This window comes from Shewanella sp. NKUCC01_JLK (genome assembly GCF_019345615.1).
GTDB classification, from domain to species: Bacteria; Pseudomonadota; Gammaproteobacteria; order Enterobacterales; family Shewanellaceae; genus Shewanella; species Shewanella oncorhynchi.
This window is the reverse complement of the sequence record NZ_JAHKRD010000010.1, coordinates 114,054-171,724: the sequence shown is the minus strand read 5'-3', so window position 1 is coordinate 171,724 and position 57,671 is coordinate 114,054. Positions and strand designations below refer to the sequence as shown.

Genomic DNA, 57,671 nt, shown 5'->3' with positions numbered 1-57,671 from the left:
GTGTGATTTTGATCACACTTGCTTCGGGTGGGATTTGTTTACAGCGTTTTGACTTCTGTGCATCGCTTGATAGTCACTAATGCTAAGGTGCGGATTTTTATTTTCGGTTGGTCGTTTATTCATTGGAATTTTTATCACATAATACCCAACACAATTGAAAACTATTATCGTTACCAATCAAAAATCTTGATCTAGGTAAAGTTATTAGTGTCATCGCTCGGTTACAATGGGCGCAGTTTTTCGAGCTGAACCTGTTGCAAGGTGGAATACGTAATGAAGTTAAGCGAACTCAGTCCCGGCGATCGCGGTCTTATTTCTGAAGTGGGGCGTTTGGCGCTGCCACAAACCGTGAAGCGCAAGTTGTTGTCCATGGGGATCACGCCAAATACGCGTTTTTTATTGATCCGATACGCACCTATGGGCTCTGGTCTCGAACTGGATATTCGTGGTAGTAAACTTTGTATGCGCAGAGATTTGGCAGACATCATTGAGGTGGAAAAGACGAATGGCTAAGCAGTTTCATTGCGTCACAGTAGGGAACCCTAACGCGGGTAAATCTACACTCTTTAACGCGCTAACAGGCGCAAATCAGCAAGTGGGTAACTGGTCTGGTGTTACGGTCGAAAAAAAGACTGGTCATTTCACCTTAAACGGTGCTGACGTCTATCTGACAGACTTACCGGGTATTTACGATCTTCTTCCTGCGGGTAATAGTTGCGATTGTTCACTTGATGAGCAAATTGCGCAGCAATATCTTGCCGAGCAACGTGTCGATGGCATTATCAATTTAGTCGATGCCACTAATATCGAACGTCACTTATATCTCACGGCCCAATTGCGTGAACTCGCTATCCCTATGGTAGTGGTGCTGAATAAAATTGATTCGGCTGTCAAACGTGGGATTAAAGTCGATTTAAAGAAAATGAGCCAAGAGCTGGGTTGCCCTGTGATTGGCGTGTGTTCGCGAGATCCTGCCGATGTCGCTAAAGTTCAGGCACAGGTACTCGATTTACTTCAAGGCCGAGTCTCAGAAGCCCCATTAGTGCTTCACTATGATGAACAAATTGAAGCGGGCGTGCAGTTACTCTGCAGCAAAGATGCCCAATTAAGTCGCGGCCGCGCTTTGGCTATGCTAGGTAATGGTTCGGGTTGTGGTAGCTGTAAAAATGCTGAACTGCAGGATGAAGTGAATTCCTGTACTCAGATTATCGCTCAGCAAGGCCATGATATTGAAGTGATGGTGGCGACCACGCGCTTTAATTTCGTTGAACAAGTTTTTCAAGGTTCAGTGAAAGAGTCAGGGTTCCTCACCCTCAGTGACAAATTAGATAAACTCGTTTTACATCCTGTGCTTGGCATTCCTGTGTTCTTGTTTGTGATGTATTTGATGTTTATGTTCAGCATTAATATTGGCAGTGCTTTTATTGATTTCTTTGATGTTTTTGCTGGCGCATTGTTTGTCGATCACTTCGGTTCATTCTTGACGAGCATGGGCTCTCCAGCTTGGTTAGTCACTATCTTAGCGGGCGGTGTCGGCCAAGGCATTCAAACCGTATCAACCTTTATTCCTGTTATTGCGGCGCTTTTCCTCGGTTTGTCGATCCTCGAAAGTTCTGGCTACATGGCGCGCGCTGCATTTGTGGTTGACGGTTTAATGCGTCGTATTGGCCTGCCTGGTAAAGCATTCGTTCCTATGATTGTCGGTTTTGGTTGTTCTGTGCCTGCAATTATGGCGACGCGAACCTTAGGCAGTGAGCGTGAGCGTATTGTGACAGGGATGATGGCACCATTTATGTCCTGTGGTGCACGTCTTCCGGTTTATGCACTATTTGCGGCTGCTTTCTTCCCCGATTCAGGTCAGAATTTAGTCTTCTTGCTGTATATTATTGGTATCTTTGCCGCTATCGGTACGGGTTTATTACTCAGAAGCACTTTATTACCCGGCAGCAGTAGTGCTGTGGTGATGGAGCTGCCAAGTTATGAACTACCTAAGCTGAAAGCTGTTATGGTTCGTACAGGTAAACGCACTAAGAGTTTTATTTTAGGCGCAGGTAAAACGATTGTTCTAGTCGTGACCTTATTGAACTTCATCAATGCTATTGGTGTTGATGGCACATTTGGCCATGAAGATAGCCAAGCATCTTTGCTGAGTGTCGCGAGTCAAAAAATCACACCTATCTTCTCGCCTATGGGCATAGAGCAGGATAACTGGCCTGCAACCGTCGGTATTATCACGGGTATTTTCGCTAAAGAAGCGGTTGTTGGTACTTTAAACAGTCTATATAGCAGCGCGGCGCCGACAGATGAAGAACTTGCACCATTGAGCGAAAGCTTTAATGCGGCTCTGGCAACGATTCCAGCTAACTTGTTTGGTTTAGATCTTGAAGATCCGCTTAAACTGTCGGTCGGTGATTTAACCAATAAAGAAACCGTTGCTGAAGAACAAGGTGTTGCGACATCGACTTTCGGTGCTTTACAAGCAGGTTTTAGTGGTAAAGTTGCGGCTTTCTCCTATTTGCTGTTTATCTTACTTTATACTCCTTGTGTTGCGGCAATGGGCGCCTTAGTGCATGAGTTTGGTTCTCGGTGGGCGACGTTCGCGGCAACGTGGACTTTCTCACTGGCTTATGGTTCTGCAACGGTAGTTTATCAAGCCGCTACCTTTACGCAGCACCCAGTTCAATCAAGTCTGTGGATTGGTTTCTTCTTGTTTGCATTAGCCGCTTTTTATCTGTGGTTGAAACGTAAGGGTAAAAGAAGTCAGCAGATTATTCCTGGGATCCGCATTATCACCGAGTAAGATTTACTGAGTCGGCGTCACTGAATAATAAATGTCAGCTTAGTTAGGTCAAAGATAAAAGCAGCTTTCATGGCTGCTTTTATTGTTTTACTATCGCGGTTATAACCCCAAACAGTCAAAAACCAGAGTTTTTAACCCTAGGCATTGTAACTAGTGGTGATCTGTAGGATCATGCTGGTTTTCTTAAAATTGCCATTGTTCGCAAAGAGGAATTCCATGAGTCATGTGGACACTGAAGTACGTCCGAGTAACTTTATTCGTAATATCATAGATGAAGATTTACAAAGCGGTAAGCACACGAGTGTACAGACTCGTTTCCCGCCGGAACCGAATGGCTATCTTCATATTGGTCATGCTAAATCTATCTGCTTAAATTTTGGGATAGCGCGAGACTATAACGGTCTGTGTAATTTACGTTTTGACGATACTAATCCTGAAAAAGAAGACATTGATTATGTGAATTCTATTCAGGCGGATGTGCGTTGGCTTGGATTCCAGTGGGATGGTGACGTTCGCTATTCATCAAACTATTTTGATCAGTTACATCAATATGCGGTTGAACTGATTAATAAAGGTTTGGCTTATGTGTGTTTTTTGAATGCAGATGAAACCCGTGAATACCGTGGTACGTTAAAAGAGCCTGGTAAAAACAGTCCTTTCCGCGACACATCTGTCGAAGAAAACCTCGCCTTATTCGCTAAGATGCGCGACGGTGGTTTTAAAGAAGGCGAGTGCGCATTGCGTGCCAAAATTGATATGGCATCGCCATTCATGTGTATGCGCGATCCTATCATCTACCGTATTCGTTTTGCCCATCATCATCAAACAGGTGACAAGTGGTGCATTTACCCAATGTACGACTTCACGCACTGTATTTCTGATGCGTTAGAACATATTACCCACTCTTTATGTACATTAGAGTTCCAAGACAACCGTCGTTTATATGATTGGGTGTTGGATAATTTGAACGATTTTCAAGCGCCGAATCGTACTCGTCAATACGAGTTTTCCCGCTTAAATCTCGAATATACCTTGATGTCTAAACGTAAGCTGAACGACCTTGTGACCCGTAAACTCGTGTCAGGTTGGGATGACCCACGTATGCCAACGATTGCAGGCTTACGTCGCCGTGGTTACACACCGGCTTCAATTCGTGAGTTCTGCCAACGTATCGGCGTGACTAAGCAAGAGAATATGATTGAAGTCGGCATGTTAGATGCGTGTATTCGTGAAGAATTGAACGAACATGCACCGCGTGCGATGGCCGTATTACGTCCATTGAAAGTCATCATTGAAAACTATGCTGAAGGTGAACTTGAGTACATTCAAGCGGCCGCTCATCCAAATGATGAGAGCATGGGGACGCGTGAATTAGCCTTTGGCCGAGAAATATTGATCGATGTGGCTGACTTTAAAGAAGAAGCCAACAAACAATACAAACGCTTAGTTACAGGCAAAGAAGTGCGTTTACGTAATGCCTATGTGATTAAAGCTGAACGTTGTGACAAAGACAGCGAAGGCAATATCACGACGGTTTACTGTACTTATGATCCTGAAACTTTAGGTAAAAACCCTGCTGATGGCCGTAAAGTTAAAGGCGTGATCCATTGGGTTGAGGCATCTACAGCTAAGCCTGCTGAATTCCGTCTCTATCAGCGTTTATTTACCGATCCTAATCCTGCTGCGGCAGAGACTGTGGATGAAGTGTTAAACCCTGAATCATTGATCGTTGTACAAGGTTTTGCAGAAGCAAGCCTAGTGAATGCACCTGCGGAACAAGCCTATCAGTTTGAGCGTGAAGGCTATTTCTGCGCTGACAGCAAAGATTCATCGCCGGATAATTTAGTGTTTAACTTAACCGTAGCGCTGCGTGATTCTTTCGAGTGATTTTGCTTAAGTGGAGCTGTTTGACTGAATGAGTCAAACTGATCTGCTAACTCGCTCAAAGCGTTAATTCAACTCAAAAAAGAAGGCCTTTGCGGCCTTCTTTTTTATTTTCTGCTACAAATCAATTGCGACGTAGAGCTTGAGTTGCTGTTGATTAAATTTGTGATGAATTAAAATGGTTATTGGTACATAGGACCAAAGCCTAAGCTCCATAAAATGACACTAGTTGCCATTAGCCCCACCAAGAGTACTAAGCCTGCTGTCACCATAGAGCTAGCGTAGATAAAACCTTTCTCTTCAGGGATATTCATAATGATAGGCACCCCCGCGTACAGTAAATAGACTGAGTAGGCTAAACCAATCAACCCCACTATCATGATAAACCATAGCACTGGATATAATGCGGCTAAACCGACCATAAACAACGGGGTTGCAGTGTAGGACGCGAGCTCTAATGCTTGGGTGTAAGTTGGGTTAGCATCGAAGGTTTTTGCCATCCAATAGGCTAAATAGGCAAGGGCGAATACACCTGCAATCAGGCCTAAATACATGCCTGCAGACATAAACAGGGCGCTTTGTGGTGTAAGGTAAATAGGATCGCCTGCGCCAGGATTCCAGCCAATGTAAGCCGTAGCAATGTAGCTGCACACCGCCGGAATTAAGGCGATAAGAACTACATGACTTAAGCTACTTTTCAGTGCCTCATGGTTTTTTTCAATTGTTTGCCACTCTTGTTTTGGATGAGTGTATAGCCCCATTAAGTGATTCAGTATCATTATAATTATCCTTGTTCAGCATTGATGAATGGCTCGCCAAACGTCAGACGAGCTGATAACAGCTCTACAATCGAGGTTAAAATGGTGTCCTGTCTCTTTATCCATCGATTGGTTACACATAGAGAAGTGAGAGGCTGTGTGATCAGGATCTCAGTTCTTTAGAGTGTAGATTATTTATTGAACAAAAAGTTCAGCGCGTCAAGTTTACTTAAGCCTAATGCTATAGCTTATGAGTAAATATGCGTAAAATAGCGCGATATTCAGAATGATATTGAGTGAGTCCATGCTGCAACTTCTTGCCCCCATCCACGCATTTCTTCACTGTGAAACACCGCAAACTTGGATTGATGTCGCGATAAAATCAGATTCCTTGGATGAGTTGCTGATCGACCATTGTAACTGTGAGTTAAAAGCCGCTCAGACAGCGATTTTTTTGCTAAGAAAATATGCGTTAGATAAAGACAGTGGTCGAGCTCTGTTGGCGTGGGCTAAACCCTATGAAGAGTTTATTTATTCGCAAGAACATGATGTGGAAAGTTTTTTAGCCCGTGATGTGAAAAAGAATGAGTTGGTAACTGACCTTATACCTAAGCCCAACTTTAAGTTTGCTGCGAATTTAGTTTCACCTTTAATCCGCTTGATTAAAGAAGAGTTTCATCATTTTGAACAAGTATTGGATTTAATGCACAAGCGCAGTATTGATTACCGCAATATTCGCGCGGGGCGTTATGCCAAGGGCATGATGAGTCATGTGACAACCCATGAGAAAGATATTTTGCGGGATAAGTTGATTGTAGGGGCATATATTGAGGCTCGCTCGTGCGAGCGCTTCGCTAAACTCGCGCCTTATTTAGACGGTGAGCTGAGTAAGTTTTATGTGTCACTGCTGCGCTCTGAAGCTCGACATTATCAAGATTATCTTGCGTTAGCTCAGTTGGTTTCACCTGAGGATATTAGCGAGCGAGTGAAGTACTTTGGCGAGTTAGAAGCTGAGTTGATTTTGGCGCAGGATGATGAGTTTCGTTTCCACAGTGGGTCGCCTCTATTAAATTAATTTGAACGGCTTTGCTTCCCCAAACGAGTAGAGTTAAGTCCATATAGCTGAAACGATTAACGGTTCGAAAAACCGTTAATCACAGTATTTTCAAGCTATTAAAGCTAAAAATTTAAGCCATTTAAGCTTAAGTAACGCTAAATGAGGCCTACTTAAGCCAATGCCTTTAGGTCATCATCTGGTCAAAGGGTAAGGACTGTAAATAAATCCCTTCAGCGCTCACACTGAGCACACTGCCTTGTTCATACCAATCGCCAACCACTATACGCTTACAGCCATTAGCAAGTTGATGAATGGCTGGTCTGTGGGTATGTCCGTGGATCATATGCTTAGTGTGTGTCTTGGCAAATAACACATCGACCGCATTGGGCTCTACATCCATGATGGTGTAGCTTTTTTGTTGATTGCTGCTTTTGCTCTTGCTGCGAATTTTATCAGCAATGCCCTGACGGGTTTTCTTGGATAAATAACCGTACAGCCAACGAGACAGCGATAAACTGCGCAGTTTTCGAAAGCGTTGGTAGGCCTTATCTAAAGTACATAAGCTGTCGCCGTGCAAAATTACAGTGTCGACACCGTATAAATTGAGGCGAGTGACTTCGGGTAAAATTTGCATGCCTGCGGCGCGCGCAAATTGTTTGCCTAGCATGAAGTCACGGTTGCCATGGATAAAATACACGGGCAACTTTTGTGATACTTGCTTGAGTTTTTCGGCGATGTCGAGGGCAAAAGGCAAGGCAATATCATCACCAACCCAGACTTCAAACAAATCGCCTAGGATATAAAGGGCGTCGGCATCATCGAGTTCAGTGTCGAGAAAGCGAGTGAACGCTTGGGTGATATCAAGGCGATCTGCACTCAGGTGTAGATCACCTATAAATAGAGTTCGCATTCGCCGTATTATGCCGCGACGCTGACTTTTTCAATCACAATGGCTTCTAATGGCACATCTTGATGCATACCACGGTTACCAGTGCTAACGGCTTTGATTTTTTCGATAACATCCATGCCTTCAACGATTTCGCCGAATACGCAGTAGCCCCAGCCCTGTGAGGTTTCTGATTTAAAATCGAGGAAAGTGTTATCGTTCACGTTAATGAAGAACTGTGCAGTGGCTGAATGTGGATCAGAAGTACGGGCCATAGCAACAGTACCAGTGCGGTTTGATAAACCGTTATTGGCTTCATTTTTCACGGGCTCGTTACAACGCTTTTGGCTCATGTCTTCGTTGAAGCCACCACCTTGGATCATAAAACCGTCAATCACACGGTGGAAGATAGTGCCGTCGAAGAAACCTTCGTCAACATATTTCATGAAGTTTGCTACTGTTAACGGTGCTTTTTCAGCGTTCAGTTGCAGTTTAATGTCGCCAAAATTAGTGTGTAATGTGATCATGTTTTCATACTCTGTGTAAATAGTGGCGCGATTCTAACTTATCTCGGATTGCGCGCAAAGTGCAGTATTCAAAACCTGTCAGGCCGTGATAGACTGACTCCTTGATTTTACACCTGAATGTATCATTGAAGAGAATATCGATGTTGAAGATTTACAACAGTATTACCCGCCAAAAACAGGAATTTAAGCCAATTAATCCCGGGAAAATTGGGATGTACGTGTGTGGTGTGACCATATACGATCTCTGTCATATTGGTCATGGCCGTACTTTTGTTTCTTTCGACATGATAGTGCGCTACCTGCGTTACGCGGGTTATGAAGTGAATTTTCAGCGCAATATTACTGATGTTGATGACAAAATCATCAAGCGCGCTAACGAGAATAACGAAAGCTGTGAAGCCTTAACCGAGCGTCTTATTGGTGAAATGCACCAAGACTTCGATGCCCTAAATATGTTGCGCCCCGATTTTGAACCGCGCGCGACCCTTCATATTGCCGAAATCATCGACATGGTTGAGTTATTACTCGCCCGTGGCCATGCCTATGTGGCGAGCGATGGTGATGTGCTTTTCAGCGTGGCCTCATATCCTTATTATGGCCGTTTATCGGGCCAGAATTTAGATCAACTGCAAGCCGGTGCTCGGGTTGAAGTGGACGAAACCAAGCAAAATCCAATGGATTTTGTGTTGTGGAAAATGTCGAAACCTGGCGAACCAACGTGGGAATCCCCATGGGGACCGGGTCGTCCTGGCTGGCATATCGAATGTTCGGCCATGAACAGCAAACATTTAGGTCTGCATTTTGATATTCATGGCGGCGGCTCTGACTTACAGTTCCCACATCATGAGAATGAAATCGCCCAGTCTTGCTGTGCCCATGACACGCCATACGTCAACTATTGGATGCACACTGGCATGGTGATGGTTGACCGTGAAAAGATGTCTAAGTCCTTAGGCAACTTCTTCACCATTCGCGATGTACTTGGTCACTATGATGCTGAAACTGTGCGTTATTTCTTATTATCTGGCCATTATCGTAGCCAACTGAACTATTCAGAAGATAACTTGAAACAAGCGCGTTCAGCCTTAGAGCGTTTGTATACGGCGATTAAAGATGTCGACTTAACTGTCGTTGCGGCGCCTGCAGAAGAGTTTATTGCTAAGTTTAAAGCGGCGATGGATGATGACTTTAATACACCTGAAGCCTATTCAGTCCTTTTTGACATGGTGCGTGAGATCAATCGTTTAAAACTGACCGATATGGCACAGGCATCTGCGTTAGCGGTCACCTTGAAGCAATTAGCGGATGTGTTAGGTCTATTAAGCCAAGAGCCAGAGGCCTTCTTTCAAGGCGGCGGTAGTGACGATGAAGTGGCCGAAATCGAAGCCTTAATCGTTGAGCGTAACCGTGCTCGTACCGAAAAGGATTGGGCTGCTGCGGATGTGGCGCGTAATCGTTTAGATATTTTGGGCGTTGTGCTTGAAGATGGTCCAAGTGGCACCACTTGGCGTAAGAAATAAGCTTATTCGCTATATTTTTAATTCAAGAAAATCTTCAGTAAATAAAAAACCTGCATCATGCAGGTTTTTTTATGCTTGCTAGAACCTAGAACCTAGAACCTAGAACCTAGAACCTAGAACCTAGAACCTAGAACCTAGAACCTAGAACCTAGAACCTAGAACCTAGAACCTAGAACTTAGAACCTAGTCATGATACTGCTCGGCGGCATATAAGGTGTTTTCTAATAGGCTTGCAATCGTCATCGGGCCAACACCGCCGGGGACTGGAGTGATAAAGCTGGCATTTTGCGCAGCAATGTCATATTGCACATCGCCGACTAAGGTGCCGTTATCTAAACGGTTAATACCCACATCTATTACAATCGCGCCAGACTTGATCCACTCGCCAGGAATAAAGCCGGGTTTACCCACTGCAACGACCACGAGATCTGCCTGACGGATTTTTTGTTCGAGATTCTTAGTGAAGCGGTGGCAAGTAGTGGTGGTGCAGCCAGCGAGCAGCAACTCTAAGGTCATTGGGCGGCCGACAATATTGGATGCGCCAACCACAACAGCATCTAAACCATAGGTATCAACGCCGGTGGATTTGATGAGTGTCATTATGCCCATTGGGGTGCAAGAGCGCAGCACCGGAATACGCTGGGCTAAACGGCCGACGTTGTACGGGTGAAATCCATCGACGTCTTTATCTGGGCGGATACGCTCGATGACTTTTGAGTCTTCGATATGTGCGGGTAATGGCAGTTGCACTAAGATGCCATCAATTGTCGGATCATCATTAAGACTATCAATCAGGTTGAGTAATTCATCTTCAGTGCAGTTTGTTTCTAAATCGTATGAACGAGAAATAAATCCAACTTCTTCACAAGCCTTACGTTTACTGCCAACATAAACTTGTGATGCCGGATCGGCTCCCACTAATATTACGGCTAAACCCGGTACGCGTTGTCCAGCCCCTTTGCGGGCGGTGACTTTTTCGCTGAGCTTAGTGCGGATGGATTGAGCAATCGCCTTGCCGTCGATTATTTGGGCTGTCATGGGTGTAGGATATCCTTTATATGGGCGATGGTGAAAACAGTAGTTAACACAGAGATTGGCAATCGTGGCTATTTTAACAGGGCACAGCTACTGTGTCATGGTTAAAGCCGTTGCCAAGTGGATAAAAAAAAACAGATTAGCCTGATAATTCAGCACCTAGAGTCGAACGATAAAAAAATCGTTGACGGGTGTAAAGTGAGGGGATAAGATGCGCTCCGTTCTCAGGCAGATGTGTTAATCTTGCGCTGGGAATGTAATGTAAGACCTTCGGTGATTAGCGCAGTCCGGTAGCGCATCTGGTTTGGGACCAGAGGGTCAGAGGTTCGAATCCTCTATCACCGACCAGTTTATTGTCGTTTGCTTCGATGAATTCAAAAATAATTTGAACTCAAATAGGCGAATGATAGGCTTAGCATAAATGCTTTCCAAATCGGTTAGGATACAGATGATTCTGTAAACCATGCGCCCGTAGCTCAGTTGGATAGAGCACCCGCCTTCTAAGCGGGTGGTCGCAGGTTCGAATCCTGCCGGGCGTACCAGTTTCAGTGGTGATTGTAGCTCAGTTGGTAGAGTCCCGGATTGTGATTCCGGTTGTCGTGGGTTCGAGCCCCATCAGTCACCCCATTTTTAGTACTTTGAGTACAAATTAAAAAAAGCGACCTTGTGTCGCTTTTTTTATACCCCAGATTCGGCTGTTGAGGCTCGACTCTGCAGAAAACGGTGGCTATAATGTCGCGTCTTGATAGATATCAACTATGAGCGACCTGTGCCTAAAGCCAGTTGTGGTGGGCATTGTAGTCAAATTTAATGATCAAGAAACGAATACCTGAATAGTTGATGAATCGGCTATTACAAAGGACGTTAGACAAATTTCGAGGTAAAACAATGCAAGTTTCTGTTGAAGCAACCCAAGGCCTAGAGCGTCGCCTGACCATTTCTGTTCCTGCTGAACAAATTGAAAAGCTGGTTAAAGACAGTTTACAACGTGAAGCTAAGCGTGCTCGTATCCCAGGTTTCCGTCCTGGTAAAGTGCCTGTTACTGTGATTAACAAACGTTACGGCGCCGCGATTCGTCAAGACATCATGGGTGAAGTGATGCAACGTAACTTCATCGAAGCAATTATTGCTGAGAAGTTAAACCCAGCCGGTGCACCGACTTTTGTTCCTGGTTCAACTGATGGCGAAAAGTTCGAATTTATCGCTACCTTTGAAATCTATCCAGAAGTTGAGCTGAAAGGCTTAGATGCAATCGAAGTAGAACAACCAAAAGCGGAAGTGACTGACGCTGACGTTGACACTATGATTGAAACCCTACGTAAACAACACGCAACTTTCGCTGCTGTTGAACGTGAAGCTGCCGATGGCGACAAAGTGAAAATGAACTTTGTTGGCTCAGTTGACGGTGAAGAATTTGAAGGCGGCAAAGCTGACGATTTCGAACTGCAATTAGGTAGCGGCCGTATGATCCCTGGTTTTGAAACGGGTATTTTAGGTCACAAAGCGGGTGAAGAATTTGTTATCGACGTGAACTTCCCAGAAGAATATCACGCTGAAAACCTGAAAGGTAAAGCCGCTAAGTTCGCGATTACGCTGACTGAAGTGCAAGCGGCTAACCTGCCAGAAGTAAACGATGAGTTTGCTGCTCTGTTCGGTATCAGCGAAGGTGGCTTAGAAGCCCTTAAAGCTGAAATCCGTAAAAACATGAACCGTGAACTTGAGCAAGCGTTAAAAGCTAACGTGAAAGAGCAAGTGATCAATGGTCTGTTAGCTAACAACGATATCACTTTGCCAAAAGCATTGATCGATGGCGAAGTTAACGTTCTGCGTCAACAAGCCATGCAACGTTTTGGCGGCCAATCGGCTAACATGCCAGAACTGCCAGCTGAATTGTTCACTGAACAAGCTGTACGTCGTGTTAAAATCGGTCTGCTATTAGGCGAAGTCATCAAGACTAACGAACTGAAAGCGGAAGATGAACGCGTACAAGGCTTGATCGCTTCTATGGCTTCTGCCTACGAAGATCCAAGTGAAGTTGTTGCTTATTACAACAGCAACAAAGAGCTGATGCAAAACATGCGCAACGTTGCTTTAGAAGAGCAAGCGGTTGAAGCACTGTTGAAATCTGCCAAAGTGACCGAAAAACAAGTCGCTTTTGAAGAATTTATGAACAAGGCTACCGGTCGCGCATAAGCTAAGCTTGACTTGATTAGCTGTTCGCCATTTATAATGGCTCGTATGAGGCTCCTCATGCGAGCCATTTTTATTTAGGGAAGTGAATAATGCATAATGCGTCAGACATACAAAGTGCTTTAGTGCCTATGGTGATCGAACAGACTGCTAAGGGTGAACGCTCATACGATATTTATTCTCGTTTGTTGAAAGAGCGGATTATCTTTTTGGTAGGTCAAGTTGAAGAACACATGGCAAACCTTATCGTGGCGCAACTATTATTCTTAGAATCAGAAAGCCCAGATAAAGATATCTTTTTATACATTAACTCTCCTGGTGGCTCTGTCACCGCAGGCATGGCGATTTATGATACCATGCAGTTTATCAAACCGAATGTTAGCACTGTCTGTATCGGCCAAGCCGCTAGTATGGGCGCTTTCTTGTTAGCTGGTGGTGAGAAGGGTAAGCGTCACTGTTTACCAAACTCTCGCGTGATGATCCATCAACCGCTGGGTGGTTTTCAAGGTCAAGCATCAGATATTGCTATTCATGCCAAAGAAATCTTAGGCATTAAAAATAAGCTTAACCTAATGCTCGCTGAACACACAGGTCAACCGCTCGAAGTGATTGAACGCGATACCGATCGTGACAATTTCATGAGTGCAACTCAAGCCGTCGAATATGGCTTAGTTGACTCTGTGATGACGAAACGCGGCTGATTTTTGCTTTTGACTGAGCTATGCTTTGTAAAAGTTAAGCAAATTTAAGACAGGCAGTAGAGCAGACTGCAAATGAGGTAATTAATGGGCGACAACAAAAATAATGGTGACAGCGGTAAATTGCTGTACTGCTCTTTTTGCGGAAAGAGCCAGCATGAAGTCAGAAAACTCATTGCTGGCCCATCAGTGTATGTATGCGACGAATGTGTTGAGTTATGTAACGACATCATTCGTGAAGAGATTAAAGAAATCTCTCCAAAGCGTGATAGCGATAAATTACCGACACCACATGAGTTGCGTGCACATTTAGACGATTATGTTATTGGCCAAGACAGAGCGAAAAAAGTGCTTTCTGTGGCAGTGTATAACCACTATAAGCGTTTAAAAAATGCATCGCCTAAAGATGGTATCGAGCTGGGCAAGAGTAATATTTTGCTTATCGGTCCAACGGGTAGCGGTAAAACCCTACTGGCTGAAACCCTTGCGCGCTCACTCAATGTGCCTTTCACTATGGCAGATGCTACTACGCTGACTGAAGCGGGTTATGTGGGTGAAGACGTTGAAAACATCATTCAAAAGTTGCTGCAAAAGTGCGACTACGATGTTGAGAAAGCGCAGCGTGGTATCGTTTATATCGATGAAATCGATAAAATTAGTCGTAAGTCAGACAATCCATCAATCACCCGTGACGTATCGGGTGAGGGTGTACAGCAAGCACTGCTTAAGCTGATTGAAGGTACTGTTGCCGCGGTTCCACCACAAGGTGGCCGTAAGCATCCACAGCAAGAATTCTTACAAGTCGATACTTCTAAGATCCTGTTTATCTGTGGTGGTGCGTTTGCAGGGCTTGAGAAAGTGATTGAGCAACGTGCGCACGTTGGCTCGGGTATCGGTTTTGGTGCACAGGTGAAAGGCGAGAAAGAGAAGGCGACGATCTCTGAAACGTTATCGCAAGTAGAACCTGGCGATTTAGTCAAATACGGTTTAATCCCTGAGTTTATCGGTCGTCTACCAGTGGTTGCGACTCTGACTGAGCTGGATGAAGAAGCTTTAGTACAAATTCTATCTCAACCTAAAAATGCCCTAACTAAGCAATACAGTGCGTTATTTGAGATGGAAGGGGTTGAGCTTGAGTTCCGCGAAGATGCGCTTAAAGCGATTGCTCACAAAGCCATGTCTCGCAAGACTGGTGCCCGTGGCCTACGCTCCATCGTTGAAAGTATTCTGCTGGATACCATGTACGATATTCCATCCGTTGACGGTGTGGTGAAGGCCGTTGTGGATGAATCAGTAGTGAAAGGGGAATCTGCCCCAATCTTGATTTACGAGCACAATGAGGCCCAAGTGGCATCAGGCGAACAATAATTGTACTGATCGCTAATAAACTGAAAAACAAGGAGTCCAATGGACTCCTTTTTTCGTATTAGCCATTGAAACTCCATAAAGCGTCCCAATATACTCCAGTATTAATCCATTTCACCAAAACGGAATCGAACTATGACCCAAGAGCGTGAAGCGCATATCGAACTCCCCGTGCTGCCACTGCGAGATGTGGTGGTCTATCCCCATATGGTAATTCCGTTATTTGTCGGACGAGAAAAATCTATTCGATGTCTCGAAACGGCAATGGCGCAGGATAAGCAAATTATTTTAGTGGCGCAGCGTGATGCCGAGCTCGATGAACCATCAAAAGATGACATCTTCGAAGTGGGTACGGTTGCCTCTATTTTACAGTTACTTAAGCTGCCAGACGGTACAGTCAAAGTGCTGGTTGAAGGCGGTCGTCGCGCCCGTATTACCCGTTATACCCAAGAAACAGAATTTTTTGTGGCTAAGGCTGAGTATCTGGAATCAGAACCGCTGGAAGACAAAGAAGAAGAAGTGTTAGTGCGCAGTGCTATTGGTCAGTTTGAAGGTTATATCAAGCTGAACAAAAAGATCCCGCCAGAAGTCTTGACCTCTTTATCGGGTATCGATGAAGCGGCGCGTCTGGCCGATACTATGGCCGCACACATGCCACTTAAGCTTGAAGATAAGCAATCTGTGCTTGAGATGGTCAACGTCGGCGAACGTCTGGAATATCTAATGGCGATGATGGAATCGGAGATCGACCTATTACAGGTTGAGAAACGTATCCGGACTCGCGTTAAAAAACAGATGGAAAAGAGTCAGCGTGAGTACTATCTGAACGAACAGATGAAAGCCATCCAGAAAGAACTGGGTGACCTAGATGAAGGCCATGACGAATTTGAAGCCTTAAATCGTAAGATTGAAGAGGTTAACATGCCCGCTGAGGCGAAAGAGAAAGCTCTCGCCGAGCTTAACAAGTTACGCATGATGTCACCAATGTCGGCTGAAGCGACGGTGGTTCGCAGTTATGTCGATTGGATGACAGCGGTGCCTTGGAGCCAACGCTCTAAAATCAAACGTGATTTAGCCAAAGCCCAAGAAGTACTCGACACCGATCATTTTGGTCTTGAAAAAGTCAAAGAACGTATCTTGGAATATTTGGCAGTCCAAAGCCGAGTGCGTCAACTTAAAGGGCCAATCCTGTGTTTAGTGGGGCCACCAGGTGTGGGTAAAACCTCGTTAGGTCAATCGATCGCTAAGGCGACTGGTCGTAAGTATGTGCGTGTTGCCCTCGGTGGCGTGCGTGATGAAGCGGAAATCCGTGGTCATCGCCGTACTTACATTGGGTCTATGCCGGGTAAAGTCATTCAAAAGATGGCTAAAGTCGGCGTGAAAAACCCGTTATTCTTGCTCGATGAAATCGACAAGATGAGTTCAGATATGCGCGGCGATCCGGCTTCTGCTTTATTGGAAGTGTTAGATCCTGAGCAAAATGCGACCTTTAACGATCATTACCTCGAAGTCGATTACGACTTATCCGATGTGATGTTTGTTGCAACGTCAAACTCCATGGATATTCCTGGGCCACTACTTGACCGTATGGAAGTCATTCGTTTATCGGGTTACACCGAAGACGAGAAGCTGAATATTGCTAAGCAACATTTGCTGAATAAGCAAATTGAGCGCAATGGTTTAAAAGCCACTGAAATTAAAGTAGATGATAGTGCTATCGTTGGCATTATCCGTTATTACACCCGTGAAGCGGGTGTGCGTTCACTCGAGCGTGAATTGTCTAAGATTTGCCGTAAAGTCGTGAAAATGATTTTGCTCGATAAGTCGGTCAAGTCTGTGACTGTCAACCAAGAGAATCTTAAGTCTTTCCTTGGTGTGCAGCGCTTTGATTACGGCAAAGCCGAGTCTAAGAACCAAATCGGTCAAGTGACTGGCTTAGCTTGGACTCAAGTGGGCGGTGACTTACTGACGATTGAAGCAACCTCAGTGCCAGGTAAAGGGAAGTTAACCTATACCGGTTCTCTTGGTGACGTGATGCAAGAGTCGATTCAAGCAGCGATGACAGTTGTTCGCGCCCGTGCGGAACAATTAGGTATCAATGCGGATTTCTACGAGAAGCGTGATATCCACGTGCATGTGCCAGAAGGTGCGACACCCAAAGATGGTCCATCTGCAGGTGCGGCAATGTGTACCGCGTTAGTATCAAGCTTAACGGGTAACCCCGTGCGTGCCGATGTGGCCATGACAGGTGAAATAACCTTACGTGGTGAAGTGTTACCTATCGGTGGTTTGAAAGAAAAACTGCTAGCAGCACACCGCGGCGGCATAAAATTGGTGCTTATTCCAAAAGAAAATGAGCGTGATTTGGAAGAAATCCCTGCCAATGTGATTGCCGATTTAGAAATTCGTCCCGTGCGTTGGGTCGATGAAGTGTTAAAACTGGCCCTAGAAAGACCAGTGGAAGGCTTCGAAGTGGTTAAAAACTTGGCATAACGCAAGAAATTGCGCTATCACGTTAAAAAAAATGAAAAAAGGGGCTTAACAAAGCGCAGACCTGTGGTAGCCTAGGTCTGTGGAGAGCCAGCTGCTCCAAGCCCTTGGCGCAACTGGCTTTGAGCTGTATCCAGTTTTAATTCTTTGGTTTTCGAACTCAGCTTGAACTTTGAATTCAAGCTTGTTATAAAAGCCTCCGCAGACCGCTCTAGAGACGGATTTGGTTGCGGCGCAAAAAAATTACATTCAAGGGGATGACATGAACAAATCTGAACTAATCGAGAAAATCGCATCTGGTGCTGACATTTCTAAAGCCGCTGCTGGCCGAGCACTGGATTCTTTTATCGCTGCTGTGACCGAAGGTCTGAAAGAAGGTGATAAAATTTCTCTTGTTGGTTTTGGTACTTTTGAAGTGCGTGAACGCGCTGAGCGTACTGGTCGCAACCCACAAACGGGTGAAGAAATCAAAATCGCAGCAGCTAAAATTCCTGCATTCAAAGCTGGTAAAGCACTGAAAGACGCTGTTAATTAATCATTAATATCGTAGCCTTTGTAAGGCGTTCGTAATGACAAGCACTGTTTATCAGTGCTTTTTACGAATTGAAAGTAATGGAATATGAAGCTTAATTTCTACCATTACTCGGGGTTTTAGAATTTACCAGTGGTAGCGTCTGAATATTCCCCATAAATTACAGAAAGGCGCATCTCAACCTGATGCGCCTTTTTATTTTGTTAATCGCAACAAGCGAGAAATCTGATGTTAGAAAAGATCCGCGATGGTTCGCAAGGCGTGATTGCTAAAGGCATTCTCGTACTTGTGATTTTATCTTTTGCATTTGCAGGAGTCAGTAGTTACTTAGGTTCAACAACTGATGTGCCTGCGGCAGAAGTGAACGGTGACAAGATCACTAAAGCCGAGCTAGAGCAGGCGTACCAGAGCGAGCGCTCTCGCATGGAGCAACAGCTAGGTGAAATGTTTGCTGCGTTATCTGCTGACGAAAAATACTTACAAAGCATTAAGCAGAGCGTATTAGAACGCTTAGTGGCTGACAAGTTGATAGATCAAGCTGCTAAGGCTATGGGTCTACGTGTATCTGACGAGCAAATTGTTGCTGCAATGAGAGCTGAACCGGCATTTCAAACTGATGGCAAATTTGATAACGATCGTTATCAGGCGATTCTGCGTCAGTTAGGTTATCAGCCACAGACTTTCAGAGACATGATGCGTGTCGATATGACCCGTCGTCAGTTAACTGCAGCCCTTGTGGGTACTGAATTCGTGTTACCTGGCGAAGCTAAGCAATTGGCTGAGTTACAAGGCCAAACCCGTGATGTGCGCTATGTTATCGTCGATTCTGCGCCGTTCTTAGCGACAGCGGTTGTGACTGACGAGCAAGTGAAAAACTATTACGACGCAAACCAAGGGCAGTTTATGAGCCCTGAGATGGTGAGCCTAGAATATGTTGAACTGAATGCTGCTGATTTTGCTAAAAATAATCCAGTTTCTGATGAAGAAGCACAAACGTATTACGAAGAACATAAAGCACAATATGTTTCTAACGAGAAGCGTCTTGCCGCGCATATTTTGGTTATGCCAGGTAACGATGAAGCGGCAGCAAAAGCCAAGGCTGAAGATCTCGCTAAGCAATTAGATAGCGGTGCCGATTTTGCTGATCTGGCTAAAGCTAACTCTGATGATACTTTGAGTGCAGAGAAGGGCGGTAAACTGGATTGGTTTGAACCTGGTGTAATGGACCCTGCATTTGATGCCGCTTTATTTGCATTAAATAAAGGCCAACATTCTGCGGTGGTTAAAACAGACTTTGGTTTCCACATTATCAAGCTATTAGATGTGCAATCTGGCGCGACTGTACCGTTTGCTGATGTGAAAGCTAAGATAGTGGCTCAATTGCAAGATAAGAAAGCGGTTGACCAGTTCTATAGCTTACAAAGTAAATTAGCGGATACCAGCTATGAAGTGCCAGATACACTATCTGAAACCGCAAAAGCTGTTGGCGTTGATGTTAAGACTACAGCACTGTTTTCTCGCGATAACGCACCTGCTGAGCTAAACAAGCCTGACTTAGTTAAAGCAGCCTTCTCTGAAACTGTGATGCTGAAAGGTTTAAACAGTGAAGTGATTGAGCTTGAACCTAACCATGTGGTTGTTATCCGAGTGAAAGAACATCACGATGCGGGTACTTTGGCCTTAGCTGAAGTGAAAGCCAACATCACTGAGCGCTTGAAGCAAGATCAAGCAAACGAAGCCGCCCGTGCAAAAGCACAGGAACTGATGGCACAAGTTAAAGCGGGTGCAACTGATCTTGGTTTAGTGTCTAAAGCGAAACTAGGCCGTGGCGCGCAAGATGTTGATGCTGCGATTGTAGGCAAAGCGTTCCAAATGCCAACACCAAGTACAACTCCTGTTGTCGATACCGTTGGTTTAGCAAACGGTTATGCTGTGGTTGCACTGGATAAAGTCAACGCTGCAGAAGGTGTGAGTGATGAGCTAGTTAATGCACTTAAACAACGTCTGAACGCACAATACAGTGAAGCAGACTACCGTGGCTTGATCGATTCGCTTAAAGCCAATGCCAAGGTGCTTTACCCTGTAGAAGAATAATTTCAGTGATGATAGCGAGTTATTAAATTTACTATCCGACTGATTAAATAGAAAAGGCCAAGTGAGTTCACTTGGCCTTTTTGTTTTTTTAATTCGATAAAGTTTACCTATGAAGTTCGAAGGATATCTGCTATAGCAACACTGTCAGACTCCATATTCCATTACTTCAATCGCCACGTTACTGAATTGAATGGTTAATCATCAACGCCAATCATTACGCTGCTGGCTTTGATGAGGGCATAAGCCGAATCACCCACTTTGAGCCCTAGGCGCTCACAGGAAGCTTTAGTCACCACAGAGGTCAGTACGACACCGGGTGCAAGTTCGATTGTCACTTCATTGTTTACAGCGCCCATTTCTATGGATTTGATTGTACCGCTGAGGGTGTTTCTTGCGCTAATTTTCATTGATTTTCCTTATTGAGGGATTATTAGGGGTCAACTGCAGCTAGTGTAGCGCATCTTAATTTGGGAGTTATAAATAAAAACGCCACTAAAAAGTGGCGTTTAACGTTTGTGATAAGCAGTGATTCGCTATCGAGTTGATTAGAGTTCGATAACGTCAAATTCAACGTATGGGTTAACGTCGGCATCGTAATCAATGCCTTCGATACCAAAACCAAATAACTTAATAAATTCAGCTTTGTATTCACGGTAATCAGTCAATTCTGATAAGTTTTCTGTGGTCACTTGTGGCCACAAATTACGACAGTGTTGCTGAATATCTTCACGCAGTTCCCAGTCATCTAAACGTAAGCGATTATCACTGTCGGTCTCAGGTTTTGCACCATCGGCACGGAATAGGCGCTCACTGAATAAGCGATAGATTTGCTCCATACAACCTTCATGGAGACCTTCCTGACGCATTTTCTTGAATACCATAGCGATATATAAAGGCATGACAGGAATGGCTGAACTCGCTTGAGTCACAACGCTCTTTAGCACTGCAACATTTGCGCTGCCGCCAGTGGCTGACAGTTGTTCATTTAACGCTTTTGCTGCGCGGTCCAGATCCATCTTGGCCTTGCCAAGGGCGCCGTGCCAGTAAATTGGCCACGTCAATTCAGTACCGATATAGCTATAGGCTACGGTTTTGCAGTTATCGGCTAATACACCGGCTTCAGATAAGGCTTTGATCCACAGTTCCCAATCTTCGCCGCCCATAACGGTGACAGTATCGGCAATTTCTTGCTTAGTTGCTGGCTCAACGGTGGCTTCAATGATGCAGTCTTTATTGGTATCAACGGCAGTCGCTGTGTAAGTTTCGCCAATGGGTTTTAAAGCTGATCGGATAAGCTCACCTGAATCAGGGAGTTTGCGCACTGGTGATGCCAGTGAGTAAACAACCATGTCAATTTCACCAAGATCTTGCTTGATAAGCTCGATGACTTTTTGTTTAGCTTCATGGCTAAAGGCATCGCCGTTAATGCTTTTAGAATATAAACCTTCCGCTTTAGCAAATTTGTCGAAAGCGGCAGAGTTGTACCAACCTGCAGTACCTGGTTTCGCTTCAGTACCTGGCTTTTCGAAGAACACGCCAATCGTTGCGGCATCGCTACCAAAAGCGGCTGCGATACGTGAAGACAGACCATAACCACTTGATGAACCGACTACTAATACCTTTTTCGGGCCGTTAGCGATCTTGCCTTTTGCTTTAGTTAAGGTGATTTGTTCTTGAACGTTTACTTCACAACCGACAGGGTGTGTAGTGGTACAAATGAATCCACGAATTTTTGGTTTGATAATCATGTTTAAGCTTCTTCTATCAAAATGACCAATAGGATAAATATTTCGGCGGGTAAATGGCACCTATTTTTAGCCAATTCACCTGATTATTTAAGTGGTTGGAGCAGTTTAGCGTTTGTGAACAAACAGACTCTGCTCTTGGACCAACCTCTGGGTGTATTCATGTTTTGGTGAGTTAAATATTTGTTCTGTATCAGCTTTTTCAACCATTACACCTTTGTGCAATACCATAATTTTATCGCTGACATGGCGAATAATATTGAGATTATGGGACACGAAGATATAAGACAAGCCGAGATCTTTTTGCAGTTTTAACAGCAAATTAAGAATTTGCGAACGCACCGAAAGGTCCAGAGCGGTTAAGGCTTCATCGGCAATGATAATTTTAGGATTGAGCATTAAGGCTCGTGCTACTGCGACTCGTTGTTTTTGCCCTTCGGAAATCATGTGCGGATAAAACTCCGCATGCTCGGGTAATAAACCTACTTTTCGTAAGGTATCGACCACTTGGGTGTGCCGCGATTGCGCTGACATTTGGGTGTTGAAACGCAGCGGCTCATCGAGTAATTGACCAATCGTTAGGCGCGGGTTCAGTGAAGTATTCGGATCTTGGAAAATCATCCGAATTAAGCGGCATCTTTGCTTCACATTGCGGCTATCTAAGGCTTCACCTTCGAAAAAAATCTCGCCGCCGCTGCGGGGCTCTGCACCGACTAAAATGCGGGCGAGGGTACTTTTACCTGAACCCGCCTCACCCACTATCGCTAAGGTTTCACCGCGTTCGAGTTCAAAGGATACGGGCGCTAATGCATCGTTATATTGGCGGGAAAAGCCCTTATAACCAGTATCATATCTTTTATAAAGGTCATTAACTTTAAGCAGTGGGGTCGTCATTATGGGTTTCGCCGTGATAAGGGAAATGACAGGCAAAATAGCGGTCTTTGATATGACTCAAATTTGGCTGATTAACGCATTTTTTTTGTGCTTCAGGGCAGCGTGGCCCTAAACGACAACCAATTGGCAAATGCTGTAAGGCGGGCGCAGAACCCGGTAGGGTAGGCATAATCGCCTTGTGACCACCTGAGCCTGAATAGTCGGGCATATTTTCGAGTAACGCCTTAGTGTAAGGATGATAAGGCTGCTTAATCACTTCGTCCGTCGGCCCAGATTCCATGACTTGACCGCAATAGAGTACGGATAAGTGATCGCACCATTGGGCTAAGGTTTCCAGCTCGTGGCTGATCAATAGAATCGATACGTTTTGTAATTGATTTAATTGGGATAATAATCTGAAAATTTGCGCCTGAGTGCTGAGCTCCATCGAGCTTGTGGGTTCGTCTGCAATCAAGAGGCGAGGCTGGTTAGCAACCGCCATCGCAATCATCACCTTTTGGCATTCGCCTTCGGATAATTCCCATGCGTAGCTAGACATCACCTGCCGCGGATTCTTGATCCCGACTTTATGCAGCCATTTCTGTGCTGTAAGTCGTGCATGCCTGCGCCGTTGCCAAAAATAGGCGTTGGGATTTTTAGGCATAGCTTGCATTAACTGACTGCCAACGGTTTGTGCTGGATCTAAGCTGCCAGACGGATCTTGGAAGATCATTGCCATGTCTGAACCCATCAGGTTACGGCGCTCTTTTGAGCTCATGGCCATCAAGTTATTGCCATCCCACATCATGCGGTCTGCAGTAATAGTCCAGTTGGGGCCGGGGATGCCTAAAATCGCTCTGGCTAACAAACTTCGTCCTGAGCCAGATTCACCAACTAGCCCATGAATTTCGCCCGCATTGAGTGTTAAGCTGACTTTTTCTAGCGCCCGCACTCTACCGTGGGGCGTATCGAGTTCAATCGTTAGATTTCGTACGTCGAGTAAGGGCATAAGTTAGTTTCTGATGGGCGCAAGCGCCGACCGTAGGCCATCGCCAACCAAGTTAATGGAAAGCACACTGAAAAGAATCGCTAAGCCTGGGATAGTTACGGCCCAAGGTGCAGTTAGTAAATTATCCATCCCTTGGGCAACCATAGCGCCCCATTCTGGACTCGGCGCCTGTGCACCCAAGCTTAAAAAACCGAGGGCAGCGATGTCTAAAATAGCAGCTGAAATGGCAAGTGTGGTTTGAATTATCACCACTTCCCAGACGTTTGGCATAATGACGTACCAAAAAATTTGCATCGAGTTCGCACCGTCTAAACGTGCGGCTGTGACATATTCTTTTTGTAATTCTTCATGCACTGACTGGTGTATGGAGCGCACAAATTGTGGGGTTAAGGCAATCCCGACGGCCCAGAACACGTTTTCAAGCCCTGGTCCCATTACAGCGACCACTAAAATGGCCATTAATAATGAAGGAATCGATAACAGCGCATCGAGCAAATGACCGAGAATACTGGATTTTAAGCCCCGCATCATGCCCGACAACGACCCTATGATAAAGCCTGTGAATAAAGCGGTAACGACGATCAGCAGCGCCATGCCAAAGGTCAAGTGCGCGCCGTGTAATAATCGGCTAAAAATATCGCGGCCGAGATCGTCAGTCCCTAAAAAGTGCGCCACTGTCCCTGAAGGGTCCCAAGAGGGTGGCAACAGCAAGGCTCTTGGATCTTGTGCTTCTGGCGGAAAGGGCGCAATCATAGGGCCAAACAGGGTTAGCAAGAGCAGAAATGCAATCGTCCACAGACCCGCTAAGGCGAAAGGATTAGCCGAAAAGTTAAGCCAAACCCGCATAGTCGGGGAGGCAATTTGATCTTCTTGATAAATTTTAACTGGTGGCATAAAGGTCTTTTCTGCTCAGTGGATTAAAGGCTGTGTGCAGCACTTCAATCAAGATACTTAGGAAGATAATCAATAGGGCCACGGCCAAAATCCCACCTTGGATAACAGTATAGTCCCGTTGGTAAATCCCTGAAACTAGCCAAGATCCTACACCAGGCCAAGAGAAAATCATTTCAACCACTATGGCATAACTGGCAAATGAGCCAAGCATTAGCCCTAAATGTTTAAGTACGGGGATTAACGCATTGGGCAGGGCGTGGCGCAGTATAATCGTGCCAGTATGCATGCCTCTGGCTTCGGCGGCGCGGATAAAGGTTTGATTCATCACATTCACCATTGCCGAACGGGTGCTACGAACCACTACAGTAAAAGGTAACACGGCCAGTGTTGTGGCTGGCAAAATGATATGCAGCAGGGCATCTTTAAATGCCGACATGCCGTATTCAGACTCTGACAACAAGGTATCCACTAGCATAAAGCCTGTGACAGGCTTGATTTCATAGAGCAAATTGATTTGTCCCGAAATTGGTAACCACCCAAGATCGACGCCAAACCAAAGCGAAAGATAAAGGCCTAACCAGAATACGGGGACAGAGTAGCCCGTTAGGGTAATCGCCATAATGGTATTTTGGGTGAGCTTATGTTGACTCTGGGAGGCGAGCACGCCCAAGGGCACGCCCAAGCAAATTGCGATAATACCCGCCATCACAGCAAGTTCGAAGGAGGCGGGCAGGACGGCACTGAGTTCTTCGGCGACTTCTTGATGTGACGTGACTGAAATCCCTAAATTACCGCTAAGCCTTTGTTGTAGGTAAGCGATAAATTGCCACGCTTGGTTTTTATCTAATTTGTAGTCTTGTTCTATTTGAACCAGTTGGGTCGCCGTCGGTGTATGTATGCCAGTGAGTGCATAGGTGCGCTCAACTGGAAACAAGCCTGTAGCGTAAAATAAGACACCCACCATGACTAACGAAGTAGCAAGAAATAAATTGAGGCGACGCAGTAGGTATGTAAACATTAATTCGCCTCCTGTGGTGCTTGGCTAGTATGGGTGAAGGAAATCCCACCAAAAGGCGTAAGCTGCATATCCTTGATATCACTGCGAGTTAACGCTACACGTTTGGCATGGGCCAGACTCAGCATAGGTACTTGTTCAGCTAAAAAGGCTTCTGCTTGTTGATAAATCACTTTACGTTCCGCTTGATCTGATACTTCCCTTGCGCTGTTTAAGATGGCATCAAACTCAGGGTTACACCAGCGAGAACGATTGTTGTTTGATTGCATTGCTGCGCAGCTCAGCAGCGGATTAAAAAAGTTATCGGGATCGCTGTTATCAGCATTCCAGCCAATCAGCACAGAATCATAGTCGTCGCGGCTCAGTCTCTGATTAAATACGCTCCAATCGTAACTGACGATATTCACTTTTACGCCGATGTTTGCTAAATCGGATTGAATTAATTCGGCCGTTTTCAACGAATTGGGGTTATAAGCGCGGGCAACCGGTATGGCCCAAATATTGATGCTGAGATTTTTTATACCAGCTTCTTTTAATAGGTCGCGTGCTTTTTGCGGATTGTAATCGACAAGTCCTTTGTTATTTTCGTAGGCCCATGATGCTGGCGGCAGAACGCCGGTGGCTTCAATGGCAGTATTTTGATAAACCGCTCGCAGGATATTTTGTTTATCAACAGCATAGGCAAGTGCACGACGTACGCGAACATCATCTAACGGTGGCTTTTGTGTATTAAAGGCCCAAAATGCTACGTTAAGACCTGGTTGTGATTCGATGTTTAATTCTTGATGCTGTTTGATAACAGGCAGTTCACCTGCTTTGGGCAGCGCAGAAACGCTGCAATCCCCCGCGATAAGCTTAGCGAGCCTAACTGTACTTTTGGGCGTGATATCAAATACCAGCATATCGATTTTTGCTGGCTCTCCCCAAAAATCGGGATTACGGCGATAGCGGATATATTCGTTTTTAGCGTATTGCACTAAGGTGAACGGTCCTGTACCAATGGCAAAGTGGTCGACGTTTTCAGGATGACCTAAAGCTAACTGCTGCTGCGCGTATTCGTTGGATAAGATCACCGCAAAGTCGGTGGCTAAATTCGACAGAAAAGAAGCGTCTTTGCGGGTTAAGTAAAAGACCACTTCATGATCGTTTATCTTCTCTATCCCTTTAACTTGCTGAGAAAAGCCAATACTTTGGAAGAAGGGATAACCCGTGCGGGAGACAAAATGATAAGGATGCTGGGTATCGATAATACGATTAAAGGAGAACAACACATCGTCGGCATTAAAGGGGCGAGTTGGGTAAAAACGCTTTGAATGCTGGAACTGCACGTTTTCCCTGAGAGTGAAGCGATAGCTTAAGCCATCATCAGACATGGCCCAACTCGTCGCCAAGGCAGGGACAAGCTTGCCTGACTGGGTGTCATAATCCACTAGGCGACTATAAATTTGATGCGAGGTGGCATCGATTGTCGTGCCAGATGTCACCAATTGTGGATTAAAAGACTCAGGGTTCCCTTCGGAGCAATACACCAAACCAGAAGGGAGTCGTTGGGGGCCACACGCGACCAACAACCAACTCATGCAAGAAACTGCAGTTGTTAGGCACAGGCGTCTAATTAGCACACTCATTTATAAATCATTATTTTATCGACTATGAACGGCTATTTTAGCAGTGCATCTCCCCCGTGAGCAATCTGCTTATGCTTTATCAAGTAAATTGTACTTTTTAAGGATGCCACGCAGTTGGTGGTAGCTTAATCCGAGCATGTCGGCGGTTTTCTTTTGGTTATATTGGCTGTTTGAGAGTGCCTGCTGGATCAGATCCATTTCGTACTTCTCAGTTTGCTCTTTAAAATCCAGCGGAAAATTAAAGCAATTCGTTGAATACTCAGTATTGACTTGCACTTCAGCCTCAAATGTCGGCGCAGATTGTGACGTACTGGCAACAGTTGTTGGCGCGACTGAGGTGATTTGGCGTTCGCGAGTCTTGATCCGCGTTTGGGGCCGATACGGTGAAGCAAAGGGATCGAGGGTAATATGATCGATGGGTCTATTTTCACCACCATTACGGTAAACGCTGCGCTCGACTACGTTTTTAAGTTCACGGATATTACCCGGCCAGTCGTGGGTCATTAATTGCTCGACCGCATGGGCGCTGAAACCGCTGAACAGCTGCAGCTTTAATTGGCGTGCCATGCCAACGGCGAAATACTCCGCCAGCGTCATGATGTCTTCTGGGCGGCAACGCAGCGGTGGCAGAGTAATTACATCGAAGGCGAGTCTATCGAGCAAATCGGCACGAAATTCGCCTGCGTCAGCAAGTGATGGTAAATCTTCGTTGGCGGCGCAGATTAAACGAACATCAGCCTGCACGGTTTTGCTACCGCCGACCCGCTCAAATTCGCCATATTCAATGACACGCAGAAGCTTTTCTTGGATAAGTCCTGAGGTGTTGGCTAATTCGTCGAGGAATAAGGTGCCGCCGTCGGCGCGCTCAAAGCGGCCTTCGTGTTTGCCTTTGGCGCCAGTAAAGGCTCCTGACTCATGGCCAAATAATTCACTCTCGAGTAAATTTTCACTCAAAGATGAACAGTTTAGCTTAATAAAACTTTGATCCCAGCGCTTAGACAGATAATGTAAGCGTTCGGCAATAAGCTCTTTACCTGTACCACGTTCACCAATAATCAGTACGGGTTTAGACAGAGGCGCTATTTGCGACACATGTTCTAACACTTCGAGTAGGGCGTTGGATTGACCGATGAGGTTGTCTTGCTGAAATTTATTATCCACGATATTTTTTAGTCTTTCGCGCTAAAATTTGGTGAAAATGATAATAAGTGGCTTGAAGCGTAAAAGGAAGTAAAAGTTAATATTTTGTTTAAGTTACTGTATTTAAATAATAAGTAAAAGTTGGCACGGTTAGTGTATTACCTTGTACGAGACCAACATCAATTTGAGGATAGGATTATGGGAATTTTCTCTCGTTTCGCCGATATCATTAACTCTAATATCAGCGCATTGCTGGATAAAGCCGAAGACCCAGAAAAAATGGTTCGACTGATTATCCAAGAAATGGAAGACACACTCGTTGAAGTGCGTTCTACCTCAGCTAAAGTGTTAGCTGAAAAGAAAGAGCTGCAACGTCGTATCAACCGCGTGTTAGAGCAAGTGCAAGATTGGCAAGATAAGGCTGAACTGGCACTGTCCAAAGACCGTGAAGACTTAGCGAAAGCCGCTTTAGTTGAAAAACAAAAAGCGACCGGTTTAGCAGATACGCTGAATCAAGAGTTAGCCGTCATCGATGAACATATCGCACGCTTGAAAGATGAAGTGGGCATGTTGCAAGAAAAGCTGCTCGATGCAAAAGCGCGTCAAAAGACCATTATTTTGCGCACTCAAACAGCGTCATCACGCTTAGAAGTGAAAAAGCAGCTAGATTCAAGCAAGATCGACAATGCTATGCTTAAGTTTGAGCAATATGAGCGCCGTGTCGAAGGCTTAGAAGCCCAAGTTGAATCTTACGATCTTGGCAGCAAGAAGACCTTAGCCGATGAGTTTGCTGCGCTAGAAGCGGAAGATTCTGTGAATGCAGAACTGGCAGCGCTCAAAGCCAAGGTAAAAGGTAAAGCGCCAACTAAGTCAAAAGAATAACAATTCAGAGGTGAGTTATGGATATGGACGTGCTAATGGCGCCGATTATTATTTTCATGGTGATAGTCGCGCCAATATGGTTAGTTCTTCATTATCGCAGTAAGCGACAAGTGAGCCAGGGACTCACTGAGGAAGAGTTTTCACAACTCAATGATTTGATATCCAAGGCCGATAAAATGGCGGCGCGTATCGAGACCTTAGAGGCCATTCTGGATACAGAATCGCCCGAATGGAGGGGGAAACATGAGAGGATCTAATGGCCGTACTTTGTACCGCATTCCCCAGTCAGGCAAAATAGCGGGTGTATGTGCAGGGATTGCCGAGTACTTTGCGATTGAAACTTGGTTAGTGCGAGTGCTGACTGTGTCTATCTTCTTACTCGGCGGCTCAGGTGTGGTATTTATCATCTATGTCGCTTTGTGGGTGATTTTAGACATCAAGCCGCAAAAGCATTACGATAGAGACGATATCGAGGTGAAGAAGAAGCCGTGGCAGTCGGGAGAACCCGCAAAGCAAGCGCTAAGCGACGTGAGTCGTCAATTTCGAAGTCTAGAAGTTAGGCTACAAAATTTAGAACGCCATGTCACCTCTGACAACTTTGATTTAAAAAGACAAATCAATAGTTTGTAACCCTTCTAAAGGGCGGCCATGTCCGCCCTTGTTGCTTAATCTCTGCTCCATTCCAGTGTATAGTCAACATCACTTGACATAAGTTAACATCATTCGACATAAGGGAAGTCTCTATGGGAATGCTTGATGCCTCGCTCCATAAATTAACCCAAAAGGGCCAATCCCTGTTACATCGCACCGCGGACCGGCATTTACGTTTGGCCGTGACGGGGCTTTCTGGTGCGGGAAAAACGGCGTTTATCACGGGGTTAGTCAATCAGTTACTCAATTCTGGACCTGTCTCAACGTTACCTCACGCACGTAACAACAGCGCTTTGCCACTGTGGCAGGTGAGCCGCGATCAGCGTTTACTCGGTGTTAAGCGTGCCATGCAGCCGGATCTTGAAATCGCTAGTTTTGATTATCAAGGCGCCATGTTAGCGCTCACTTCCGAACCTGCGACTTGGCCAGCCTCTACCCGTACTATTTCTGAATTACGATTGGCTATTAAATACCAACCTAAGAAGGGCTTACTGGCCAAGTTTTCTGATACCGCCACCTTGTATTTGGATATAGTCGATTATCCTGGCGAATGGTTACTCGATTTACCTATGCTGCGCCAAGACTTCGTTACTTGGTGCCGTGCTCAACAAGTTCGCATCGAGAATCTTAAAAGCTCTCCCTTGTATGCCGAGTTTGAGCAATCTTTGACATCATTGGATTTAGCCGCGAGCACCGATGAACAGCAATTAAAGCAGATTGCCGATCAATATCAGCTATTACTCAATGATTTAGTGCACGTGCAAGGTTATTACCAAGCGCAACCTGGACGCATGTTATTGCCGGGTGAATGGCAGGGCGCTCCCTTATTGGCTTTTTTCCCCCTGTTATTGGTTAATGATGAAAAGTTTGCTGAGCTTTCGCAAAGCGATAAACACAGTGGATTCCATGTACTTGAAAAACGTTATCAAGAATATGTGGCTAAAGTGGTTAAGCCTTTCTATAAAAACCACTTTGCCGGTTTTGATCGGCAGTTAGTACTTGTTGACTGTTTTAGTGCGTTGAATCGCGGTAAAAAGCAATTTGAGGATATGGGCACGGCGCTCAATGCCATTATGGAAAGCTTTCAGTTTGGCCAATCGAGTTATTTACGGCGGTTATTTGCCCCCCGCATCGACCGTTTATTGTTTGCCGCGAGCAAGGTTGACCATGTGACCCGCGATCAGCAGAGCCATGTTTTGTCCCTGCTGACCGATATGCTGAAACACAGTCAGCATTTTGCCAGTTTCGATGGTTGTAAAGTGGAGACTATGGCGATTAGCGCCATTAAAGCGACTCGCCATGGCATGGTAACGACCCAAGAGGGCGAGGTGGAAGTCGTGCAGGGGATGGGACTCAACGGTAAAGCCCTGACCTTGTTTCCTGGCGAAGTGCCCACTCGCTTACCTGAGCCCGATTTTTGGCGTGACCAAGGGTTTAACTTTGTCGGCTTTGCACCGCCGAGCAATGCCAATGTTGACCCATCTCAAGTGCACTTTGACCATATTCGTCTCGATCATTTGCTGCAGTACTTACTGGGAGATAAGTTGGAATGACGCTAAAGCTATCGGATAACGCTAACGAGCAGGCTTCTAATTCTTCTGCGAACTCATTTGCACACTCAGTTGAGCATAAGCCGCTGAAAAAGCAGCAGCTGTTTGACCCAGAAGTCGTGGAGCTCAAACCCAGCAAAGAGGACCTCAAAGGGGCGAAAGCCTTTGATCCGCATACGCCAGTGCAAGAAGTGGCTGCTGATATTGAGGAATTGATGGATGAAACGCTGTCATCCCATCCTAAAATGATCGATGCTAAATCGGTATCGCCTCAACTTGTAAAATCACGCCGTTGGTCTTGGCTCGCCCGTCTAGCAGCTGTGAGTTTATTGCTGCTTGTAGTCGTTCAAACAGGATTAGGACTGAGGGATGCTTGGCTTGAGAGTCCTTGGTTGTTCAGTTTTTATGGTGTGGTGCTTGGGGTTGTCAGTGCGTGGGCATTAGCGGGTGCAGTCAGTGAATACCGTAAGCTCAAGCGACTCAAACAGGTCGCCGATACTCAAGAAACGGGTGCAAGGCTAGCGCAGAGCATGCAAATGGGTGAAGCAGACAGCTTTATCGATAATATCGTTTGCCACTATGGCGACAGCCAAGGGTTGCAGCAACTTCGCCGTTCATTAAAAGATGAGCATAATGATGCCGAGAAAGTATTGTTATTCGAGGACTTAGTGCTGACTGAGCGGGATGAACTGGCAAAGAAAGTGGTGCGAAGATATGCTGCCGAGTCGGCAGTGCTACTGGCGGCCAGTCCGTTAGCTGTGCTCGATATGGCGATTATCCTCTGGCGTAATCAACGTATGCTGCGCGATGTCGCCCGCTGTTATGGCATAGAACTGGGTTACTGGAGCCGAATTAAACTTATCCGCAGTATCATCATCAATATTATTTATGCGGGCACCAGTGAGTTAGTTACTGATTTAGGAACACAGCTGTTATCGGTTGAAATGACTGGTAAATTGTCTGCTCGCTTGGCCCAAGGCTTAGGGGGCGGCATGTTAACTGCGCGTCTTGGATATCAAGCCATGGCACTGTGTCGGCCGATTGTGTTTAGGGAAGATCAAAGGCCTAAATTGTCTAAAGTGCATCAGGAATTGTTGATCGAACTTAAGCAGTTTTCAGGCAAGCTGTTTACCAAAGAAGGTCGCGACGCATTAAAAGGCCAGTTCGCCGATGTTGATGACAAAGTCTCTCGGCCAGCTAAAGATAAGTCTAAAGAGTAGATGCTATTTAATATCAAATAATTAACCGATTGAAATGGCCGAAAGTAGATGCGCTAATGGACTTGTTCCTTGGCGCATTTTTTATGATTCTTGCAGATAAAGAGAATGACTAAGTGCGACGTAAAAGTGCTATGTAACAAGTTAATTACACTTTTGAGCGCTGCTATTTTTGCCATGCTACTGGCTTAAGTGCTTGGCCGCGTTATGGTAGGGCTTATTCGATAGGACTAATGTTTCATTAACTTATCTATTAGATTATCCATAATGTGGGCATTGAGCGCTCCACACCAACAATCAATCAAGAACGGGAACTGCTCAATGCCAATGACAAGGAGCTAGGTATGCAAGATGAGTCAGGCAAGATGTGGAAGGCGGCAACACAGGTTATTCATGGCGGCCATGAGCGAGAGGCCTTTGGTGCCTTAGTGACGCCGCTTTACCAAAGTGCGACTTTTGTGTTTGAGTCTGCACAGCAAGGTGGTGAGCGATTTGCGGGTAATGAGCTGGGGTATATTTACACGCGTTTAGGTAATCCGACAACTGCCGAGCTTGAACGTAAAATGGCGATTTTAGAAGGGGCAGAGGCCGCAGCCGCAACCGCTTCTGGTATGGGCGCAGTATCCGCCGCATTGCTGGCTAATTTGCAGATGGGCGATCACTTAGTGGCGTCGAATGCCGTATACGGTTGTACTTATGCGCTAATGACGACTCAGTTTGCCCGCTTTGGTATTGAAGTGTCCCTAGTGGACTTTTCATCGGAAGCAGAAATAGAAGCGGCGATTAAATCCAATACTAAGGTCATTTTCTGTGAAACCCCTGTCAATCCGCATTTGCAGGTATTTGATTTAGCGTCAATTGCGAATATTGCCAAACGTCATCAGTTGGTCAGTATTGTCGATAATACCTTTATGACGCCATTACTGCAGAGGCCGCTGGATTTTGGTATTGATTTGGTGATCCACAGTGCGACTAAATATCTGAATGGCCATGGCGATGTGATTGCGGGGATAGTGTGTGGCAGTGAAGAACAGCTCCATAAAGTGAAGTATGAAATTTTAAAGGATATTGGCGCTGTGATATCGCCACATGATGCTTGGCTGATCTTACGCGGCCTTAAAACCTTAGATGTGCGTTTGCAGCGCCATTGCGATAGTGCCCAGCGCGTGGCAGAGTTTTTGGCGGAACATCCAAGCATTACACGTGTGTATTATCCCGGGCTTAAATCTCATCAAGGGCATAAATTCATTGGCCAGCAGATGAAACGTGCTGGTGGTGTTATCGCGTTTGAACTGGCGGCAAATTTAGAAGAAGCTATGGCCTTTGTCGGATATCTAAAGTTGTTCTCAATTGCGGTGAGTCTAGGTGACGCTGAATCCCTGATTCAACATCCTGCATCGATGACGCATTCACCTTATACGCCAGAGGCAAGAGCGGCGGCTGGGATTGGTGATAATTTGCTGCGGATCTCTATTGGTTTAGAGGATTGTGACGACATCATCGCCGACTTGAACCAAGCGCTAGCTCGATTAGCTTAATGAATGTTGTTATTTTAAAGACCGTTAGCTATTTGAATGATAAAAGGATGCTTTTTGCATCTTTTTATCATAGTCAAGCACAGGCTCATTGAGCCGAAGACAGAAGTTTAGCGATAGTGAATATTTATGACGCCGATTTGGTATTTCGGGACAGCTTAGACTATTTTTGATTTGAGGCCACGGAAGTAGGACGAAAGGCCGCAAATCATGGAATAGAGGAATTGTTATGAAAACCACAAATCGTATACCTGCTTTTATGAGTGCCATAGCATTAACGGCTTTTTTGGCAAGCCCAACAATCGCAACAGAAACCCCAACCAAGGCCGCCGTGAAAGTACAGGCTAAAACTGAAGCGGGTGAAATGGCATCGGATGTGAAGAAAGCTATGCCAGATGCCGCTCAAGTCAACATTAATACCGCTTCAGCCGAGCAGTTACTCGTACTCAAAGGGATTGGTGCCGCAAAGGCTCAAGCGATTGTCGACTATCGCACTAAAAATGGTAAGTTCAATGCTATAGATGACTTAGCGAATGTCTCTGGTGTTGGGGCTAAGATAATTGAGCAAAATCGCCATTTGATCAAGTTGTAACCACCTTTGGCGATGATTGCGCTGTAGCCTGCTGATTTTTATGATAAGAGATTCAGTAAAACATATATAAAAGTCTGCATTTGCAGGCTTTTATCATTTCAATCACTCCATTTGCTTATAGATTGTGCAGTTAGGTGGGATATTAAGAGATCTTATCGATTAGCGCTTGATCCCATAGGGTCCATGGGGGATAATCCTTCGCGTTCAAGCAATGCTTTGGTCTATGTCATTCAAAGTAATGTTCGAAGTTATGGTGACCCTAGGGTCCCCCCGCAATGATAACTTGTGAACTCGGCCAGGCCCGGAAGGGAGCAACCGCAGCAAGCGACTCGTGTGCCGGGGTGTCGGCTCTAGGGGAACCTCCAATTCAGCAGTCCTTCTGCTTATTTCCGTTGTACTTCTCTATATCTACTCAATTTATGTTATTCAATATTTTAGCTTGCAGACTATTTCCGTTTTCTGCTGTTAATCATTTATAGCGTTAATATTTCTGCACAATGAGATAATCCATTGCCTGCTTCTGTTCTTGCCACTACAACGGCTAAAAATGCTCTCAACAGTAACCTTTAACTAAATCAACGATTGGCTTCAGCTTCTTCCTGTAATCTTTTTTGCAGATTTTGTTTAAGAAAAGCGCGGGACTTTTCGAGTGCGGTTTGGATCTCACGCTTTAATTCCTGTAGCTCGTTATAGTCTTCAAAGAAGTAAGTATCGACGAGGTGGCGTATGTAGCGCACTGGCAGTTGATTTAAGGTCACGCAACATAAGTCGGCGAGATAATCCTCAGGAAGTTCGTCCATAAGTCCTTCATCTGACAATATTTCCATTAAAAGAACTTCGTAGTAATTACGGATTTCGAGTTGCATTGTTATGCTCCATGACGGTTTTCATTGAGTTTGCTACCACAAATGATTTGCCGCAATAAAAAGTTGGCTGTGTCTTTGGCTTAATTGTAGTGCGTCTCTGCTGTAGCCGCCGCCTATCACGGCTGCAATTGGAATATTTTCCGATTTTGCCATTGATAACACAGTTAAATCCCGTCTGAACAGTCCTTCTTGGCTGATATTGAGCAAGCCAAGATCGTCATTTTGATGAATATCGGCCCCAGCATCATAAAGAATCAGATCTGGTTGATGGATTCGGATAAGGAGGGCGAGTGTCTGCTCCACAGTTTCAAGATACGCACTATCGTCCGCTCCTTTAGTTAGTTCAATATCATGGTGGGAATGCTGCTTACGACTCGGGAAATTCTCTTTGCAGTGAATCGAGCAACTGATGATCCCTTGATGTTGGTGGCTGAGGGTTGCACTGCCGTCACCTTGATGCACATCGCAATCAAAAATCAGTACCTTGTGTACTTGCTGGCTCGCGATGGCATTTCTGGCCGCGAGGATAAGGTCGTTGAAAATACAATAGCCGCTGCCAAAATCGTAATGGGCGTGATGGTAGCCCCCCGTGAGATGCAGGGCAATACCCTGATTTATGGCTAATGAAGCTGTGAGTGTGGTGCCAGCCACAGAATGCAAGGTACGCTCAACTAAGGCTTCACTCCATGGGAAACCAATCCGTCTAAGCGCCGCTGTTGGCAAGGTACCCGCGATAAATTGCTCTACATATTCGCGTTGATGCACTTGCATTACATCTTCTGCAGTCATGGCCGTTGGCGTGTGGAATTGTGCAGTCGTGGCAATGTGGTTATCGAGTAAGTACTGCCGTAAATGTGCGTATTTAGTGGTGGGAAATCTGTGATGGGGAGGAAGCGCCAGCTTGGAATAGCTGGCGTGATAAACCAGTGGGATCAGAGTCAATATTGACTAAACCTCGTTATCGCAAGTTGTTATAGCTGTGAAATTGCCCAGCTCATAAATTCTTTACGGGTTTTTTCATCCGCTTGTAGCCACCAGTATTGCAACATTTGTTGTGGGTTGGCTCCTGCTGCTTTAGAGGTGTCTACGGGGGCGGTGAGTGATGTTGCGTTAACGGTCGCCGATGTTGTCACGGGTGCTGGTGCAACAGCTACTACTGCTCCAGCGGCACCGGTTGCTGCTGCGGCAGTACCGGATACGTCAACGGCTTGATTACCACTGAAAAGGCGAGAGACGAAGCTTTCTTCTTCTAAATTGGTATTCACCACTTGGTAATTGACGTTGCCTTTGTCACTACGGGTTAATTTGACTTGTGGGTTTTGCGCGTAAACTTTAGGCTTTTTAACGACTTCACCTTCGGCCGCTTGCAGGTAATATTGATGGTCGCCATCAACATCTAAAGTAACGATGAAAGGTGCTGACTTAACAAAGGTTTGGCTGTCACTAAAATCATCCTCTACCATTTCATGATAACGAATGGCGATTTTGTGAGTGCCGGGGGCCAATTCTAAGCTGCTTTTATGGTTGAATACGCTCGACTCGACTTTTTTACCATCAAGAGCAAGGTACTCAAATGACATAGGAATGTTCAGATCTGCAGCGAAGGCTGAGGCAGATCCGAGTAATACTAGCAGGCTGCTAATTGGCAAAAGTGATTTCATTGTTACTCCTTAACGGTTATTACTCTGATACGGGCGTTCGAATATTTGAATGCGATCTTCTATATAACTAATAGCTTGCCTGCATTTTCCTAGACGACGATGCATCAAAAGGATGTCATTTTGCAATTTTATTTTGTCAGCACTATGACAGTTTTCAAGTTTTGATTCCATTTCTTCAATTTTTTGTTCAAATCTTTTCGCCCAATTCAGATGTTTGTTCAATTCTTCGTAGATCTCATGACTATTTTGCATCACGTTATTGGCGATCCAATCGAAACCACTGGCTTGGTGAGACTGATTCTGGCGTTGTGCAAAACGGGCACGGCTACTGGCACGCTGCTGAGTTTTAGACTTAATGTCGATAGAAGTGGTCAGCAAGGCTCGTTTGACTGCGGTAAATCTATCTTGGATCCGCTCACAGCTCAGGGCAATGGTCTGGGGGGCGAGTTTAAGCTTAATTTGTTTTTCGAGCTGCATAATACTGCTACGAATTTGTTCAATACAGGGGCCGAGTTGGGCGCCGTGTTGGACAAACAGCGAGTGATTAAAACGCTCCGTTTCTTGCAGAAGTTTACGCTGCGGCGGCGCGAGTCGATTATCGTGTTGCAGCACTTCTTGTTCTAAGGCTTTAAGCTGATTCTTCAGCATCACCATTAATTGTTGGGTGTTCACAACCATGCGCTCCATGCCAAATTCGCTGCAATCATTAGCACGATCAAAATAAACAGTGGACGGATAAAGGGCATACCAAATTTAATCGCACAGCGGGCGCCGATAAATGAGCCTAACATCATGCACAATCCCATCCACAGACCTATTTGCCACTGTACCTGTCCAAGCCAGCCAAAGATAGTCAGTGCGGTCAAGTTGCTGGTAAAAGTCATCGCACGGGCAAGGCCACAACTGTGCAGTAAAGGCAGTTTATACAAAGAGCCAGATGTGACGGTCCAAAATGCGCCAATGCCTGGGCCTGCAAAACCATCATAAGTGCCTAAAGCCAGTCCCTGTAGCCATTGTTGCTTGGCTGGCGGCTTGCTGGTTGGTACTTGGCAGTTAACGTCTGACATCGCATTGGGACTGACTAAACTGTAAATGGCGATGCCAATGATCAGCAGCGGCAGGACTTTTTCGAGCCATTGGGTATCGACTAAATAGACTAAAAAACTGCCCAATACCGCGCCGATAAAGGTGGCGATAAAAGCCATGTACCAAAACGAGGGTTTAAAGAGATGTTTGCGATAATAGGTCCAAGCCGCCATAAAAGAGCCAAAGCTTGCGGCTAACTTATTGGTGCCTAATACGGTATGCGGCGCAATGCCTAAGGTTAACAGTGCGGGGATCGACAATAGGCCACCGCCACCCACGACGGCATCAATGAATCCAGCGATAAGACCTATGACTGCCAACAGGGCCCAATGACTGGGCTCGAGTAACAACTCCAAATTTTAATCCTACTCTATAACACGTCTAAAGGGCGGTAAGGCATCCAGTAAGGACTTGCCATAGCGTTTAGTGACTAACCGCCTATCTAAAATGGTCACTCGGCCATAATCTTGCTCTTTACGCAGTAATCTACCACAACTTTGAATAAGCTTACGTGAAGCATCTGGGATCGTCAGTTGTAAGAAGGGATTACCGCCTTTGACTTTGACATATTCTGCATGCGCTTGCTCAACGGGCGAGGTTGGTACGGCAAAGGGCAGTTTAGTGACGATCAAGTTAGTCAGATAATCGCCGGGCAAGTCGAGACCTTCAGAAAAACTGCCGGTGCCAAACAAGATGCTTGGTTCGCCTTTATCGCATTTAGCTTTATGATTTTCTAACAATTGTTGCCGTGGCGCATTGCCTTGGATAAGTAGCTCAGTGGTGAGTTTACCTTCAAGTAATTCAACCACTTTTTCCATCTGCCAGTAGGAGGCGAATAGCACTAAGGTTGCCATTTCGCCTTCAATAAGGGTGATGATTTGTTCGGCAAGTTCAGCTGTATAGGCATCATCCGTCGGCTCAGTGCGCATTTTGGGTAAATAAAGTGTCGCATTATTGGGGTAATCGAAGGGCGATTGTAAGGCTAAATAACGACTGCCATCGTTGAGTGATAACCCCACCTGATGTACGAAATGGTCGAAGTTATTGAGTGCGCGCAGCGTGGCGCTACATAAGACTACGCCTGCGGCCTTTTGCCACAGCATGGATTCCAGCATAAAGCCGACTTCGATAGGTGAAGCGCTAAATAGATAATCCACTTGTTTACCTGTGATAAGTTCAACCCAGCGCGCCATAGGGGCACCTTTATGTTTATCTTCCTTGGCCATCATCCTCCATAGTTTCTGCAGGTTTTCGAGCCTTTGCAGCATAAATCCGGTTTCGGCCAATAGCGCTTCGGATTGATGTTTAGGAATGTCGCCATCTTTAATCGCCTCTGCCAGCAGTGACAGCATTTTATTAAACTGCTTGAGGGCAAGATTAGAGGTCACTGCAAGGTTTTCGGCGAGAATGAGTAATGACTCTGGTAGTTTGCCGTGCTCAAAACGCAGACGGTTTTCAGGATTGGCAAAGTGTTTGGTCTGGGTATCGCAATAGTGGGCCACTTGATTGAGCTGGGCGATAAGATCGCCTAAGTGATCCTGCATCGCCTGCGCAGGAGCAATAATGTTGTTGCTCTTTATTTGGTTTTGCAACTTAGCGCAGGTTTTGCCAATTTTTTCGAGCCAGTCGCATGCGCCCCTCAGCGTGGCCTGAGCACTGGAGAAATCCCGCGCCACAATGGGTAAGTGATGTGCCTCATCGATAACATAAAACACGTCTTCTGGATCGGGCAAAATCACGCCGCCACCTAGCTCTAAATCGGCGAATAACAAGCTGTGGTTGGCGATGAGTACATCCCAGGTATCGACATCTTCACGGGCTTTATGAAACGGACAATTTCTGTGGCTGGCGACTTGACGATGACAGCTGTGTTTGTCGCAGGCGATTTGTTGCCACAGGTGATCGGGCAGCGGCACGGCTAAGGTGTCGATTTCGCCGTTCCAGCGACCTTCGTTATAGTCTTTTAACAGGCCATGCATCATAGCCACTTGGCTATTGTCAGGTTTAGTTTGCCACATGGCCATTTGTGTACTGTTGTCGTCACCGATGAGCATCGCCAGTTTCGATAGACACACATAACGTTGTCGACCTTTGACTAGGCCAAAGCGGAAATTTAAGCCGGATTGCTCAAGGAAGAAGGGCAAGTCTTTATGCAGTAATTGTTCTTGCAGGGCGACGGTCGCGGTGGCGATACAGACTTTTTTCTTGCTCGCTAGTGCCAGTGGGATGGTACCGAGAATATAAGACAATGATTTACCGATCCCAGTCCCTGCTTCGACCACTATGATGCGTCTATCTTTGTCATAGTCGCCGGCGAGGGTCTTAGAGATTTCCGCCACCATATAGTTTTGTTCGCGGCGCGGCCTAAAATTAGGCAAGGCGGTAGCGATATCCTTATAGATGGCGCGGATCTGGGTTTTTACATTGTCAGGTAACATGCGTCACTACTTTATCGAATTAATGCTGTACATAATAACAGTGATTGCATAGCCTAAGAAACTTTTCTGCCATTTGGCGGCATTTAAATTGAGGAACCATCTAAATTGACTAGCTATGCGATTTGGGAACTCATGCGATGAAGTCAGAGGCTACCGCGGCCGTTAGTGTACAAGGTCGAGTCTTAACACGCCATGCGATTCATCGTCATGGGAGTTTAGTGTTGCAGTATTATCTGGCTACCGCCCAAGGCCCTGTGCTGGTGGAAGTGCAAGGCACTGAACACATTTGTTTTTGTCATCAAACTGATGTCACGGCTTTGCAGTTGCAAACGCCGGGTCAAGCATTGCGGTTTGTACCGTTAGCGCTCAAAAGCTTTAAAGGCGGCGCGGTTAGTGGTGTTTATGCTAAATCTAGCAATAGTTTACGTACCTTACAGCGCATCGCTAAAGATGCCGATATCCCTTTATTTGAAGCCGACATTCGCCCCGAACAGCGTTATTTAATCGAGCGGTTTGTGGCGCTGGATGTGGCATTTTTAGGGCATTTCTCTGCGACGAGTAACATACACGCGCCGACTAGCGACAGTCTTGAGGCTAACTCGCTGCCCGTGTTTATCGCCGAGCGGGCTAAGAGTATTGCCCCTTTAACGGCTGTACATTTCCGCTGTATTTCACTGGATTTTGAATGCAGCTTTGAAGGTTTACTCTATTCAGTTGCACTATATGGTCAATACAGTGGCCGAGACGAAGAGCAAGACAGTCTCAAGCAGACTTATGAAAAAGTGATTATGGTGGGTGAGGCTGAATCAAACTCTCCCGAATATATTGAATGGGTGGCCGATGAGGCTGCACTCATTCATCGATTAATCGCGTGGTTCCATGAGTTTGATCCTGACTTTGTCATAGGTTGGTCAGTGGTGAGTTTTGACCTCGCACTCTTGTCACGCCGGGCATTATTACACCGTATTCCGCTCACCATTGGCCGCGGAGGGGCAAAGCTTGAGTGGAAAGTCGATAATAAATTTCGGCCAGAAACCTTAGTTTTACCGGGCCGTGTGGTACTCGATGGTATCGATTGGCTTAAGGCGGCTTTCTATCATTTTGAGCGGTTTTCGTTGGAATTTGTTTCGCGGAAATTATTAGGTGAAGGCAAGGCCATTCATAACGTGGATAATCGCGTTGAAGAAATTGATCAGTTGTTTAAGGCCAATAAACAAGCCTTAGCCCATTACAATCTTACTGACAGCCGTCTGGTGTGGGATATTTTTAGTCATACTCAATTATGGGAGTTCGCCCTCGCGCGAGCTGAACTAACAGGTTTAGAGTTGGGGCGGGTTGGGGCTTCGGTGGCGGCATTTAATCATTTGTATTTACCGCATTTACATCGAGCCGGTTATGTCGCACCCGATGCTCCTGCGAGTGATGGGATCGAAAGCCCCGGTGGCTATGTGATGGATTCTGTACCGGGACTTTATAAGCATATTTTAGTGTTCGATTTTAAAAGTCTATATCCCTCCATTATTCGTACCTTTTTGATCGACCCTAAGGGATTAATTGAAGGCTTGCAATTGCCCGAGTCTGACTGTGTTGTGGGGTTTCTCGGTGGCCGTTTCAGTCGGCAACAGCCCATTTTACCTAAGCTTATCCAAACATTATCTGAGCAGCGCGAAAAGGCCAAACGTGAGCACAATGCGCCTTTATCCCAAGCGATAAAAATTATCATGAACTCGTTGTATGGGGTTTTAGGTTCTCAAGGTTGTGTTTTCCACGATGCAAAGTTAGCAAGTTCGATCACTATGCGCGGCCATCAAATCATGAAACAAACCCGCGCATGGATAGAAGAGATGGGCTATCAAGTGATTTACGGCGATACGGATTCGACCTTTGTCTGGCTTGGCAGCGAGCCAGATCTCTCAGACATTAACGCCTTAGGTAACACTCTGGCGCGGGAAATTAATGCTAAGTGGCAGGCTAAGATCGGTGAAGATCATCAAGTTGAGAGTTTTCTCGAGTTACAGTTTGAACGCCACTATGAGCAGTTTTTTATGCCGACCTTAAGAAGGTCGTTAGAAGGCAGTAAAAAACGTTATGTTGGCGCGTGGCGTAATGCGAGCGATGAACTTGAGCTTACTTTTAAAGGTATGGAGCAAGTGCGCAGTGATTGGAGCCCTTTAGCGCGCAAAGTTCAAGAGTCACTCTATGAACGGATGTTTAACCAAAGGGATATCAGTGTTTATTTGGCCAGTGTGTTTGAAAAGCTGCTTGATGGTGAGTTGGATGATGATTTGGTATTTCGCAAACGTATGCGACGCAATATTGAAGATTACACGGCTAAATCTTCTCCCCATGTTAAAGTCGCTCAACAATTATGCGACTTAACAGGAGATGCCTCTTTTGGCAAGCGTGGGGCGCAGATTGATTATCTGATTACTGTAAATGGACCGGAATCCTTACTGTACAGAACGTCACCAATTGATTACCAATACTACATTGATAAGCAAATTGGCCCTATTGCCGAGCCTGTTTTTTCGATAATGAAACTAAACTACATGGATATTGCGTCAAAGCAGTTGCTGTTAATATAGTGTTTTTAATGTTCTTTATGTGTTGCGCAGGGTGGCGAATGTAGCGTTTTAACCTGTTTTGTAGAGGTTAACTGGTTTGTTTTTGTGATGTTAATCGACATATTCTTTAGGTTTAGCTTTGAGGGAATATTGAAAGTTTGCTACCCTTTAAGAGGAAATTGTAAGGAAATATAACAACGGAATGACGTTGACAGAACATAAACAAAAAAGGTTAAGCACCAAATGAACAAGACGTTAGTAGCAACTGCGCTTGCAGCAATTTTTTTAGTTCCATCAGTCTCAGCTATCGAGATCTATAAAGATAATAAAAATGCCGTAGAAATCGGTGGTTTTATTGATGCACGCGTGATCAACACTCAAGGGGAAACAGAGGTTGTTAACGGCGCATCTCGCATTAATTTTGGTTTTAATCGTGAGTTGACTGACGGTTGGAAAGCATTTGCTAAATTGGAATGGGGTGTGAACCCTGTTGGTAGTAGCGACATCGTCTATAACAATCGCTTCGAATCTGTTCAAGAAGAGTTCTTTTATAACCGTTTAGGTTACGCTGGTCTGTCCCATGACACTTATGGAACACTGACTATTGGTAAGCAGTGGGGCGCTTGGTACGATGTCGTTTACAACACTAACTACGGTTTTGTGTGGGACGGTAACACTGCAGGTGTTTACACTTATAATAAAGATGATGGCGCGGTAAACGGTGTTGGTCGTGGTGATAAAACAGTTCAATATCGCAATGCATTTGGCGATGTAAGCTTTGCAGTTCAAGCACAATTGAAAAACAGCAGCTTCTATACCTGTGATACAACGGATGATATTTCACAAGCTCAGTGTCAAGCGAACTGGGAAAGCGGTGATAAAGCGGCTCAACAAGTAGAATACAATTATACTTATGGTGGCGCGCTGACTTATAAAGCCACTGATATGCTGACCTTAACTGCGGGTGTTAACCGCGGTGAGTTTGATGTGAGTTTTGGTAACGGCGAACAAACCACAGCGGTTGATCTTATCTACGGTGCAGGTATCACTTGGGGTAACTTCGATAGCAATGGCTTATACGCTGCTGCAAACGTTAACAGACAAGAAAATCATGACACAGACAATATTGGTCGTTTGATTAAAGACGCCTATGGTATTGAAAGTTTAGTTTCATACAAGTTTGACAATGGGTTACGTCCATTCATTTCTTACAACGTGCTTGATGCCGGTAAAGACTACGTCATTCAACCTAACTTTAATGCCGATCCTAACGATGAGTTCAAACGTCAGTTTGTCGTGGTTGGTTTGCATTTTGTATGGGACCCAAACACAGTGCTTTACGTAGAAGCACGTAAAGATTACAGCGATTTTACCAGTGCAGATAAAGAACAAGAAGCTAGAATGGCGCTTTCAGAATCTGACGGTGTTGCCATTGGTATCCGTTACACACTTTAAGTTTCCAGTTTCTATATAGTAGAAACCACTGTTTTAACAAAAAGCCAGTCAGTAATGACTGGCTTTTTTTGTTTTTAACGGTAAGTTAATTTGTAATAAAAAGACATTGTGTATTATTTGTTTGTATTTGGTTATCTTTTTGTTGATTAAATGTCTCTCATATGATTTTATGCTCCCGCAGCACTTCGGAATGTTTAAGGTGCCCTTGTTTAAAACTGCTTATTAAATAAGCAAATTATAATAAAAACATGATTTTCCCGGGAGATTGACAATGCATAAAAAAAACTTGATAGCAAAATCTGTGCGCTTTGCACTGATTAGCGGTGTGACTGCTACGGTATTAAATGTACCTTTTACATTTGCAGATGATAAAGATGGAGCAAAAGTTGAGCGTATAGCTGTAACTGGTTCGCGAATTAAACGCGCAGATATGGAAACGGCTAGCCCTGTTAGCGTGATTGATGCTTCAGCCATTATTTCCTCTGGTGCAATATCGATTGATGATGTTTTGCAGAAAATGACTTCGGCTGGCGGTGCAATGACTAACGCTGGCATAAATAATGGTTCTGGTGGTAATTCTCGCATAAACCTCAGAGGATTAGGCACTAACCGTACTCTAGTTTTGGTTAATGGTCGTCGAATGATTGCTTCTGGTACAGGAGCTGCTTCTACTGTTGACCTTAATACGATTCCAGTTTCTATGATCCAAAGAGTTGAAGTACTTAAAGATGGTGCTTCTGCGGTTTATGGTACAGATGCTATTGCTGGTGTGGTTAACGTAATTTTGAAAAGAGACTTTGAAGGTTTTGAAGTCAACGCCCAAACCGGCATTTCTGGAGAAGGTGATGCTGACGAGTCTACGATTGATATGACTTTGGGTAACACCTTTGATAAAGGCAATGTCGTTATAGGCGCACAGTATACAAAGCGTGGCGAGGCAAGCCAAGCTGATCGTGATTTTTCTGATTGCCCTGTAACAGAAACTAAGCCTGATGCAAGTGGTAAAATTAGCTTGTTTTGCGGTGGTAGTGGTTATTCTCAAGGTGGTCATATTTGGGGCGATACTGCAGATCTAAGTGGTAGAGGTGGTACTTACCATGATTATGTTACTGCAAATGATGCATATAACTATGCGAAAGATAGTTATCTATCGACGCCAATGGAACGCTTGAATCTCACGGCTGCTGGAACCTATGAGCTGACAGATACAACTCGTTTCTTTACTGAGGCTATGTATTCAAAGCGTTGGTCAAATCAACAAATGGCTCCTCAACCAATTTGGAACAGCGATGCATGGGTTTATAATCCTATTTCAGCTGGTGGTTGGATGACCGATGACCTGCTGCCATGGGTTAAGCCTGGAGAGGAACTCTCTTATGGTCGTCGCATGGTTGAGTCCGGTACCCGTGACTTTAGTCAAGTTGTAGACACTATTCGTATTGTTTTAGGCGTAGAAGGTGAATTTGATAATGGCTGGAGTTGGGATGCCTCTTATAATAAAGGTCGCAACGACTCTGTCGATACTCTGGCAAATCTACATAATTTAGGTTCAATTAATGCAGCAGTTTTAAAGGGGGAGTTTGATCCTTTTTTACAGTCTTCATGGGAAGGTGAGAGCATCACTCCATTCATTTATACCGAAGTAAATAGTGGTGGAAGTGAGTTAGATATTATTGCTGCAACCTTATCGGGTGATATTGTTGAGTTACCAGCGGGTATGATGGGCTTTGCTGCTGGATACGAGAATCGTAAAGAAGCTGCAAAGTTTACACCAGATTCATTAACAGCACAGGGGTTAGCTAATGATCCTAGGGTAGAACCTACCGGTGGTGATTTTAGCGTTAATGAAATTTATGCTGAATTGGCTATCCCATTGTTAAGTGGGTTACCACTAGTGGAACAACTCGATCTAAGTGCTGCAATGCGTTATTTTGATTACAGCACGTTTGGTGATGACACTACATGGAAACTAGGCTTAACTTGGCGAGTATATGATGACCTTATGTTCCGTGGGGGGTTGTCTACTGCATTCCGTGCTCCAACTGTTGATGAGTTATATGGTGGTAAGTCACCATCCTTCGAACAAATTGTTCATCCTGCAACAGAACAAGACCAAGCTGAAGTCACTGTTGGCGGTAATGGGTTATTAACCCCAGAAGAAGCCGACATTACGACGATAGGTTTAGTTTATTCACCAAGCTTCGTAGATGGTCTGTCTATGACTGTTGATTACTACGATATTGAATTAACAAACACTATAACTTCTGTTGACAACAATTATATTGCTAACCAATGTTTAGATGCTGCAGGTAATAAGATCAATACTGATACTGTATTGTGTCAATCTTCTAATATTCAGATTGATAACAGTGGTCGTATTAAGTTTGACAATGGTCTACAAAATATCGGTGCGACGAACACTGCGGGTTATGACATTAATGTTGCTTATGCATTTTCAGCTCTGGGATTGGATTGGAAAGCAGGTTGGGATACATCAATTCTGACCGAATATGAAGAATTCGATCCTGATGGTGTTGCTGTGGATTATCGTGGTTACATTACCGGCGGTACGGGAGCATATGCTAAATTCAAGAGTAATATGAACATCACTGCTAGTGCAGATGACTGGAGCTTTACTTATGAAGCTCGTTATATTGATGGGATGGACTCATTTGCTTGTAAAGGCAAAGAATCTAGTTGTTATGCGCCAACGGTAGGGAGTGTTATATACCATGATCTATCAGGATCTTATGATTTAACTCAAAATATTCGCCTATCAGGTGGTATCAATAACCTGTTCGATAAAGAGCCTCCCTATTACACAGGTAATAATGACTCAAACACAGATCCATATACTTATGAAATGTTAGGTCGTTATTTCTTTGTTCGTGCGAGTATGAAGTTCTAAATCCTCGTTAGCGGGAGTCATTATTCTGTTCCAGCTTTAATAATAAAAACCCTGAGGCAACTTGGGGTTTTTTATCATCAGAATGAAAAAATGGAAAACTAACTGGTAATAGCGTAATGGTCATTTAGATTAAGTCATTTATTTCAATGATTTGGTCACCTTAAATAACGAGTTCTTCTCAAATGGAAGGTAATTAAATTTTTTATTGTTATCTGTTCGACACATTTTCAGAACTCGTCAGTTCTGCCCGTGCACGTTAAATATTACAGACGTCTTTGGTCATTGTTCTTATTGGCAATCAAGGACAAGTCAAATCCAGTCAAATATCGGTATTAAAATCACTTTGGTTAAAAGTGCATGTTTAAGCAGAATTGAGGTTGTTTGTTGAAAATTATTCCCATGTTGTAATGATCTCCCCATTTTTTGCTGAACAAAATTTAGCCATAAAATGTCAGGTTTTTTGAGCACTTATACTTAAAAGTGGTTTTAAGTGTTAATTTTTTGCAAGTATTTGTGTTTGAGTTGTTTTTCAATTTGATAATGGGTAACTCTCCATCACTATAAAATAAATGCTTAAATTTCAATCCATTATGATTTTTATTCAATTTGACACTAGACAAAGCTTATGGCTAATCATCAGCTTTAAACTATTCACAAACGCCGATTGCTGTGTTATTTCCGTTTCAATTGTTGATTAAGTGTTTTAAATGTGATTTTATTGGTCTGATTTAGATTGTTGTGTTGCGTTTTCGTGTGGCCCGTCGTGTGATGACGATGGGAATATTATAATAAAGACATACTTATATAGGGAGATTGACAATGTATAAGAACAGCTTTTTAAGCCATTCAATAAAGTACGCATTAGTTGGTAGTGCAGCTGTTGCTGCTCTAAGCACATTTTCTGTTGCTGCAGCAGAAGGTGATGCAGTTGTTGCGGAAAAAACAATTGAGAAAATTGAAGTAACAGGATCTCGCATTCGTTCAACAGACTTGCAAGGTTTCTCACCTGTGCAGGTTATTGGCGCAGATGAGATTGACACTTCGAGTGTTGCTAACGTTCAAGAATTGCTGCTTAAAAATCCAGCATTTGGTGCCCCCGCGCTTAGCCGTACTAACTCTAACTTTTTAACCTCAGGTTCTGGTGTTTCCACTGTTGATTTACGTAATCTTGGGAGTGAGCGAACTTTAGTTCTAGTTAATGGACGTCGTTTTGTTTCAGGTGTACCAGGTGATACTGCTGTTGACTTAAATACAATTCCAACTCAATTTATTGAGCGTGTTGAGATTATGACGGGCGGCGCTTCAGCCGTTTATGGTTCAGACGCTGTGGCTGGCGTAGTTAACATCATCTATAAAAAAGAATTTGAAGGTATTGAATTTGATGTTCAAAAAGGTCAAAGCGCCGAAGGTGATAGCGAAGATGATCAAATTCAATTTACTATGGGTACATCATCTGCTAACGGTAAAGGTAACATCATGGTGCATGGTGCTTACACTAACCAAGGTGCCGTCTACTCACGCGATCGTGATCGCTCGGCAATCGATCAAATATCTTTAGGTGCTGCAGTAACGGGTCTGCCTGAAGATATGTTTACGCCGATGCAACCATTTTACTCAAGTTTTGCACCACAAGGCCGTTTTGTTGCAGGTGGTAAGCCATATACTTATGATAAGAACGGTAACTTTATCTCTGGTTTCTCAACCAATGGAACAGATACCCGTGAAGCTGATGGCTATAACCGCAACGCTATCCGTACAATTGCGGTACCGACGGAGCGCTACCTTTTTGCAGCGACAGGTAAGTATGAGTTTGCAGATGGATGGAACGCTACACTTGAAGGAACCTATGCATCAACTCAAACACAGAGCCAGTTAGAACCCTTTGCACTGTCTTCGGTTGATGTTTTTAAAGGCTCTGGTGGACAGCTTCCTGTTGAGTTTGAACAATTTATTGAAAGTGCGACTAATCCCGGTGAATATGAACGTACTTTAGTACGTAACTCTGTGATACCTGATGAGCTTTATAACTTAGCTACAGATACAAATGGTGATGGTTTAAAGGATATCTCTTTTACTCGCCGTATGTCTGATATAGCTAACCGTGGTAGCAGAGCTGACCGTGATACTTTCCGTATTATGACAGGTATTGATGGCGAATTAACTGACGGATGGTTTTTAGATACTTATTTCTCATACGGTCAAAGTAAAGAAGGACAAACTGGTACAGGCCAAGTTAACGTTCTGAATTTTAAATCAGCGCTAGAAGCTGTTACTGATGAGTTTGGTAATAAAGTATGCCGTGATGCTACAGCTCGCGCTCAAGGTTGTGTGCCGATTAATATATTTGGTGCTGGTACTGTGTCACCAGAAGCGGCTAATTATGTGAATGCACCTAGCTCATTAAACACACTTGCAACACAAACTGTTGCAGGTATGAGTGTTTCTGGTGATGTCTTTGAATTACCAGCTGGTTTCGTCGGTGTTGCGGTGGGTGCCGAGTATCGTGAGGAATATGCTCGTAGTGAATTTGATGCGTTACAACAAGCTGGCTTAAATGCGGGTAATGCTATACCAAGCACTGAGGGCGAGTTTGATGTGATGGAATATTTCACTGAGGTGAATGTGCCATTGATTGCTGATGCATTTATGGCTAAGCAGTTAAATTTACGTGGTGCAGTACGTTTCTCAGATTATTCTACCGTTGGTAATACTGAAAGCTGGAACGTTGCTCTTGACTGGGCACCTATTGATGAACTTCGTTTTAGGGCTATTCGTGCTTTATCAACGAGGGCTCCAAATATTGGTGAGTTGTATTCACCACCAAGCCAAACTTTTCCAACTGGCTTGACAGATCCATGTCAGGGTGTTACTGCAACGACAACAGGTGCGCAAGCTGAAGCATGTCGCACTGATGCTGGTGTGATGGCGAATATCGCAGCAAATGGAGCATTTACTTTAAATCAGTCAGATATTCAAGGTGTGAGTGGTTATAATCGTGGTAATCCAGATTTAGACGCTGAAAAAGGTAAGTCATGGACCTTTGGTGTAACCTATTCACCAGATGGTATTGCAGTGTTAGAGGACTTTGATTTTAATATCGATTATTTCGACATTGAAATCGAAGACGCTATAGTTAGTACTGGCCGCCAGTATATTTTGGACCAATGTTACGGAGGTAATGCTGCATTATGTAGTTTTATTACCCGTCGACAAGCACCTGAAGGCCCAAACAGTGCTGGTTCTTTAGAGTATATTGACTCTGCTGTAACCAACAGTGGTGGTTACGTTACATCTGGTATTGACTATGTCATAACTTACGCAAAAGATTTAGAAGATTATGGTTTAGTCGGCCAAACAAATGCGCGTTTAGCATATACCCATGTGATTAAAGGTTATGAAATACCGTTGCCAGGTGCTGAGCCTGATAACTTTAATGGGGAAATTGATGCCCCTCAAGATAAGTTCTACTTATCATTGGGCTATGAAATTGGTGATTTCAACATCGCTTGGAATACAACTTATATCGGTGAGTCATTCTTAGATGATGGTTTCTTATCTGGCTATGACTTAGCTCCTGAGTCTGTTGGTGTTGGTTCTGTTACTTACCATGACTTAAATGTAGCATATCGCCCATTTGATATGGCCGAGTTTTATGTTGGTATTAATAACTTATTCGACCAAGATCCCCCACCAATTATCAGTGGATTGCCAGGTAGTAGCACTGGTGTAGAAACTGCAGCGAGTACTTATGATCCAATTGGTCGTCGTTACTATGCGGGTGTAAGATTTAAGTTTTAAGTTTTAAGTTTTAAGTTTTAAGTTTTAAGTTTTAAGTTTTAGTTGGTATAAAGCCCTCTGGATTTTTAGAGGGCTTTTTTCATATTTACGGTATCTAATTTGGTTTTGTCTGCTAGCGGGTTAGTTAACATCAGTTATAAATGAGTATTGTCTTTTCTAGTTGATTGATTTTTATGCTCATCTTTTTAGCCTGGAAGGCATAAGCAACTGGACCTTTGATGAAACTCACTAAAACTCAGGCAACTACGTCGCCTTAGATATACTATCTGAGAAATATTTTTCTGTTAATCAAAAATTTTATTGATCATAAATCGATTACGCAGCATCAAGTCCAAGCATTCTGAGTTTAAGTTAGTTAAGTTATTAAAAACGATGCCAGTTGGTTTGAATTAGCGGTTAAACAGAGACTCATGGCGCTAAGGTTGTTCATAACAGTTTAAGAATGCCGGTATCGCTGGTGAATTAAGGAAGTGCTTTGGGCAGATAAATTCAGTTAAATAGGTTTTGAAATTGCTATATTCAGACTGATGTAAGGCCACAGCTAGGGAGTGATGACTTTATTGTAATTGGATTTTGTTCGCTTTTATCCGCAGTTCGGATGAGTCAAATTAATGAAAGCTTCCTCTAAATTATCCATTCTAAATTCTTCTACTATTAACATTCCCCGAAAAAACGGGGTCTTCGATTTCTTTAATATTGTTTCATTCCTAATCCTTAAGTAAATTTTTATTGAGAGGAGTAGGATATGAGTAAAGAACATCTACTTGAGTCGCCATTATGTTAAAAAATGTTAATTTTAATAAAGAGGGTACGCAAAGTTGGTTGTTGGCTATCTTTATGATTTTATGGGTTTTAAATTGATTTTATATTTTGTAACACAAATAATAATAACCCTAAAGATTCATTTCCGCCTAAAAAAACACCTTTCGTAAAAAATTTCATTATTAACGCTTCTTTACACTAGTTTTTAGTCGTCTGAAATGTTGACACAGGTCAACATTTTGTGAAATGATGCCAGCGGGTCTATGCCTGTAAGGGCGTAGGAAAGGGAAGAAAAAACTAAGAATCACAAGAGAAAGACGAACTTACAGAAATTTTTTCGGCAAGTATTTATTCCTTGTCGTTATGTTGCTGGTAAGTTAAACCTTTTTATTCACTTCAAATTGGTTGGGAACTATGTCCAAGGTAAGCAATAGAACAAAAATCGCTACTGCACTTGTTGGCGTGCTGGCATTAGCGAGCAGCAACTTAGTAGTTGCAGATCCTCTTACCGACGTGCAGAAAGCGGATAGTATGATCCATGCTGATGCTGCTGCGTCGCAAAAGAACGTTGATAAGTATTTCGATCAAGCACAAGACATGCTTTTTGAGTATGGTTCTGTCGCAGATGAGCGCGAATCACTGAAATCATATAACGATTACGTTGCAAGCTTAGTCGCTGATCAACAAAAGACAATGGATTCAGTGCAGGGTGACATCAATGGTGTTGATAAACTTCGCCAAGGTGTTGTGCCATTAATGTTTAAAATGGTTGAGTCATTAGAACAGTTTGTTCAATTAGATTTACCTTTTAATTCTGAAATACGCACTAATCGTGTTAATGAACTGAAAAAACTTCTTAATACTGCCGAAGTCACACTAGCAGAAAAATACCGTCTAATTCTTGATGCTTATAGTATTGAGCGTGAATACGGTAGTGCTGTTGCCGTTAACCAAGGTAAGTTAAACCTAGATGGTAAAGAAGTGTTGGTTGACTTCTTTAACTTAGGTCGTGTTGCTCTTTATGCACAGAGTTTAGATCAAAAGACTGGCTGGATGTACAACCCAGAATCTAAGGGTTGGGATAAGTTAGATGACAGCTATTTGCGTGAACTGACCAAAGGTATCCGCATTGCCCGTAAACAAGGCGCTCTAGATCTATTCGCGTTACCAATTCCTGCTGCGGAGACTGCACAATAATGAAGAAGTTAATTACTACAGCTGTGTTGGCTGCAAGTTTCTCTTTAACTGCTGGTATGGCGAGCGCTGCTGATGCGCCTAAGTCAATTGACCAATTATTGCAACAAGTTAAAGTTGAACGCGCTGCAGAAGGTAAAGTCAACAGTAAGCGTGAGCAAGAATTCCAAGCAGAACGTGGCGACAAAGCTGCATTATTAAAGCGTGAAAAAGATGCTTTAGCTGCTGAAAAGCAACGTGGTAAAGATTTAAACCAAGCGTTCTTAGATAACGAGCGTAAAATTGCTCAGTTAGAAGAGGATCTAAAAACGGCTCAAGGTGACTTGGGTGAAATGTTTGGTGTAGTTAAAGGTGAAGCCGGTGATTTCGCTGGTAAACTGGCAAGCTCAAACATCAGTGCTCAATTCCCAAATCGCGATAAATTCATCGCTGATTTAGGTGCCCGTAAGCAATTGCCAAAAATTGAAGAGTTAGAACAATTTTGGCAAGAGCAGCTATTTGAAATGGCGCAATCTGGCAAAGTGGTTAAGTTTGAAGGTTCTGTTACCGAAATTGATGGTAACGTGAAAACGACGACTATTCATCGTATTGGTGCTTATAACTTAACGGCTGACGGTAAATACGTTGTATATAACCCTGAATTAGGTTTAATTCAGCAGTTATCTCAACAACCTGAAGGCTATCAAGTTAGCGCTGTTGCAAAATGGGAAGAAACGGCTTCTGGTACAGCACCTTTCTATATCGACCCTGCACGTGGCGTACTGTTAAACATCTTTACGAACAAAGCTAGCATGGAAGATCGTATCGAGTCAGGCGGTACCATTGGTTATATTATTCTGATATTACTTGCTATTGGTTTATTAATTGCGGTTGAGCGTTTCATTGTGCTGGCAGCTATCGGTGCAAAAGTTAAACGCCAAGCTAAGAATGTTGATAACCCAGGTAACAATGCCCTTGGTCGTATCTTGAAGGTTTACCATGAAAACAAAGATGTTGATGTTGAAACATTAGAGTTGAAGCTGGATGAAGCTATTCTGAAAGAAACGCCTGCATTAGAAGCTCGAATTTCAATTTTGAAAGTCATTGCAGCTATCGGCCCAATGTTAGGTCTGCTAGGTACAGTAACTGGTATGATTGCGACCTTCCAAAGTATCCAACTGTTCGGTACTGGCGATCCTAAACTGATGGCGGGTGGTATCTCTATGGCTCTGGTTACTACAGTACAAGGTCTGGTTGCGGCTCTGCCACTGATGTTACTACATGCAATACTCGTTGCGCGTAGCAAATCAATCACCCAAATTTTGGAAGAGCAAAGTGCGGGCATTATTGCAGCACATGCTGAGAAGAGGGCTAACTAATGATGCTATACCTGATGGACATATGGGATTCCGTCAGGGGCTTCATGGCCGCTGGAGGAAACGTCCTTTGGTTGGTTGCGTTTGTATTGTTCTTCATGTGGGTATTGATGCTTGAGCGTTATTGGTATCTTAATTGGATATCACCAAAGCAACATAAAGCTATCATATCTGCGTGGGATGCTAGAGAGGAAACAACCTCTTGGTACGCACACCGTATCCGTGAAGCTTGGCTGTCCCAAGCGAAGCAAGATTTGAATGCACGTATGCTGATGATTAAAACCTTAGTAGCTATTTGTCCTATGATAGGTTTGTTAGGTACCGTAACCGGTATGATTTCAGTGTTTGATGTGATGGCAGTTCAGGGGACGAGTAATGCTCGTTTAATGGCGGCTGGTATTTCAATGGCGACTATGCCCACGATGGCGGGGATGGTTGCAGCATTATCGGGAGTATTCTTTAGTACTCGTCTGGATGTAAAAATGAAAATCAGTTTAGAAAAGCTAAAAGACAGCATGCCGCACCACTAGAGAGAGATTGAACATGGCACGTAAAAAGCATTCCAGCGTAGACGAGGAAGCGCAAATTGATATGACACCGATGCTCGACATCGTGTTTATCATGTTGATCTTCTTCATTGTAACAACGTCATTTGTGAAACCTTCTGGTTTGGATTATAACAAACCAAAAGCTTCGCAAGCGACTTCAAAGCCTTCGGCTAACATCTTTATCGGCGTCAGTAAAACAGGCGTGATCATGATGGAAAACCGTCAGGTTGATATCGAACGTGTAACGGCAAACGTTGAGCGCATGCTGGCTGAAGCTCCTGAAGCTGCGGTATTGATTCAGGCTGATAAAGACGCAATGCACGGCTTAGTTGTTAAAGTTCTAGACCAAGTCAAAGCGGCTGGTATAGATAAAATTTCGGTATCTGCGGGGAACGATTAATATGCTAAGAGCACTAGTATCGATCATTATTGGTGCTGCTGTGACTTTTGGTCTGTTCGCTTTTATGGCGTTCTTGGTCGGTGGCGGCGCACAGCGCGGCGAAACATCGGCCGAGACCCCTGTAATTGAAATCACTATGGATAGACAGGATTCAAAAGCACAGAATAAGCCAAGGGTAGTGCCTAAGCCGCCGCCACCGCCAGAACAGCCACAGAAGCCTGAGGCAACGCCGCCAGAATCTTCGAGCAATATTGACACAGCAATGTCGTTCAATATGGGTGGTGTAGAAGCTGGAGGTCCAAGTACCGGTTTTAAATTAGGCAATATGATGACTCGCGATGGTGATGCTACACCTATCGTTCGTATCGAACCTCAGTATCCAATTGCTGCGGCGCGTGATGGTAAAGAAGGTTGGGTACAACTTCGTTTTACCATTAACGAACTCGGTGGTATCGACGACGTTGAAGTTATTCAAGCAGAACCAAAACGCTTATTTGATAAAGAAGCTATTCGTGCACTGAAGAAGTGGAAGTACAAGCCAAAGATTGTTGATGGCAAGCCATTGAAACAACCTGGTATGACAGTACAACTAGACTTCACCTTAGATAAAGGAGGCAACCAATAATGCGTAATGTTAATAAAATCGCAGTTCTATTATTGCTTTCTGTTTGTGGAGGTTCATTAACTCTTTCATCTGCAGTCGCAGAAGAAAAGTGTGCTATCGACAAACGTCAATCTAAAGCCGTGGGCGAAGGTGCGGCGAAGAAAGTTCAGAAGTCATTTGAAGCTTATACCAATGGTCAGGTCGATGAAGCTATTGCTATTTTGCTAGAGGCAAATGCCAAGAACGACTTCGATAAAGCCTATGTTGCACGTATGTTGGGTAACTTTTATGCCGAGAAAGGCAAAATGGATACCGCGATCAAGTACCTAAAACAAGCTGTTGAAGCTGATATTTTAGGTGGTACAGATCATGCTGCAACTATGCGTCTTTATGCTGATTTGCTATTACAAGAGAAAAAGTTTAAGGAAGCGATTCCTTATTATTACAAGTGGATGGAATTTACTTGTAAATCCGATTCTCAAATGTATCGCCGTATTGGTATTGCGCATTCAGAACTTAAACAGTGGGATAAAGTGATTGAAGTGGCCGACAAAGGTCTTTCATTAGCTGAAGCTCCTGACAAAGGTCTGTATCAAATGAAACTGACAGCTTACTTCAATCAGAAGAAGTACAAGAAAGCTGTTGGCGTGTTAGAAGTCATGGTGCCTTTATTCCCGGATGATGGCAGATTGTGGGTTCAATTAGCACAGTTTTATTTGATGGTTGAAGACTATGACAAGTCTCTTGCAACTTACGATTTGGCTTATAGAAATGGTTTCTTAGATAGCGCGGGCAACATTACGCGTTTAGCGCAGTTAATGGCACAAAAAGGTGCTCCTTATCAAGCCGCTAAAATTTATCAGAAACATATGAAATCAGGCATGATCGCTGAGGACGCTAAGTCTTTAGAGATTTTGGCGGGTTTCTATCAAAATGCGAAAGAGTTTAAGCAAGCTGCTGAGTATTACGGTAAAGCTGCAGCCATCACCAACGATGGCAAGACTTACTTGAAACAAGGTCGCTTATTAAACTTGAATGAACAATATACAGCTGCGATCCCTGTGCTTGAAAAAGCCATATCAATGGGTATTGATCATCCTGGTGAAGCAAACTTCGAATTAGCTTTGGCTCATTTAAGTTTGAAACAGTATAAGTCGGCTTATAACCGTGCAGTGTTAGCTGCTAATGATAAGAAGACACAGAAGAGTGCAAATAGCTATATCTCTTATATTAAAGAGAAAGCACGTATGCATAATGTCACACTGTAATTACTTCGCAGTTTAGTGTTTAAATCGAAAAGCCCCGCAAGGGGCTTTTTCTTTGGTATCAATAAGCCTATTTACTGTAAGCGGATTAAGGCTTGGGATTGATCATGATTTTTTTCAAGTTGTTGTGAAAGTTGGCTGACATTACTGAAGAGTGACTCTATTTTACTTTCCTGTGTAGGTAGGCAAATACAGGCAGC

The 57,671-nt window shown here is 44.3% G+C and carries 47 protein-coding genes, 3 tRNA genes and 1 other RNA gene (1 of these 51 only partly in view); 32 read left to right on the top strand and 19 right to left on the bottom strand.

Annotated elements, in window-relative coordinates:
* Window positions 1-273 precede the first annotated feature (273 nt).
* The 3 genes from KO537_RS12605 (at window position 274) to glnS (ending at window position 4,687) form a co-directional block, all read left to right on the top strand.
* Window positions 274-513, top strand: a complete 240-nt coding sequence (locus KO537_RS12605) for a FeoA family protein (RefSeq protein ID WP_028760477.1) — start codon at window positions 274-276, stop codon at window positions 511-513.
* Entirely contained in the window at window positions 506-2,800 is a 2,295-nt protein-coding gene (gene feoB / locus KO537_RS12600; protein WP_105252942.1) for a Fe(2+) transporter permease subunit FeoB, read from the top strand. Before KO537_RS12605 ends, feoB begins: the two co-directional genes overlap by 8 nt.
* A 216-nt stretch (window positions 2,801-3,016) precedes the next feature.
* Entirely contained in the window at window positions 3,017-4,687 is a 1,671-nt protein-coding gene (gene glnS / locus KO537_RS12595; RefSeq protein WP_173245638.1) for a glutamine--tRNA ligase, read from the top strand.
* 179 nt (window positions 4,688-4,866) lie between these two features.
* Here glnS and KO537_RS12590 read toward each other — a convergent pair whose 3' ends face one another.
* The gene (locus KO537_RS12590; protein ID WP_105252940.1) at window positions 4,867-5,463 is read right to left on the bottom strand and encodes a Yip1 family protein; all 597 of its coding nucleotides are present in this window, start codon (window positions 5,461-5,463) and stop codon (window positions 4,867-4,869) included.
* Between the two features lie 283 nt (window positions 5,464-5,746).
* Here KO537_RS12590 and miaE point away from each other — a divergent pair, with 283 nt between their 5' ends.
* A complete protein-coding gene (gene miaE, locus KO537_RS12585) occupies window positions 5,747-6,517 on the top strand; it encodes a tRNA isopentenyl-2-thiomethyl-A-37 hydroxylase MiaE (protein WP_028760473.1) in 771 nt (256 codons plus the stop codon).
* Window positions 6,518-6,683: 166 nt separating this feature from the next.
* On the opposite strand, the gene KO537_RS12580 is transcribed toward miaE, so the two are convergent.
* Window positions 6,684-7,409, bottom strand: coding sequence for a UDP-2,3-diacylglucosamine diphosphatase (locus tag KO537_RS12580; RefSeq protein ID WP_168823649.1), 726 nt, complete (start codon window positions 7,407-7,409; stop codon window positions 6,684-6,686).
* An 8-nt stretch (window positions 7,410-7,417) separates the two neighbouring features.
* Window positions 7,418-7,912 (bottom strand): peptidylprolyl isomerase, encoded by a 495-nt coding sequence (locus tag KO537_RS12575; RefSeq protein ID WP_173245635.1) that lies wholly within the window; start codon window positions 7,910-7,912, stop codon window positions 7,418-7,420.
* 140 nt (window positions 7,913-8,052) lie between these two features.
* Here KO537_RS12575 and cysS point away from each other — a divergent pair, with 140 nt between their 5' ends.
* Window positions 8,053-9,432 (top strand): cysteine--tRNA ligase, encoded by a 1,380-nt coding sequence (gene cysS / locus KO537_RS12570; RefSeq protein ID WP_219234578.1) that lies wholly within the window; start codon window positions 8,053-8,055, stop codon window positions 9,430-9,432.
* A 183-nt stretch (window positions 9,433-9,615) separates the two neighbouring features.
* On the opposite strand, the gene folD is transcribed toward cysS, so the two are convergent.
* Window positions 9,616-10,470, bottom strand: a complete 855-nt coding sequence (gene folD, locus KO537_RS12565; RefSeq protein WP_219234577.1) for a bifunctional methylenetetrahydrofolate dehydrogenase/methenyltetrahydrofolate cyclohydrolase FolD — start codon at window positions 10,468-10,470, stop codon at window positions 9,616-9,618.
* 268 nt (window positions 10,471-10,738) lie between these two features.
* Between folD and KO537_RS12560 the strand changes: the two genes are divergently transcribed.
* The 9 genes from KO537_RS12560 to KO537_RS12520 all read left to right on the top strand — a co-directional run bounded on the left by KO537_RS12560 (window position 10,739) and on the right by KO537_RS12520 (window position 19,836).
* A tRNA-Pro gene (locus KO537_RS12560) sits at window positions 10,739-10,815 on the top strand.
* Window positions 10,816-10,932: 117 nt separating this feature from the next.
* Window positions 10,933-11,009: transfer RNA gene (locus tag KO537_RS12555), tRNA-Arg, on the top strand.
* Window positions 11,010-11,018: 9 nt separating this feature from the next.
* Window positions 11,019-11,094: transfer RNA gene (locus KO537_RS12550), tRNA-His, on the top strand.
* A 261-nt stretch (window positions 11,095-11,355) separates the two neighbouring features.
* Window positions 11,356-12,660, top strand: coding sequence for a trigger factor (gene tig / locus KO537_RS12545; protein WP_173245627.1), 1,305 nt, complete (start codon window positions 11,356-11,358; stop codon window positions 12,658-12,660).
* Between the two features lie 89 nt (window positions 12,661-12,749).
* On the top strand, window positions 12,750-13,358 hold the full coding sequence (gene clpP, locus KO537_RS12540; RefSeq protein WP_063883148.1) for an ATP-dependent Clp endopeptidase proteolytic subunit ClpP: 609 nt from the start codon (window positions 12,750-12,752) through the stop codon (window positions 13,356-13,358).
* A gap of 84 nt (window positions 13,359-13,442) precedes the next feature.
* The gene (clpX, locus tag KO537_RS12535; RefSeq protein ID WP_028760467.1) at window positions 13,443-14,723 is read left to right on the top strand and encodes an ATP-dependent protease ATP-binding subunit ClpX; all 1,281 of its coding nucleotides are present in this window, start codon (window positions 13,443-13,445) and stop codon (window positions 14,721-14,723) included.
* A 132-nt stretch (window positions 14,724-14,855) separates the two neighbouring features.
* Window positions 14,856-17,213 (top strand): endopeptidase La, encoded by a 2,358-nt coding sequence (lon, locus tag KO537_RS12530; protein ID WP_219234576.1) that lies wholly within the window; start codon window positions 14,856-14,858, stop codon window positions 17,211-17,213.
* A gap of 259 nt (window positions 17,214-17,472) precedes the next feature.
* Complete coding sequence (gene hupB, locus KO537_RS12525) at window positions 17,473-17,745, top strand: nucleoid-associated protein HU-beta (protein ID WP_006081127.1); 273 nt, start codon at window positions 17,473-17,475, stop codon at window positions 17,743-17,745.
* Window positions 17,746-17,970: 225 nt separating this feature from the next.
* The gene (locus KO537_RS12520; protein ID WP_219234575.1) at window positions 17,971-19,836 is read left to right on the top strand and encodes a SurA N-terminal domain-containing protein; all 1,866 of its coding nucleotides are present in this window, start codon (window positions 17,971-17,973) and stop codon (window positions 19,834-19,836) included.
* A gap of 194 nt (window positions 19,837-20,030) precedes the next feature.
* Here the strand turns inward: KO537_RS12520 and KO537_RS12515 are convergent, their stop codons facing one another.
* From KO537_RS12515 to pspF, 8 genes are all read right to left on the bottom strand, one after another.
* On the bottom strand, window positions 20,031-20,243 hold the full coding sequence (locus KO537_RS12515; RefSeq protein ID WP_006085368.1) for a molybdopterin-binding protein: 213 nt from the start codon (window positions 20,241-20,243) through the stop codon (window positions 20,031-20,033).
* 138 nt (window positions 20,244-20,381) lie between these two features.
* Window positions 20,382-21,584 (bottom strand): enoyl-ACP reductase FabV, encoded by a 1,203-nt coding sequence (fabV, locus tag KO537_RS12510; RefSeq protein ID WP_173245621.1) that lies wholly within the window; start codon window positions 21,582-21,584, stop codon window positions 20,382-20,384.
* 105 nt (window positions 21,585-21,689) lie between these two features.
* Window positions 21,690-22,475 (bottom strand): ATP-binding cassette domain-containing protein, encoded by a 786-nt coding sequence (locus tag KO537_RS12505; RefSeq protein WP_105252932.1) that lies wholly within the window; start codon window positions 22,473-22,475, stop codon window positions 21,690-21,692.
* On the bottom strand, window positions 22,456-23,463 hold the full coding sequence (locus tag KO537_RS12500; protein WP_113938851.1) for an oligopeptide/dipeptide ABC transporter ATP-binding protein: 1,008 nt from the start codon (window positions 23,461-23,463) through the stop codon (window positions 22,456-22,458). Before KO537_RS12500 ends, KO537_RS12505 begins: the two co-directional genes overlap by 20 nt.
* 3 nt (window positions 23,464-23,466) lie before the next feature.
* Window positions 23,467-24,357 (bottom strand): ABC transporter permease subunit, encoded by an 891-nt coding sequence (locus tag KO537_RS12495; RefSeq protein WP_006081133.1) that lies wholly within the window; start codon window positions 24,355-24,357, stop codon window positions 23,467-23,469.
* Entirely contained in the window at window positions 24,344-25,375 is a 1,032-nt protein-coding gene (locus tag KO537_RS12490) for an ABC transporter permease (RefSeq protein WP_028760461.1), read from the bottom strand. Before KO537_RS12490 ends, KO537_RS12495 begins: the two co-directional genes overlap by 14 nt.
* The gene (locus tag KO537_RS12485; RefSeq protein ID WP_028760460.1) at window positions 25,375-27,000 is read right to left on the bottom strand and encodes an ABC transporter substrate-binding protein; all 1,626 of its coding nucleotides are present in this window, start codon (window positions 26,998-27,000) and stop codon (window positions 25,375-25,377) included. Before KO537_RS12485 ends, KO537_RS12490 begins: the two co-directional genes overlap by 1 nt.
* Window positions 27,001-27,069: 69 nt before the next feature.
* Window positions 27,070-28,161 carry a phage shock protein operon transcriptional activator gene (gene pspF / locus KO537_RS12480; protein ID WP_219234574.1) on the bottom strand — a complete coding sequence of 364 codons (1,092 nt, stop codon included), beginning with the start codon at window positions 28,159-28,161 and terminating at the stop codon, window positions 27,070-27,072.
* Window positions 28,162-28,338: 177 nt separating this feature from the next.
* Between pspF and pspA the strand changes: the two genes are divergently transcribed.
* The 8 genes from pspA (at window position 28,339) to ffs (ending at window position 34,924) form a co-directional block, all read left to right on the top strand.
* On the top strand, window positions 28,339-29,022 hold the full coding sequence (gene pspA, locus KO537_RS12475) for a phage shock protein PspA (RefSeq protein WP_006081137.1): 684 nt from the start codon (window positions 28,339-28,341) through the stop codon (window positions 29,020-29,022).
* A 17-nt stretch (window positions 29,023-29,039) separates the two neighbouring features.
* A complete protein-coding gene (gene pspB, locus KO537_RS12470) occupies window positions 29,040-29,279 on the top strand; it encodes an envelope stress response membrane protein PspB (RefSeq protein ID WP_006081138.1) in 240 nt (79 codons plus the stop codon).
* Window positions 29,266-29,652 carry an envelope stress response membrane protein PspC gene (gene pspC / locus KO537_RS12465; RefSeq protein WP_028760457.1) on the top strand — a complete coding sequence of 129 codons (387 nt, stop codon included), beginning with the start codon at window positions 29,266-29,268 and terminating at the stop codon, window positions 29,650-29,652. The genes pspB and pspC overlap by 14 nt, the downstream gene beginning before the upstream one ends.
* Window positions 29,653-29,765: 113 nt before the next feature.
* Entirely contained in the window at window positions 29,766-31,226 is a 1,461-nt protein-coding gene (locus KO537_RS12460; RefSeq protein ID WP_219234573.1) for a YcjX family protein, read from the top strand.
* Window positions 31,223-32,443: a TIGR01620 family protein gene (locus KO537_RS12455; RefSeq protein WP_219234572.1), complete on the top strand. Its 1,221-nt coding sequence runs from the start codon at window positions 31,223-31,225 to the stop codon at window positions 32,441-32,443. The genes KO537_RS12460 and KO537_RS12455 overlap by 4 nt, the downstream gene beginning before the upstream one ends.
* Window positions 32,444-32,784: 341 nt before the next feature.
* Window positions 32,785-33,978 carry a methionine gamma-lyase gene (megL, locus tag KO537_RS12450; RefSeq protein WP_173245606.1) on the top strand — a complete coding sequence of 398 codons (1,194 nt, stop codon included), beginning with the start codon at window positions 32,785-32,787 and terminating at the stop codon, window positions 33,976-33,978.
* 226 nt (window positions 33,979-34,204) lie between these two features.
* Entirely contained in the window at window positions 34,205-34,567 is a 363-nt protein-coding gene (locus KO537_RS12445; protein WP_113938844.1) for a ComEA family DNA-binding protein, read from the top strand.
* Window positions 34,568-34,826: 259 nt separating this feature from the next.
* Window positions 34,827-34,924: signal recognition particle sRNA small type (ffs, locus tag KO537_RS12440), an RNA gene on the top strand.
* Between the two features lie 218 nt (window positions 34,925-35,142).
* Here ffs and KO537_RS12435 read toward each other — a convergent pair.
* From KO537_RS12435 to dinG, 6 genes are read right to left on the bottom strand one after another with little or no spacing between them, the layout of a single operon-like run.
* Window positions 35,143-35,433: a late competence development ComFB family protein gene (locus KO537_RS12435; RefSeq protein ID WP_028760452.1), complete on the bottom strand. Its 291-nt coding sequence runs from the start codon at window positions 35,431-35,433 to the stop codon at window positions 35,143-35,145.
* A 33-nt stretch (window positions 35,434-35,466) separates the two neighbouring features.
* Window positions 35,467-36,375, bottom strand: a complete 909-nt coding sequence (locus KO537_RS12430) for a histone deacetylase (RefSeq protein WP_173245603.1) — start codon at window positions 36,373-36,375, stop codon at window positions 35,467-35,469.
* 29 nt (window positions 36,376-36,404) lie between these two features.
* Window positions 36,405-37,094: a DUF2057 domain-containing protein gene (locus tag KO537_RS12425; protein ID WP_173245600.1), complete on the bottom strand. Its 690-nt coding sequence runs from the start codon at window positions 37,092-37,094 to the stop codon at window positions 36,405-36,407.
* A 9-nt stretch (window positions 37,095-37,103) separates the two neighbouring features.
* Window positions 37,104-37,766, bottom strand: coding sequence for a primosomal replication protein (locus KO537_RS12420; RefSeq protein WP_173245597.1), 663 nt, complete (start codon window positions 37,764-37,766; stop codon window positions 37,104-37,106).
* Entirely contained in the window at window positions 37,763-38,536 is a 774-nt protein-coding gene (locus tag KO537_RS12415; RefSeq protein WP_131524310.1) for a TSUP family transporter, read from the bottom strand. The genes KO537_RS12420 and KO537_RS12415 overlap by 4 nt, the downstream gene beginning before the upstream one ends.
* 9 nt (window positions 38,537-38,545) lie before the next feature.
* Window positions 38,546-40,618 carry an ATP-dependent DNA helicase DinG gene (dinG, locus tag KO537_RS12410; RefSeq protein WP_173245594.1) on the bottom strand — a complete coding sequence of 691 codons (2,073 nt, stop codon included), beginning with the start codon at window positions 40,616-40,618 and terminating at the stop codon, window positions 38,546-38,548.
* Window positions 40,619-40,755: 137 nt separating this feature from the next.
* On the opposite strand from dinG, the gene KO537_RS12405 reads away from it, so the two are divergent.
* From KO537_RS12405 to KO537_RS12360, 10 genes are all read left to right on the top strand, one after another.
* Window positions 40,756-43,203: a DNA polymerase II gene (locus KO537_RS12405; RefSeq protein ID WP_173245591.1), complete on the top strand. Its 2,448-nt coding sequence runs from the start codon at window positions 40,756-40,758 to the stop codon at window positions 43,201-43,203.
* A 222-nt stretch (window positions 43,204-43,425) separates the two neighbouring features.
* Window positions 43,426-44,637, top strand: a complete 1,212-nt coding sequence (locus KO537_RS12400; RefSeq protein ID WP_028760445.1) for a porin — start codon at window positions 43,426-43,428, stop codon at window positions 44,635-44,637.
* Between the two features lie 271 nt (window positions 44,638-44,908).
* Window positions 44,909-47,545, top strand: a complete 2,637-nt coding sequence (locus KO537_RS12395; RefSeq protein ID WP_028760444.1) for a TonB-dependent receptor — start codon at window positions 44,909-44,911, stop codon at window positions 47,543-47,545.
* An 819-nt stretch (window positions 47,546-48,364) separates the two neighbouring features.
* Window positions 48,365-51,343 (top strand): TonB-dependent receptor, encoded by a 2,979-nt coding sequence (locus tag KO537_RS12390; protein ID WP_173245588.1) that lies wholly within the window; start codon window positions 48,365-48,367, stop codon window positions 51,341-51,343.
* A 1,176-nt stretch (window positions 51,344-52,519) separates the two neighbouring features.
* Window positions 52,520-53,302 carry a DUF3450 domain-containing protein gene (locus tag KO537_RS12385; RefSeq protein WP_113938838.1) on the top strand — a complete coding sequence of 261 codons (783 nt, stop codon included), beginning with the start codon at window positions 52,520-52,522 and terminating at the stop codon, window positions 53,300-53,302.
* Window positions 53,302-54,657, top strand: a complete 1,356-nt coding sequence (locus tag KO537_RS12380; RefSeq protein WP_173496514.1) for a MotA/TolQ/ExbB proton channel family protein — start codon at window positions 53,302-53,304, stop codon at window positions 54,655-54,657. Before KO537_RS12385 ends, KO537_RS12380 begins: the two co-directional genes overlap by 1 nt.
* Window positions 54,657-55,184: a MotA/TolQ/ExbB proton channel family protein gene (locus KO537_RS12375; RefSeq protein ID WP_113938836.1), complete on the top strand. Its 528-nt coding sequence runs from the start codon at window positions 54,657-54,659 to the stop codon at window positions 55,182-55,184. The genes KO537_RS12380 and KO537_RS12375 overlap by 1 nt, the downstream gene beginning before the upstream one ends.
* A gap of 13 nt (window positions 55,185-55,197) precedes the next feature.
* A complete protein-coding gene (locus tag KO537_RS12370) occupies window positions 55,198-55,602 on the top strand; it encodes a biopolymer transporter ExbD (protein ID WP_037428129.1) in 405 nt (134 codons plus the stop codon).
* Window position 55,603: 1 nt separating this feature from the next.
* On the top strand, window positions 55,604-56,227 hold the full coding sequence (locus KO537_RS12365; RefSeq protein WP_131524316.1) for an energy transducer TonB: 624 nt from the start codon (window positions 55,604-55,606) through the stop codon (window positions 56,225-56,227).
* Window positions 56,227-57,474 (top strand): tetratricopeptide repeat protein, encoded by a 1,248-nt coding sequence (locus tag KO537_RS12360; RefSeq protein WP_131524317.1) that lies wholly within the window; start codon window positions 56,227-56,229, stop codon window positions 57,472-57,474. The genes KO537_RS12365 and KO537_RS12360 overlap by 1 nt, the downstream gene beginning before the upstream one ends.
* Window positions 57,475-57,545: 71 nt before the next feature.
* Here the strand turns inward: KO537_RS12360 and KO537_RS12355 are convergent, their stop codons facing one another.
* On the bottom strand, window positions 57,546-57,671 hold the end of the coding sequence (locus tag KO537_RS12355) for a diguanylate cyclase (RefSeq protein ID WP_028760435.1). 384 nt of this gene lie beyond the right edge of the window; only the last 126 of its 510 coding nucleotides appear in the window; its start codon lies beyond the right edge, outside the window — the gene reads right to left on this strand; it ends in the stop codon at window positions 57,546-57,548.

What these genes read in the sequence shown, in the direction of transcription:
- KO537_RS12485 (WP_028760460.1), bottom strand. Translation starts at nt 27,000, where the DNA reads ATGAGTGTGCTAATTAGACGCCTGTGCCTAACAACTGCAGTTTCTTGC.
- KO537_RS12360 (WP_131524317.1), top strand. Translation starts at nt 56,227, where the DNA reads ATGCGTAATGTTAATAAAATCGCAGTTCTATTATTGCTTTCTGTTTGT.
- KO537_RS12590 (WP_105252940.1), bottom strand. Translation starts at nt 5,463, where the DNA reads ATGATACTGAATCACTTAATGGGGCTATACACTCATCCAAAACAAGAG.
- KO537_RS12400 (WP_028760445.1), top strand. Translation starts at nt 43,426, where the DNA reads ATGAACAAGACGTTAGTAGCAACTGCGCTTGCAGCAATTTTTTTAGTT.
- clpP (WP_063883148.1), top strand. Translation starts at nt 12,750, where the DNA reads ATGCATAATGCGTCAGACATACAAAGTGCTTTAGTGCCTATGGTGATC.
- miaE (WP_028760473.1), top strand. Translation starts at nt 5,747, where the DNA reads ATGCTGCAACTTCTTGCCCCCATCCACGCATTTCTTCACTGTGAAACA.
- lon (WP_219234576.1), top strand. Translation starts at nt 14,856, where the DNA reads ATGACCCAAGAGCGTGAAGCGCATATCGAACTCCCCGTGCTGCCACTG.
- KO537_RS12515 (WP_006085368.1), bottom strand. Translation starts at nt 20,243, where the DNA reads ATGAAAATTAGCGCAAGAAACACCCTCAGCGGTACAATCAAATCCATA.
- KO537_RS12580 (WP_168823649.1), bottom strand. Translation starts at nt 7,409, where the DNA reads ATGCGAACTCTATTTATAGGTGATCTACACCTGAGTGCAGATCGCCTT.
- KO537_RS12365 (WP_131524316.1), top strand. Translation starts at nt 55,604, where the DNA reads ATGCTAAGAGCACTAGTATCGATCATTATTGGTGCTGCTGTGACTTTT.
- KO537_RS12425 (WP_173245600.1), bottom strand. Translation starts at nt 37,094, where the DNA reads ATGAAATCACTTTTGCCAATTAGCAGCCTGCTAGTATTACTCGGATCT.
- folD (WP_219234577.1), bottom strand. Translation starts at nt 10,470, where the DNA reads ATGACAGCCCAAATAATCGACGGCAAGGCGATTGCTCAATCCATCCGC.
- KO537_RS12575 (WP_173245635.1), bottom strand. Translation starts at nt 7,912, where the DNA reads ATGATCACATTACACACTAATTTTGGCGACATTAAACTGCAACTGAAC.
- KO537_RS12490 (WP_028760461.1), bottom strand. Translation starts at nt 25,375, where the DNA reads ATGTTTACATACCTACTGCGTCGCCTCAATTTATTTCTTGCTACTTCG.
- KO537_RS12520 (WP_219234575.1), top strand. Translation starts at nt 17,971, where the DNA reads ATGTTAGAAAAGATCCGCGATGGTTCGCAAGGCGTGATTGCTAAAGGC.
- KO537_RS12380 (WP_173496514.1), top strand. Translation starts at nt 53,302, where the DNA reads ATGAAGAAGTTAATTACTACAGCTGTGTTGGCTGCAAGTTTCTCTTTA.
- KO537_RS12390 (WP_173245588.1), top strand. Translation starts at nt 48,365, where the DNA reads ATGTATAAGAACAGCTTTTTAAGCCATTCAATAAAGTACGCATTAGTT.
- KO537_RS12385 (WP_113938838.1), top strand. Translation starts at nt 52,520, where the DNA reads ATGTCCAAGGTAAGCAATAGAACAAAAATCGCTACTGCACTTGTTGGC.
- KO537_RS12435 (WP_028760452.1), bottom strand. Translation starts at nt 35,433, where the DNA reads ATGCAACTCGAAATCCGTAATTACTACGAAGTTCTTTTAATGGAAATA.
- KO537_RS12505 (WP_105252932.1), bottom strand. Translation starts at nt 22,475, where the DNA reads ATGACGACCCCACTGCTTAAAGTTAATGACCTTTATAAAAGATATGAT.
- KO537_RS12455 (WP_219234572.1), top strand. Translation starts at nt 31,223, where the DNA reads ATGACGCTAAAGCTATCGGATAACGCTAACGAGCAGGCTTCTAATTCT.
- KO537_RS12375 (WP_113938836.1), top strand. Translation starts at nt 54,657, where the DNA reads ATGATGCTATACCTGATGGACATATGGGATTCCGTCAGGGGCTTCATG.
- KO537_RS12605 (WP_028760477.1), top strand. Translation starts at nt 274, where the DNA reads ATGAAGTTAAGCGAACTCAGTCCCGGCGATCGCGGTCTTATTTCTGAA.
- pspB (WP_006081138.1), top strand. Translation starts at nt 29,040, where the DNA reads ATGGATATGGACGTGCTAATGGCGCCGATTATTATTTTCATGGTGATA.
- KO537_RS12500 (WP_113938851.1), bottom strand. Translation starts at nt 23,463, where the DNA reads ATGCCCTTACTCGACGTACGAAATCTAACGATTGAACTCGATACGCCC.
- feoB (WP_105252942.1), top strand. Translation starts at nt 506, where the DNA reads ATGGCTAAGCAGTTTCATTGCGTCACAGTAGGGAACCCTAACGCGGGT.
- megL (WP_173245606.1), top strand. Translation starts at nt 32,785, where the DNA reads ATGCAAGATGAGTCAGGCAAGATGTGGAAGGCGGCAACACAGGTTATT.
- dinG (WP_173245594.1), bottom strand. Translation starts at nt 40,618, where the DNA reads ATGTTACCTGACAATGTAAAAACCCAGATCCGCGCCATCTATAAGGAT.
- clpX (WP_028760467.1), top strand. Translation starts at nt 13,443, where the DNA reads ATGGGCGACAACAAAAATAATGGTGACAGCGGTAAATTGCTGTACTGC.
- KO537_RS12405 (WP_173245591.1), top strand. Translation starts at nt 40,756, where the DNA reads ATGAAGTCAGAGGCTACCGCGGCCGTTAGTGTACAAGGTCGAGTCTTA.
- KO537_RS12445 (WP_113938844.1), top strand. Translation starts at nt 34,205, where the DNA reads ATGAAAACCACAAATCGTATACCTGCTTTTATGAGTGCCATAGCATTA.
- pspC (WP_028760457.1), top strand. Translation starts at nt 29,266, where the DNA reads ATGAGAGGATCTAATGGCCGTACTTTGTACCGCATTCCCCAGTCAGGC.
- KO537_RS12370 (WP_037428129.1), top strand. Translation starts at nt 55,198, where the DNA reads ATGGCACGTAAAAAGCATTCCAGCGTAGACGAGGAAGCGCAAATTGAT.
- KO537_RS12395 (WP_028760444.1), top strand. Translation starts at nt 44,909, where the DNA reads ATGCATAAAAAAAACTTGATAGCAAAATCTGTGCGCTTTGCACTGATT.
- glnS (WP_173245638.1), top strand. Translation starts at nt 3,017, where the DNA reads ATGAGTCATGTGGACACTGAAGTACGTCCGAGTAACTTTATTCGTAAT.
- cysS (WP_219234578.1), top strand. Translation starts at nt 8,053, where the DNA reads ATGTTGAAGATTTACAACAGTATTACCCGCCAAAAACAGGAATTTAAG.
- hupB (WP_006081127.1), top strand. Translation starts at nt 17,473, where the DNA reads ATGAACAAATCTGAACTAATCGAGAAAATCGCATCTGGTGCTGACATT.
- fabV (WP_173245621.1), bottom strand. Translation starts at nt 21,584, where the DNA reads ATGATTATCAAACCAAAAATTCGTGGATTCATTTGTACCACTACACAC.
- tig (WP_173245627.1), top strand. Translation starts at nt 11,356, where the DNA reads ATGCAAGTTTCTGTTGAAGCAACCCAAGGCCTAGAGCGTCGCCTGACC.
- KO537_RS12460 (WP_219234573.1), top strand. Translation starts at nt 29,766, where the DNA reads ATGGGAATGCTTGATGCCTCGCTCCATAAATTAACCCAAAAGGGCCAA.
- KO537_RS12495 (WP_006081133.1), bottom strand. Translation starts at nt 24,357, where the DNA reads ATGCCACCAGTTAAAATTTATCAAGAAGATCAAATTGCCTCCCCGACT.
- pspA (WP_006081137.1), top strand. Translation starts at nt 28,339, where the DNA reads ATGGGAATTTTCTCTCGTTTCGCCGATATCATTAACTCTAATATCAGC.